The 50,661-nt window shown below is 44.7% G+C and carries 38 protein-coding genes, 1 rRNA gene and 4 pseudogenes; 29 read left to right on the top strand and 14 right to left on the bottom strand.

Features of this window, described 5'->3' with window-relative positions; genetic code table 11:
- The 6 genes from rrf to DW083_RS16700 form a co-directional block, all read left to right on the top strand.
- Positions 1-103: ribosomal RNA gene (gene rrf / locus DW083_RS16725) — 5S ribosomal RNA — on the top strand; the annotation flags it as partial.
- A 297-nt stretch (positions 104-400) separates the two neighbouring features.
- Positions 401-1,570, top strand: a complete 1,170-nt coding sequence (locus DW083_RS16720) for an efflux RND transporter periplasmic adaptor subunit (RefSeq protein WP_115499449.1) — start codon at positions 401-403, stop codon at positions 1,568-1,570.
- Complete coding sequence (locus DW083_RS16715; protein ID WP_122333164.1) at positions 1,567-6,048, top strand: multidrug efflux RND transporter permease subunit; 4,482 nt, start codon at positions 1,567-1,569, stop codon at positions 6,046-6,048. Before DW083_RS16720 ends, DW083_RS16715 begins: the two co-directional genes overlap by 4 nt.
- A 98-nt stretch (positions 6,049-6,146) precedes the next feature.
- Positions 6,147-7,079, top strand: a complete 933-nt coding sequence (gene metA / locus DW083_RS16710; protein ID WP_122333163.1) for a homoserine O-succinyltransferase — start codon at positions 6,147-6,149, stop codon at positions 7,077-7,079.
- The gene (locus tag DW083_RS16705; RefSeq protein WP_122333162.1) at positions 7,076-8,908 is read left to right on the top strand and encodes a U32 family peptidase; all 1,833 of its coding nucleotides are present in this window, start codon (positions 7,076-7,078) and stop codon (positions 8,906-8,908) included. Before metA ends, DW083_RS16705 begins: the two co-directional genes overlap by 4 nt.
- Positions 8,909-8,948: 40 nt before the next feature.
- Positions 8,949-9,743 (top strand): peptidylprolyl isomerase, encoded by a 795-nt coding sequence (locus tag DW083_RS16700; RefSeq protein WP_233552254.1) that lies wholly within the window; start codon positions 8,949-8,951, stop codon positions 9,741-9,743.
- On the opposite strand, the gene DW083_RS16695 is transcribed toward DW083_RS16700, so the two are convergent.
- Positions 9,724-10,203, bottom strand: coding sequence for a WbuC family cupin fold metalloprotein (locus DW083_RS16695; RefSeq protein WP_122333160.1), 480 nt, complete (start codon positions 10,201-10,203; stop codon positions 9,724-9,726). The two genes, DW083_RS16700 and DW083_RS16695, sit on opposite strands and share 20 nt — an antisense overlap.
- A gap of 96 nt (positions 10,204-10,299) precedes the next feature.
- Between DW083_RS16695 and DW083_RS16690 the strand changes: the two are divergent.
- The 3 genes and pseudogenes from DW083_RS16690 to DW083_RS22305 all read left to right on the top strand — a co-directional run bounded on the left by DW083_RS16690 (position 10,300) and on the right by DW083_RS22305 (position 14,480).
- A pseudogene (locus tag DW083_RS16690) lies at positions 10,300-13,034 on the top strand (substrate-binding domain-containing protein).
- A gap of 187 nt (positions 13,035-13,221) precedes the next feature.
- The gene (locus tag DW083_RS16685) at positions 13,222-14,091 is read left to right on the top strand and encodes a carbohydrate kinase (RefSeq protein WP_370039303.1); all 870 of its coding nucleotides are present in this window, start codon (positions 13,222-13,224) and stop codon (positions 14,089-14,091) included.
- Between the two features lie 212 nt (positions 14,092-14,303).
- Entirely contained in the window at positions 14,304-14,480 is a 177-nt protein-coding gene (locus DW083_RS22305; RefSeq protein ID WP_167451654.1) for a hypothetical protein, read from the top strand.
- On the opposite strand, the gene DW083_RS16675 is transcribed toward DW083_RS22305, so the two are convergent.
- Entirely contained in the window at positions 14,481-16,655 is a 2,175-nt protein-coding gene (locus tag DW083_RS16675) for a tetratricopeptide repeat protein (protein WP_122333157.1), read from the bottom strand.
- Between the two features lie 85 nt (positions 16,656-16,740).
- Between DW083_RS16675 and lepA the strand changes: the two genes are divergently transcribed.
- Positions 16,741-18,528, top strand: coding sequence for a translation elongation factor 4 (gene lepA / locus DW083_RS16670; RefSeq protein WP_115499459.1), 1,788 nt, complete (start codon positions 16,741-16,743; stop codon positions 18,526-18,528).
- A gap of 257 nt (positions 18,529-18,785) precedes the next feature.
- Positions 18,786-18,986, top strand: coding sequence for a hypothetical protein (locus DW083_RS16665; RefSeq protein ID WP_115499460.1), 201 nt, complete (start codon positions 18,786-18,788; stop codon positions 18,984-18,986).
- Positions 18,987-19,105: 119 nt separating this feature from the next.
- Here the strand turns inward: DW083_RS16665 and DW083_RS16660 are convergent, their stop codons facing one another.
- Positions 19,106-19,945 carry a S1 RNA-binding domain-containing protein gene (locus tag DW083_RS16660; RefSeq protein ID WP_122333156.1) on the bottom strand — a complete coding sequence of 280 codons (840 nt, stop codon included), beginning with the start codon at positions 19,943-19,945 and terminating at the stop codon, positions 19,106-19,108.
- 190 nt (positions 19,946-20,135) lie between these two features.
- Here DW083_RS16660 and DW083_RS16655 point away from each other — a divergent pair, with 190 nt between their 5' ends.
- The 17 genes and pseudogenes from DW083_RS16655 (at position 20,136) to DW083_RS16580 (ending at position 37,437) form a co-directional block, all read left to right on the top strand.
- The gene (locus tag DW083_RS16655) at positions 20,136-20,951 is read left to right on the top strand and encodes a polysaccharide biosynthesis/export family protein (protein ID WP_115499462.1); all 816 of its coding nucleotides are present in this window, start codon (positions 20,136-20,138) and stop codon (positions 20,949-20,951) included.
- A 6-nt stretch (positions 20,952-20,957) separates the two neighbouring features.
- The gene (locus DW083_RS23055; RefSeq protein ID WP_233552252.1) at positions 20,958-21,407 is read left to right on the top strand and encodes a hypothetical protein; all 450 of its coding nucleotides are present in this window, start codon (positions 20,958-20,960) and stop codon (positions 21,405-21,407) included.
- 161 nt (positions 21,408-21,568) lie between these two features.
- On the top strand, positions 21,569-22,558 hold the full coding sequence (locus tag DW083_RS23050) for a hypothetical protein (protein WP_233552251.1): 990 nt from the start codon (positions 21,569-21,571) through the stop codon (positions 22,556-22,558).
- A gap of 3 nt (positions 22,559-22,561) precedes the next feature.
- On the top strand, positions 22,562-23,539 hold the full coding sequence (locus tag DW083_RS16645) for an NAD-dependent 4,6-dehydratase LegB (RefSeq protein WP_122333155.1): 978 nt from the start codon (positions 22,562-22,564) through the stop codon (positions 23,537-23,539).
- A pseudogene (locus tag DW083_RS16640) lies at positions 23,532-24,670 on the top strand (LegC family aminotransferase). The gene DW083_RS16645 and the pseudogene DW083_RS16640 overlap by 8 nt, the downstream one beginning before the upstream one ends.
- Positions 24,667-25,308: an acetyltransferase gene (locus DW083_RS16635; RefSeq protein ID WP_122333154.1), complete on the top strand. Its 642-nt coding sequence runs from the start codon at positions 24,667-24,669 to the stop codon at positions 25,306-25,308. Before DW083_RS16640 ends, DW083_RS16635 begins: the two are co-directional and overlap by 4 nt.
- A 3-nt stretch (positions 25,309-25,311) precedes the next feature.
- A complete protein-coding gene (neuB, locus tag DW083_RS16630; protein WP_122333153.1) occupies positions 25,312-26,319 on the top strand; it encodes an N-acetylneuraminate synthase in 1,008 nt (335 codons plus the stop codon).
- Complete coding sequence (neuC, locus tag DW083_RS16625) at positions 26,316-27,470, top strand: UDP-N-acetylglucosamine 2-epimerase (protein ID WP_122333152.1); 1,155 nt, start codon at positions 26,316-26,318, stop codon at positions 27,468-27,470. The genes neuB and neuC overlap by 4 nt, the downstream gene beginning before the upstream one ends.
- Before the next feature lies 1 nt (position 27,471).
- On the top strand, positions 27,472-28,512 hold the full coding sequence (locus tag DW083_RS16620) for a nucleotidyltransferase family protein (protein WP_122333151.1): 1,041 nt from the start codon (positions 27,472-27,474) through the stop codon (positions 28,510-28,512).
- A 7-nt stretch (positions 28,513-28,519) separates the two neighbouring features.
- Complete coding sequence (locus DW083_RS16615; protein WP_122333150.1) at positions 28,520-29,206, top strand: cytidylyltransferase domain-containing protein; 687 nt, start codon at positions 28,520-28,522, stop codon at positions 29,204-29,206.
- A gap of 1 nt (position 29,207) precedes the next feature.
- Positions 29,208-30,467, top strand: coding sequence for an oligosaccharide flippase family protein (locus DW083_RS16610; RefSeq protein ID WP_115499471.1), 1,260 nt, complete (start codon positions 29,208-29,210; stop codon positions 30,465-30,467).
- A 25-nt stretch (positions 30,468-30,492) separates the two neighbouring features.
- Positions 30,493-31,497, top strand: coding sequence for a glycosyltransferase family 52 (locus DW083_RS16605; protein WP_122333149.1), 1,005 nt, complete (start codon positions 30,493-30,495; stop codon positions 31,495-31,497).
- Between the two features lie 164 nt (positions 31,498-31,661).
- Complete coding sequence (locus tag DW083_RS16600; protein WP_122333148.1) at positions 31,662-32,714, top strand: acyltransferase; 1,053 nt, start codon at positions 31,662-31,664, stop codon at positions 32,712-32,714.
- A gap of 41 nt (positions 32,715-32,755) precedes the next feature.
- The gene (locus DW083_RS16595; RefSeq protein WP_122333147.1) at positions 32,756-33,997 is read left to right on the top strand and encodes an O-antigen ligase; all 1,242 of its coding nucleotides are present in this window, start codon (positions 32,756-32,758) and stop codon (positions 33,995-33,997) included.
- A gap of 5 nt (positions 33,998-34,002) precedes the next feature.
- Positions 34,003-35,184: a glycosyltransferase gene (locus DW083_RS16590; RefSeq protein WP_122333146.1), complete on the top strand. Its 1,182-nt coding sequence runs from the start codon at positions 34,003-34,005 to the stop codon at positions 35,182-35,184.
- 88 nt (positions 35,185-35,272) lie between these two features.
- Positions 35,273-36,349 (top strand): radical SAM protein, encoded by a 1,077-nt coding sequence (locus DW083_RS16585; protein WP_122333145.1) that lies wholly within the window; start codon positions 35,273-35,275, stop codon positions 36,347-36,349.
- Positions 36,346-37,437 (top strand): glycosyltransferase family 4 protein, encoded by a 1,092-nt coding sequence (locus tag DW083_RS16580; protein ID WP_122333144.1) that lies wholly within the window; start codon positions 36,346-36,348, stop codon positions 37,435-37,437. The genes DW083_RS16585 and DW083_RS16580 overlap by 4 nt, the downstream gene beginning before the upstream one ends.
- A 309-nt stretch (positions 37,438-37,746) precedes the next feature.
- Here DW083_RS16580 and DW083_RS16575 read toward each other — a convergent pair whose 3' ends face one another.
- From DW083_RS16575 to feoB, 4 genes are all read right to left on the bottom strand, one after another.
- Positions 37,747-38,784, bottom strand: coding sequence for a glycosyltransferase (locus DW083_RS16575; protein WP_122333143.1), 1,038 nt, complete (start codon positions 38,782-38,784; stop codon positions 37,747-37,749).
- 24 nt (positions 38,785-38,808) lie between these two features.
- A complete protein-coding gene (locus tag DW083_RS16570; protein ID WP_158582128.1) occupies positions 38,809-39,453 on the bottom strand; it encodes a glycosyltransferase family 4 protein in 645 nt (214 codons plus the stop codon).
- Between the two features lie 53 nt (positions 39,454-39,506).
- On the bottom strand, positions 39,507-41,108 hold the full coding sequence (locus tag DW083_RS16565) for an exo-alpha-sialidase (protein WP_122333141.1): 1,602 nt from the start codon (positions 41,106-41,108) through the stop codon (positions 39,507-39,509).
- A gap of 258 nt (positions 41,109-41,366) precedes the next feature.
- Positions 41,367-43,847, bottom strand: a complete 2,481-nt coding sequence (gene feoB / locus DW083_RS16555) for a ferrous iron transport protein B (protein WP_122333139.1) — start codon at positions 43,845-43,847, stop codon at positions 41,367-41,369.
- Between the two features lie 106 nt (positions 43,848-43,953).
- Between feoB and DW083_RS16550 the strand changes: the two genes are divergently transcribed.
- Positions 43,954-44,385 carry a 2-amino-4-hydroxy-6-hydroxymethyldihydropteridine diphosphokinase gene (locus tag DW083_RS16550; RefSeq protein ID WP_122333138.1) on the top strand — a complete coding sequence of 144 codons (432 nt, stop codon included), beginning with the start codon at positions 43,954-43,956 and terminating at the stop codon, positions 44,383-44,385.
- Here the strand turns inward: DW083_RS16550 and DW083_RS16545 are convergent.
- The 7 genes and pseudogenes from DW083_RS16545 to DW083_RS23670 all read right to left on the bottom strand — a co-directional run bounded on the left by DW083_RS16545 (position 44,302) and on the right by DW083_RS23670 (position 50,635).
- The gene (locus DW083_RS16545; RefSeq protein WP_122333137.1) at positions 44,302-45,339 is read right to left on the bottom strand and encodes an SAM-dependent methyltransferase; all 1,038 of its coding nucleotides are present in this window, start codon (positions 45,337-45,339) and stop codon (positions 44,302-44,304) included. The genes DW083_RS16550 and DW083_RS16545 overlap by 84 nt on opposite strands.
- Positions 45,329-46,455: pseudogene (locus tag DW083_RS16540) on the bottom strand (glycosyltransferase family 1 protein). Before DW083_RS16540 ends, DW083_RS16545 begins: the two are co-directional and overlap by 11 nt.
- Before the next feature lie 5 nt (positions 46,456-46,460).
- Complete coding sequence (locus DW083_RS16535; RefSeq protein WP_122333136.1) at positions 46,461-47,702, bottom strand: glycosyltransferase; 1,242 nt, start codon at positions 47,700-47,702, stop codon at positions 46,461-46,463.
- Positions 47,699-48,784 carry a polysaccharide deacetylase family protein gene (locus tag DW083_RS16530; RefSeq protein WP_233552249.1) on the bottom strand — a complete coding sequence of 362 codons (1,086 nt, stop codon included), beginning with the start codon at positions 48,782-48,784 and terminating at the stop codon, positions 47,699-47,701. Before DW083_RS16530 ends, DW083_RS16535 begins: the two co-directional genes overlap by 4 nt.
- Entirely contained in the window at positions 48,718-49,014 is a 297-nt protein-coding gene (locus DW083_RS23045) for a hypothetical protein (RefSeq protein WP_233552248.1), read from the bottom strand. Before DW083_RS23045 ends, DW083_RS16530 begins: the two co-directional genes overlap by 67 nt.
- A gap of 14 nt (positions 49,015-49,028) precedes the next feature.
- The gene (locus DW083_RS16525) at positions 49,029-49,664 is read right to left on the bottom strand and encodes a PIG-L deacetylase family protein (RefSeq protein ID WP_122333135.1); all 636 of its coding nucleotides are present in this window, start codon (positions 49,662-49,664) and stop codon (positions 49,029-49,031) included.
- A 12-nt stretch (positions 49,665-49,676) separates the two neighbouring features.
- Positions 49,677-50,635: pseudogene (locus tag DW083_RS23670) on the bottom strand (GNAT family N-acetyltransferase).
- Positions 50,636-50,661: the final 26 nt, after the last annotated feature.

The raw sequence follows: 50,661 nt of genomic DNA, 5'->3' as shown, positions 1-50,661 counted from the left end.
TTATAGCGTTGGGGATCCACCTCTTCCCATTCCGAACAGAGAAGTTAAGCCCAACCACGTCGATGGTACTGCGTAAAAGTGGGAGAGTAGATAGCCGCCGTTTTAAAAGTAAGCATATGCTGAAAAGAATGAAGGAATCAGTCGAAAGATTGGTTCCTTTTTCTGTTTATAGAAGTTAGCAAGTATGATTTTGAACTTTCTTTTGTGGATATTGTAGAATAATTCTACAATCGAGTTTAGTTGTGCTGGTAACGGACTCTTTTATTGTAATGTTATTGTGTTAATAATTAGCTATGTAATGTTTTTTAACGCCTTAATCGCAACAATGGTACGATTATTTCATTCTTATTTTAGAGATAGACGTATAGTAAGTTGAATAGTGAATTATAGATATTAGAAGATGGTAGGAGAAAGATTGGTTAAAGGGGCTGTGTCTTTACTGGCCTTAATGGTATTAACAACGGGATGTCGGCATAAGGATGAGCCTTTTAAACCACTTGTCATAGTGGATAAACCGGCGAAGGAAGATGTACAGATTTTTGGTGAATACGTGGGGCGCATCCGTGCTGCCCGCTTTGTGGAGGTACATGCCCGTGTAGAAGGTTATCTGGAAAAGATGTTGTTTGTAGAGGGGAAAGAAGTGACACAGAATGAGCCTCTTTTTATTATTAATTCGGCTCTTTATAAAGCTAAGGTGGAAAAAGCCAAAGCCCAGCTAAAGAAAAACGAAGCGCAGGCGGCAAAGGCTAAACGTGATGTGGAGCGTTTACAACCCTTGTATGAACAGCATGCTGCCAGCCAGTTGGATCTGGATAATGCATTGGCTTCCTTAGGAGATGCAGAAGCCAATATCGCAATGAGCAAGGCGGATCTGGACCAGGCGCAACTTGAATTGAGTTATACGACGGTCACATCTCCGTTAGCCGGATATATAAGTGAGCGTTTTGTCGATGTGGGTGCTTTGGTTGGACCTGGTGTTAACTCTAAGTTGGCGGCTGTTGTGAAAAGTGATACAGTGTTGGTCGACTTCAAGATGACAGCTTTAGACTATCTGCGTGCCGAACGTCGTAACGTCAAGTTCGGTGAGCAGGATTCTACCCGTTCCTGGCAGCCGACCGTGACTGTTACCTTAGCGGATGATTCCGAATATCCGGTGAAAGGTATTGTCGATTTTGCCGATCCGATCGTCGATCCGCAAACCGGAACCTTCGGTGTTCGTGCCGAACTTCCTAATCCGAACCGGAAGCTCCTTCCCGGTCAGTTTACCAAGGTCAAATTATTGTTGGATGTCCGCGAACGTGCTATTGTTGTACCCCGTAAAGCGATTTCTATCGAAAAGGGAGGAGCTTTTATCTATGTGGTCCGCCGGGATAACGTTGCAGAGAAACGCTTTGTACAGACAGGGCCGGAAATCGGTAATAATATTGTTATAGAACGTGGTTTGGGAGAGAATGAAAAAGTCGTAATCGAAGGCTATCATAAGTTAGTCCCCGGAATGTTGGTACAACCGATACAGGCCGGTGACGATAAAGCGATTGAAGCATTAAGAGCAGAGGAGGAAGGAGAATGAAACCGGGATTCTTTATAGACCGCCCCGTTTTCTCGACAGTACTTTCATTGGTGATCGTTATTGTCGGGGTAATCGGATTGGTGATGTTGCCGGTGGATCAGTATCCGCAGATCACACCGCCGGTAGTGAAGATTAGTGCGACTTATCCGGGAGCAAGTGCCATGACCGTTTCACAAGCAGTTGCCACTCCTATCGAACAAGAGTTGAACGGTACGCCGGGAATGATTTATATGCAGAGTAGCAGCTCCAATTCCGGAGGTTTGACTATTACTGTAACCTTTGATGTGAATGCCAACCCTGATCTTTCGGCAGTGGAAATCCAGAACCGTGTGAAGCTGGCCGAATCCCGTTTGCCGGTCGACGTTGTTCAGAACGGTATTACGGTAGAGAAACAATCCGCCAGCCAGTTAATGACACTTAGCTTGCTTTCTGACGATCCCCGTTTCGATGAAATATACTTGAGTAACTTTGCTACTATCAACGTATTGGATGTCCTTCGCCGTATTCCCGGTGTAGGTCGCGTCTCGAATATCGGTAGCCGTTACTATGGCATGCAGATTTGGGTGTATCCGGACAGGCTTGCCAATATGGGCCTGACAGTGAAGGATCTGCAGAATGCTTTGAAAGAACAAAACAGTGAATCCGCAGCTGGCGAGCTTGGTAAACAGCCCGTCTTGGATGTCGATATAACATTGCCGGTTACAGCCCGGGGGCGTCTCTCTACGGTCAAGGAGTTTGAGGATATTGTTGTGCGTGCCAATCCCGACGGTTCGATCGTCCGCATCCGTGATGTGGCACGTGTGTCGTTGGAGGCTTCTTCCTATTCGACTGAGAGCGGATTGAATGGAAAGAATGCGGCTATCCTCGGTATTTATATGCTGCCGGGAGCGAATGCCCTGGATGTAGCAAAGAATATCAAGGACGCCATGAAGGAAATCAGCCAGAATTTCCCGGAAGGGCTGGAGTACAAGTTTCCCTTCGATGCAACCGAATATATTTCCCAATCTATACATGAGGTCTATAAGACTTTGTTCGAAGCGTTGTTTCTTGTTGTCCTGGTTGTCTTCCTGTCCCTGCAGAACTGGCGCGCTGCATTGATTCCTACGATAGCCGTACCCATCTCTCTGATCGGGACATTCGGTTTCATGCTGATAATGGGCTTCTCGCTCAATATGCTGACACTGTTAGGTTTGATCCTGGCAATCGGTATAGTGGTTGACGATGCGATCGTTGTCGTCGAGAATGTGGAACGCTTGATGAATGAAGAACACCTGACCGCACGGGAGGCGACACATAAGGCTATGCGCGAATTGTCGGGTGCCTTGATCGCAACTTCTATGGTGTTGGCAGCTGTCTTTGTTCCCGTTAGCTTCCTGAGTGGAATCACCGGAGCTTTGTACCGTCAGTTTTCAGTCACTATCGTGGTCTCTGTTTTGCTGTCGACAGTCGTGGCATTGACGTTGAGTCCGGCTATGTGTGCTATTATCTTGCGGCCGAGCAAGAAGAAAAAGAATATTGTCTTTCGTAAGATCAACATTTGGTTGGGTAAGGGAAACAATAAGTACGGCCATTTGCTGGAAAAGGCTATTACCAATCCAAAGCGCATCCTCGCTGGCTTCGGCATGGTGATTGTCTTTATATTTGTCCTGAACAGGGTGATCCCGACCAGCTTTATTCCGGAAGAAGACCAGGGCTTCTTCACCGTCGAACTGGTCATGCCCGAAGGTGCTACGCTGGAACGTACCCGTAAAGTGACGGACCGCGCTATCGCTTTCCTCGAAAACCTGCCTGCCGTAGCCTATGTGCAGAATGTGACCGGAAGCAGTACCCGTGTCGGTACGTCGCAAAGCCGTTCTACCCTGACGGTTATTCTGAAACCTTGGGAAGAGCGTAAATCCTCCGGCATGGGAGTGGAAGACGTTATGAAGCAATGCCGCAAGGAGTTTCTTTATTATCCCGAGATACTTGCCTATTTGAATCGTCCTCCCGTTATCCCGGGGTTGGGCGAGAGCGGCGGTCTTGAAATGCAGCTCGAAGCACGCGGTGATGCCAGTTGGGAGAACCTCGTGGCAGCGACAGACACATTTATGCTCTATGCCTCGAAAGCGCCCGAACTGACCGGTGTCTCCTCCGCTTTACAGTCGGAGATCCCGCAACTCTACTTCAATGTAGACCGCGATCGTGCCAAGTTCCTCGGCATCCCCCTGACGGATATCTTCTCGACCATGAAGGCCTATTTAGGTTCCGTCTATGTGAACGACTTCAATATGTTCAACCGTATATACAAGGTCTATATCCAGGCCGAAGCCCCTTACCGGGCTACGCGTGAGAATCTGGGCCTCTTTTTTGTCCGTGCGCAGAACGGTTCGATGGTGCCGCTGACCGCTCTCGGAACGACCAGCTACACAACAGGACCGGGTACGATCAAGCGTTTCAATATGTTCACCACTGCCGCCATCAGTGCTGTAGCCGCTCCCGGATACAGCTCCGGTGAAGCGATGGCCGCCATGCAACAGATTGCCCGTGATCACCTGCCAGAGAACATCGGCCTGGAATGGAGTGGACTCTCTTATCAGGAGAAGAAAGCCGGGGGGCAGACGGGATTCGTATTGGCATTGGTTTTCCTTTTCGTCTTCCTCTTTCTTGCCGCGCTGTATGAAAGTTGGATTGTGCCGGTTGCCGTCTTGCTCTCTTTGCCGGTAGCGACCTTGGGTGCTTACTTGGGAATATGGGTGACGGGGCTCCACAATGATGTGTATTTTCAGATCGGTCTGGTGACGTTGATCGGTCTGGCAGCAAAGAATGCAATCCTGATCGTCGAGTTTGCTAAGGTACAGGTCGATAGCGGTGTGGATGTCGTCAAAGCTGCCCTGCATGCTGCGCGGATGCGTTTCCGTCCGATCCTGATGACTTCGCTTGCCTTTGTCCTCGGTATGCTTCCGATGGTGCTTGCGAGTGGTCCCGGTTCCGCTTCCCGTCATAGCATTGGAACAGGTGTATTCTTCGGAATGCTTGTTGCCATTACAATCGGGATTGTTTTGGTTCCTTTCTTCTTTGTCCTTGTGAATAAGATGAAAGGGCAAGTGAGAATGGAACGCATTCTTCGTCGGACCAAGACTCTTCCAGTCTTGTTCGTTGTCTTCATGCTGGCCTTCTCGTCCTGCAAGATCGGGAAGAAGTACGTTCGTCCGGAGCTGGACTTGCCTGCTGAGATTGTGGCAGGAGCTGACACTGCCTCCATCGACGATATTCCCTGGCAGAGCCTCTATGCCGACAGCACTTTGCAGCATCTTATCACCGTTGCTCTTGAAAACAATAAAGATATGAAGATTGCAGCCGCTAAGATCAAAGAGATGATTGCCGCCAAACGTATCACCTTCGCCGACCAGTTTCCTGAGATCGGTGCCCGCATATACGGACAAAAGGAACGCCTGAATTATGGTGGAGACAATCCGAAGCCCGATCCCGAGTTCGGTGCCAAATTGACACTGTCGTGGGAACTGGATCTTTGGGGAAACCTCCGTTGGGCGAATGAGGCAAGGATCGCCGCCTATATGCAGTCTGTCGAGGCTCGTCGTGCCTTGCAGATGACTTTGGTTGCCGAGGTGGCTGCCGCTTACTATCAACTCTGCGCGCTCGACCAGGAGTTGGACATCGTCCGCCATACCCTTGCCGCCCGCCGCGAAGGTCTTCGTCTGGCAAAACTGCGTTTTGAGGGCGGTTTGACCTCTGAGACCTCTTATAGCCAGGCACAGGTGGAGTTGGCGCGTACCGAAACGTTGGTTCCTTCCCTTGAAGGCAAGATCAAGATCAAGGAGAGCGACCTTTCCTTCCTGCTCGGACAGTATGCAGGGGATATCCCCCGCGGATTGCCGTTGCGGGAACAACACTTGCCGGGAACCCTGCCCGTCGGATTGCCTTCTGCCCTGTTGGAACGCCGTCCGGATATGCGGGGGGCCGAACAACGCTTGCGCGAAGCAAACGCAAAGGTCGGCGTTGCCCAGACCGATCTTTTCCCGAAGATCAGCCTCACCGGAAACTTGGGTTTCGAGAGCGAGGAACTGGGTGACTTCATCAAGAGCCCTGCCTGGTTTCTTGCCGGCGACCTTTTGCAGCCTCTTTTTGCAATGGGAAAGAACAAAGCGAAGTTGAAAGCTGCCCGCGCCCGTTACGAACAGGAAGTGTATGCCTACCAGAAGAGTGTCCTCGGCGCTTTCAAGGAAGTCAACAACGCAATCGTCACGATCCGGACTGCCAAAGAGGTGCGCCAGTCTTACGAGAGACTCCTTACCTCCGCCAATACTTATGTAGAGTTGGCGCAACTGCAATACATCAACGGTGTCACCAGCTACATGGACGTTCTCGACGCCCAGCGTGGGCAACTCGACGCTCAGATCAGCCTTAACCGGGCCATGCTCGATGAACTGCTATCGGCGGTGTATTTATATAAAGCGTTAGGAGGCGGATATAATAACTAACGAACTATCTAAGGTAATAAAAGGGCAGATCCATACAGGTCTGCCCTTTTTAAATATTATTCGTATCTTTGTCCTCAACTAACAAACAAGAATCGGATATGCCTTTAAACCTACAGAAGAATTTACCAGCCGTTGAGCTGTTGAAGAAGGAGCACATCTTTGTGATGGACTCTTTGCGTGCATCCGAACAGGACATCCGCCCGCTGAGGGTTGTCGTGCTGAACCTGATGCCGTTGAAGATCACGACGGAAACGGACCTTGTCCGCCTGTTGAGTAATACACCGTTGCAAGTGGAACTCGACTTTATGAAGATAAAAGGGCATACGCCCAAGAATACGCCGATCGAGCACATGCAGGAGTTTTACAAGGACTTCGACGAGATGAAGGGCGATTTCTACGATGGTATGATCATTACGGGAGCCCCGGTGGAACAGATGCCTTTCGAGGAGGTGAGCTATTGGGACGAGGTGACCGAGATATTCGACTGGGCGCGTACGCATGTGACTTCTACTTTATATATCTGTTGGGCGGCGCAGGCGGGGTTGTACCATTTCTATGGCGTGCCTAAGTACGACTTGCCGGCTAAGATGTTCGGCGTGTTCCGTCATACCCTGCGTGAACCGTATGTGCCGATCTTCCGGGGTTTCGACGATGAGTTCTTTGTACCGCACAGCCGGCATACGGAGATACGCCGCGAAGACATCCGCAAAGTGCCTGAACTGACGCTGCTTTCCGAGAGTGAAGAGTCGGGTGTCTATATGGCGATGGCACGCGGAGGACGCGAGTTCTTCATCACCGGACATTCCGAGTATTCGCCCTACACGTTGAACGACGAGTATATGCGTGATGTGAACAAGGGATTGCCGATCTCTGTTCCCCGTAACTATTACCGTAACAATAATCCGGCCCTCGGCCCGGTGGTGCGTTGGCGTGGGCATGCCAATCTGCTGTTCACCAACTGGCTGAACTATTACGTTTACCAGGAAACGCCGTTCCGGATTGAGGATATCGAACGATTAAAGGATTTATGAAACAATCTCCCCGAAGAATAGAACTTCTTTCTCCCGCCAAGGACCTGCAATGCGGTATCGAGGCTATCAATCATGGAGCCGACGCCGTCTATATCGGTGCCCCGAAGTTCGGCGCCCGGGCGGCAGCCGGCAACTCGCCCGAGGATATACGCGAGCTTTGCGAGTATGCGCATCTGTATGGTGCCCGTATTTACGTTACGCTTAACACGATCCTGAAAGAGGAAGAGTTGCAGGAGGCCGAACGGATGATCTGGGACCTTTGGCACGCCGGAACCGATGCCCTGATCGTTCAGGATATGGGGATTACCGGACTGAATCTGCCGCCTATCCCGCTTCATGCCAGTACGCAGACCGATAACCGCACACCGGAGAAGGTGAAGTTTCTCGAGTCGGCCGGCTTCACGCAGGTGGTGCTGGCACGCGAACTCTCGCTGAATGAAATACGCCGGATCTCGGAAGCGGTGACTGTCCCGTTAGAAGTATTCGTGCATGGCGCCCTGTGTGTCAGCTATAGCGGGCAATGTTATCTGAGTGCCGCTTTGAGCGGGCGAAGTGCCAACCGGGGAGAATGCGCCCAGTACTGTCGCCTTCCTTATACAATGGTGGATGCCGCCGGGACGGAGATTGTCAGCAATAAACATCTTCTTTCGCTGAAAGATATGAACCGCGCCGACCAGTTGGAAGCCCTGCTGGATGCCGGCGTCTCTTCGCTGAAGATAGAAGGGCGGCTGAAAGATGTCGCCTACGTTAAGAATATCACGGCTTATTACCGCAAGAAGTTAGACGCTGTCCTGGTACGCCGTCCAGAATATTGCCGGGCTTCCTCCGGGCGGAGCACCTATACTTTCGAGCCGGTAGCCGAAAAGAGCTTTAATCGCGGTTTCACACCTTTCCTTTTAGAGGGACGAACTGCCGATATCACCGCTTTCGATACGCCTAAGTCATTGGGTGAACCTGTCGGAACGGTCAAGGAGATAAAAGGCAATTCGTTCACAGTCGCCGGACTGAAACAGTTGAACAACGGAGACGGACTTGTCTTCTTCAACCGGCGCGGCGAATTGGAAGGATTCCGCGTAAACCGAGTAGAGGCAAACCGGGTTTTCCCGTTGGAGATGCCCGTGTTGCAGCCGAAGACCCCACTTTACCGTAACTTCGACCAGGCTTTCGAGAAAGAGCTTGCCAAGCCTTCTGCAGAACGGCGGTTGTCCGTGCGGATCGAGTTCTTAGACAATCCTTTCGGCTTTACGCTCTGCATGGAGGATGAGACAGGTGCCCGCATCATGCTGACCCAACCGTTTGAGAAAGAACCGGCACGCCGTGACCAGCAAGACAATATCCGTACGCAGCTTTCCAAGCTCGGGAATACGCCTTTCGAGGCATCCGAAGTGACGGTGAGTATGTCCGAAAACTGGTTTGTCCCTTCTTCCCTGTTAGCGGATATGCGCCGGGCGGGAGTAGAGAAGCTGTTGGAAGCCCGCCGTGTGCGTTATCCGCGTGAGCTTGTCCGTCGTGTGCAGCCGGCGGAGGTTGTGCCTTTCCCAGAGCGGCAGTTAAGCTATTTAGGAAATGTCGCCAACGGGAAAGCCCGCTCTTTCTATCAGGATCATGGTGTGGAACAGGTGGAGGCTGCCTTTGAACTGGCCCCCCGGAAGGATGTACCGTTGATGTTCACCAAACACTGCCTGCGCTACAGCATGGGCTGGTGTCCTACTTATCAGAAGAAAAGTTCTCCTTACCGTGAGCCCTATTATCTTCTTTATAAAGAGACTCGTCTCAGGCTGCACTTTGACTGCAAACGCTGTCAGATGCAGGTGTTTCAGGAATTATGAATTGTGAATTAAGAGTTATGAGAAAACAATTGCTTTTACTTTGTGTGGCTTTGTTAGCTTGGTATCGTGTGCGGAAAAGCCGCTGGACCCGAATAAGCCGGTTTACGTGACGGTTAGTACTTCTATGGGCGATGTGACTGTCCTGCTGTATGACGATACGCCCCTTCACCGTGATAACTTCATCAAACTTTGCCAGTCCGGCGAGTACAAAGGGATGCTGTTCCATCGTATCATCAAGGACTTTGTCGTGCAAGGCGGCGATCCGGAGAGCAAAGCGCATGAGCCGGGTGTCCTTTATGGCGACGGTGATGGCGGCTATACGGTTCCGGCCGAGATATTGCCGAACCATTTCAACAAACGCGGCGCCCTGATTGATGCCAAGGAGACCGACGATGTGAACATCGAGCGCGCTTCTGCCGGAACGCAGTTCTGCTTCGTGCAGGGAAAGAAGCTGACGGATGAAGAGCTGGCGCAGAAAGAAGCCCGCATCAACGAGATACGCCGTAACTGGCTGTTTTATACTTTCCAGGACAGATTAAAGAAACAAGAGCCCGCTCTGGCTGCCGACTCGATGAAGGCGGAGTTGGAGAACCGCGCACTTGTCCTGCTGGAAGATACCCTCGATGTGCTGGGTTATTACACGATCCCTGCCGATCGGCGCGAGATATACAAGACAGTCGGAGGCGTTCCGCACCTGGACGGTTCGGTTACGATCTTCGGCGAAGTGGTGGACGGCTTCGATATTGTCGAGAAAATGTCGCTTGTCAAGACGGATAAGAACGACCGCCCTTTGAAAGACGTGATGATAAGATCGACTAAAGTGTTCCAGAAATAGCCTTTGTCAATATCTCCATATATGCCCTTACCGCTTCTGCCTCTTCCGGAGCCGGGCTCCAGGGTGCAAAATGATCCGCAGCGAGCGGGGCGAAAGGACCTTCCTTGATCTCATAGATAACAGAACCGGATTCCAGGACCAGGAGGCTGTGCCAGGTTCCGGCCTTTATTTCCGCGCCATATACTCCTTCTTTGGGGTCGAGTATCTGCATCCTGCTGATATTTCCATCGTTCTCGAAAAGGAATACGGCTACCCGGCCGCGAAGCAAAAGGAATATCTCGTCCTTGTCGGGGTCGAGGTGGCGGTGCGGCCTTATGTAAGTGCCCGGTTCCAGTGCATTAAGCATCCGGTTGACGGGGTCGTCCAAGCGTTCATGGAAATTATGGTTCATACGCAGGCGGGGCGATTGCTTCGCCCGCTCGGTCGTTTCGTTCAGTAAAGCTTCGTTTATGAGTATCATGTGAATAATTGATTTCCGGACTGCTAATGTACGAAATAATTATTGGCTGGTACGCCATTTCTACGTACATTTGCACAAACCTGTAAACAAAAAACAATGAGACAAGCTCTTACTTATTACGTTTTGTTGCTCTTGCTTCTGGCATTCTGCTTTTCCTGCAGGACAGAGCCGAAGGAGAAGAAATACGTTATCGGCGTCTCGCAGTGTACGCTCGAAGGTTCGTGGCGCAGGTCTATGTTGCTGGATATGAAGGTACAGGCTTCCGAATATCCGAACCTTTCCCTGTTGGTCGAGGATGCTGCGGACAGTAGTTTGTTGCAGGTGGAGCAGATCCGCAGCCTGGTCAAACGGAAAGTGGACCTGCTGATAATTTCAGCGAACGAATCTGAACCTATAACTCCTGCCGCCATAGAGGCCTATCGCGCCGGCATTCCGACTATTCTGGTAGACCGGAAGATCGATTCGGATGAATATACGACTTATATCGGTGGTAATAATTATGAGATCGGACGCCTGGCTGGTTTCTTCGTGAACCGGCTGGTGAGAGATCAGTGCCCGACTGTCCTGGAAATATTAGGCTTGAAAGGCTCTTCGCCGGCAAAAGACCGGCATCGGGGATTTCATGATGTCCTGGACCCTCGTATCAAGGTGAGGGAGATATACGGAAAGTGGAGGCCGGAAGTCGTAGAACAGAAAATTGCAGAGTTGGATTCTTTGGAAGAGGTGGATGTCGTGTTTGCCCACAACGATGTGATGGCTTTGTCTGCCCGCAAGGCTGTAGGCGATAGGGACCCCGAACTGATGAAACGGATTCGCTTTATGGGGATAGACGCCATGTCGGGACGGGGTTCCGGTCTGGAAGCTGTCGCTCACGGCGAATTGGCGGCTTCTATCCTTTATCCGACAGGCGGAAGCCTGGCTATCCGTATTGCCATGCAAATCCTGAACGGCCAGGAAGTAGCCCGCGAATATATATTATCTTCCGCTTTAATCGACAAAGAGAATGCCGGGACGTTGTTCATACAATCGGAGCAGGTGGTGGACTACCAGCACCAGATCGAGCAGCAACGGGATAACCTGGAAAAGATGCTCTCCAAATATACGTTCTTGCAGAATTCCGTCGGGATCATTCTTTTGCTGATGGGCTTGCTGCTTTTGTTAGCTCTTTATGTCATTCATGTTTACAGGTCGGTACGTCGGAAGAACCGGGAACTGAAACGTACGAACCTGCAGGTCGAGCAGCAAAAGGAAGAGCTGGCCGAGGCGAATCGCTACATCGAAAAGTCCACAACGCAGAAACTACAGTTCTTTACGAATATAACGCATGAGATTAAAACGCCGCTGACGCTGATATTAGGGCCGCTCGGCAAACTGTCGAAAGAGGCGCCCGAAGGTTCTCCGCTGGCAGATGACCTCCGCATTATCCGGAAAAACGCCGAACGCCTGAAGAGGGTGGTGGACCAGTTGCTCGACTTCCGGAAGGTGGAAAGCAACAAGATGAATATGCGTGTTTGCGAGGTCGACATGGTCGCTTTTGTTGCCGAGGTGAAGTCTTGCTTCGATACGATGGCGGCCGGGAAGCAGGTGCGGTTTACTTTTGAACACGACTGCCCTTCTGTCATGCTTTGGGTGGATCGGGACAAGATGGAAAAGATTCTCGCAAACCTGCTGTCCAATGCTTTCAAGTTTACGCTGGATGGCGGGGCAATCACGATCCGTCTTGCCGATAAAGGCGACCGGGTGGAGCTTTCCGTCGAGGATAACGGGAAAGGGATTCCGCCTGAAAACCTAACTTCCGTATTCGACCGTTTCTTTACGGGCGACCAGAATTATGTGACTGGTACGGGGATCGGCCTGCATCTGACGCGTGAGTTTGTCCATATGCATAAAGGGACGATCCGTGTTGCGAGCACGCCGCTTGTGAGTACGGTCTTTACAGTCAGCCTGCCGAAGGGGAAATCCCATTTCGATGATGAGTACTGCACGTTCGATCCTTCCGTGACAGAGCTTTCCAGTGGTGTTGCTAATCTGAATACGGACGAAGTGCAGGAAACGTTGCGGCGCATCTACGATTACACGCTTCTGATCGTGGAAGACGATCCCGACATTCAAAGCTATCTGGTGGCAGAACTGAAACAGAACTTCCATGTGCTGGTAGCCGATAACGGCGTGAAAGCATTGGGAATCCTGATGAATGAAGAAGTATCGCTGGTCGTCAGCGATGTGATGATGCCGGAGATGAACGGCTTCGACCTTTGCCGCAGGATCAAGTCGGATATTGTCCTGAGCCATATCCCGGTTATTTTGCTGACTGCCCTTTCCGACGACAAACAGCAGATGTATGGTATTGCGGGCGGTGCGGACGATTATATCCGGAAGCCGTTTAATATAGAAGTCGTCAAACTGCGTATTATCAAACTGCTCGAAGAGCGTGCCCGCTTACGTGAGGCATATGCACATGATGCCTCTTCACCGGCTGTATCTGTGAAAGAGGAAAAGGCGGAAAGCATGGACGACCTCTTTATGAGCCGTTTCCTGAAACTGATCGAGGAATCATATGTCGATCCGGATTTTAGCATTGAGAAGGGCAGCGAGAAGTTAGGGCTGTCGCGCGTCCATCTCTACCGGAAAGTGAAAGAGCTTGCCGGAGTGACGCCAACCGATTTCCTCCGTAACTACAGATTGAAGAAAGCGGCTGCCATGCTTCGCCGGAAAGCCGGAAATGTGAATGAGGTGGCCTACGCGACCGGCTTCGGTTCGCCCGCCTATTTCTCGAAATGTTTTAGGCGGTGTATAATATTACACCGACGGAATACCTGGAAAAGGAATGATACTTCCTCATTCGATAACGCTCGTTACATTCATGTAACATCCGTATAAGATACTTGGAAATAAAAGCTTTATGTAACGAGCGTTATCAATCTTGTAGCATCTGTTATCGTTGTATCCGTAATCTGTCCCTACATTTGCATCGTGAACAACGAGATTATCCTTGTCAATTAATCTATAATGAAACAGATGCAAAGCAACAACAAGAAACCGGTCGTAGTAGGTATAGGAGAGCTCCTTTGGGATATGCTTCCTACGGGGAAGAAAGCAGGCGGTGCTCCTATTAATTTCGTTTACCATGCTTCACGTTTAGGTGCGGAAGGATATGCTATCAGTGCAGTGGGAGACGACGAACTGGGGCATGAAATCTTGAAAGAACTGGATAATAACTCTATTCAGTATCTGATCGAGAAGGTCCCTTATCCGACCGGAACCGTACAGGTTACTTTGCAGAACGGGATTCCCGACTATGTGATTAATGAACGTGTAGCCTGGGACCACCTTTCACCGACATCGAATGCGATCGATCTGGCTGAACGGGCAGACGCCATTTGCTTCGGTACATTAGGACAACGCTCGGCACAGTCGAGAGAGACGATACAGGCGATCCTTTCTTTTGCACCGGATGAGGCTTACCGCTGTTTCGATATTAATTTGCGCCAGCATTATTATACGAAGGAGTTGATAGAAGAATCGCTCTATCTGGCGAATGTGTTTAAGATTAATGATGCAGAGCTGGCTGTCCTCAGGGATATGTTTCGTTTGGAAGGTACAGACAAGGAAGTGGCGAAGTGGTTCATCGAGCGTTACAACCTCCGTATGTTGGTGTTGACAGCCGGAGCTTCGTATAGTACGATCTATACCGTAAAGGAAGAATCTACTTTGCAAACGCCGGAAGTTCAGGTGGCCGATACGGTCGGAGCAGGTGATGCTTTTTCGGGAGCGCTGATCATCTCGCTGCTGAAAGGGGCTTCATTGAAAGATGCACATGAGTTTGCAGTCAAGACTGCCGCTTATGTTTGCACGAAAGAAGGCGCATGGCCGGCTTATGAAAAGTAATTAATTGGGAAAATATATAATTTGGTAGATTAAGTTTTTAGGTAAAAAGATTGTTTAGTTAATTGGATGCCTTAACTCGTAGTATAACAAGAAGAAAAAGATGGTTGATGTTTAGGTTTTTAGGTTTTTTTGTTTTGGTTGATTGAATGGCTCGGAACTTCCGGGCCATTTCTGTTGTTGAATAGCTATAGAAACATAAAAAATGAATGAATATGAACGAAGATCTTACCAAGATTACGGAAAATGCCGAATCGAAAGCATTAGACCGGGAAAAAGAACAATATCCCGTACAACAAATCGCTGTTACTGATCCGATAAGTGATAAAGAAGTAAAGGATGCAGTAAAGGAACTGAATCCGGATACGAGTAGTTTAGGAAGCAGAGGGTGATTATAAAGCACCCTCTATCTTGTATCTCAATTGGTCCAGCATCAGGGCCACTTCTGTCTCTTCGATGCCGGCAATCAACAGATCGGGAATGTCCTGGCCGAATTGTTCCTGGAACTTGCTGAAGTTGACGTTCTCTATCTGTACGGCTTGCTGGTAATGAGCGAGTGCACCTTTGATATTCTGCAATGCCCATTCCGTATGTCCGGCATTCAGAAAGTCTTGTGCGTTCGGCTGGTTGTCCAATATCTTTTTGTAGTAGTTTCGTGCCTGGTCGTATTTGCCCGTAAGGAAGGAGCACCATGCGATCGGTCTCCAGGCTTTATGGCTTTTGCTGTCTAAATAGTCAACCTTGAAGAAACATTTTAATGCTTCATTATAGTCTTTCAGTTCGAGGTGGCAGTGGCCGATACTGATTTGAACCGACAAATTGTCCGGATTCAGTGCTTCATACCGGCGGTAATACTTCAACGCTTCCTCCGGTTGCTTAAGCGAACGGTAGCAGCCGGCGATCCGGCGGATCACCCATTTGCTTTCCGAATTCAGCAGGTCGGCATGTAGATAAGCGTCCAGTGCCCCGTTCAGGTCTCCTTCCATTTGCTTGCAATAACCGATCTTCTGGAACAGAATGTCGCTGTTCGGATCGATTTCAGCCAATTGGTTGAATATAGTCAGCGCGTCGCAGAAATAGTTCTTGCGCAGATAGTATTCGGCAATCGTCGTAAGACTTTCTTTATCCGATATGTAAGGACGCAGGATTTCCAGGTTATGGAAGTCGAGCGGCAGCGTAAAGATGTCCGTAAAATCCAGATGTCCCGGATAGAGCTTGAAGAAACGATAGAGGTCCTGTATGTATTGACTGATTATCGTATCCTGTTTGCCCCGCTTGCTGATCAGTTCCTCCTTGTTCTGTTGGATCATTTCCGATGCCTGGCTGTCAAACTGGTGCATCATCATCTTCCGTGCCTCTTTCGGCAACTGCATCATGCTGAAATAAAGCGAATACTTATCCGAGTTACACATGAATGCCGCCAAGGTCATCGAATCCAGCATCTGCTTTTCCGCTTCGTTGTCCTGGTTGAATTGATCATCGAAAGAGGAATGTTCGATCGTAAAAGGAAGCAACCAGTTGCTTAATTCATGGAAAAACGGGTAATTCTTCAAATGGATAAAGGTCGAATGCATCACATCTGCTCCTTCTTGCTGGAGTTCCCCGAATTCTTCCATCTTTTTGCCCAAATTGCTGTCTGCGAAAAAGCTTTCCCATTCCGGGTTCATTTCTTCTCCAAGCTGTTCCGGGGTTAGGTCCTTCAGGTTGATCTTGTTACTGATCTTCGGGCTTAGCTTCATCATTTCCGGAATGATCTCATCCTGGAGTTTACGGGTGATCTTTTCCGTTTCACGAGCCAGGATGAAGCGCAAAGTGATAGTCCGGAGCGCTTTGGTAAAGCCCGGAACCTCGGCTAAGGCGGCCAGGCGGTTGGCTATTTGCGGATATAAAGCCGTACGTTTCCTATATGTATATAACGTTATCAGGATTGATATTAAAGCCCGGACCTTGATTTCCTCGTTCGGATGACTGGCTGCGTCAAACAGCAAAAGCGCTTTTTCCTTGTCGAATACTTCCTGTAATCCTAAAAATAAAGCGGAAACGATTTGGCAGCCGGTAATGAATGGCAACGCCTCGTCCAGAAGCATATCGCGGATCTCGTTCGCCTCTTCCTGTTTGAGAAAGCCCGACACCCATATTTTACTGAATATACTGATGTTGAATGCATCACATTCCCGGTGCTTTCCGGCCTCATATTCCAGGATCAACTGGTTGTGAATCTGTTCGTAAGTAAACGGAGGCTGCACGGAGATGTTCCTGCGCCGGCTGTAATAGCTCAGGGGAGATTCGATGGCGAGCGCTTTTTGTCTGACCGAGTCCGCCAATTCGTAAGTGGAAGCCTGCAGGTTGTTGTATATCTGTTCCTGCATCGGGTCTTTCGCGCCTTCGATCCGGTAACGTAACATATATTTGTAAGTATCCTGCAATTCGTTGAGCTTATCCTGAAAAGAATATTCCCGGCTTCCCGCAATAAGAGCCTGTAGGGAATCGAAAGCATTCTTCAATTCCTTACTGTCCAATGAACCGACTATGCGGTTATATGCTTTGTTTATTTCTTGTAGTGTCATATATTATTAACAACAAATGGTATGCCAAAAGTATAACAATTTAGGCTAAATTTCCTATCTTTGCGCACCTAAATAAATTTAGCAGATGAAGAATATCCGCAATTTCTGTATTATTGCTCATATTGACCATGGTAAAAGTACTTTGGCCGACCGTTTGCTTGAGTACACCAAGACAGTAGAAGGCAAAGACTTGCAAGCTCAGGTGCTGGATGATATGGACCTGGAGCGTGAACGAGGCATTACGATCAAGAGTCATGCCATCCAGATGAAGTATAACTATAAAGGAGAAGAATATATCCTGAATCTGATCGATACTCCGGGGCATGTCGACTTTTCGTATGAAGTTTCCCGTTCGATTGCAGCCTGCGAAGGCGCTTTGCTGATTGTCGATGCTGCTCAGGGCATTCAGGCACAGACCATTTCCAATTTGTATATGGCAATTGAAAATGATCTGGAGATCATTCCGGTAATGAATAAGATAGACCTCCCGAGCGCTATGCCGGATGAGGTGGAAGACCAGATTGTCGAACTCTTAGGCTGCCCGCGCGAAGATGTTCTCCGGGCCAGCGGTAAGACAGGAGAGGGCGTTTATGACATATTGAATACGATCGTAGAAAAAGTTCCGGCGCCTAAAGGGGATCCGGAAGCACCTTTGCAGTGTTTGATTTTCGACTCTGTCTTTAATTCGTTCCGTGGTATTATCGCTTATTTCAAGGTTGTGAACGGTGTGATCCGGAAAGGGGACCATGTCAAATTTATTGCAACCGGTAAAGAGTATGACGCCGACGAGGTGGGTGTATTGAAGTTGACAATGTCTCCCCGCGATGAGATTCGTACAGGGGATGTGGGATATATCATATCCGGTATCAAGACTTCCCGTGAAGTGCGTGTGGGAGATACGATTACTCATGTCGCCCGTCCTGCCAAAGAAGCGATTTCTGGATTTGAGGAAGTGAAGCCGATGGTGTTTGCCGGAGTCTATCCGATCGACAGTGAAGATTTCGAGAACTTGCGCGCTTCTTTGGAGAAGCTCCAGTTGAACGATGCCTCGTTGACTTTCCAGCCGGAAAGTTCAGCAGCGTTGGGCTTTGGTTTCCGTTGCGGTTTCTTAGGATTGTTGCATATGGAGATTGTACAGGAGCGTCTGGATCGTGAGTTCAATATGGATGTGATCACGACTGTACCGAACGTGTCTTATAAGGTTTACGATAAGAAGGGCGTTTGTACGGAAGTGCATAATCCGAGCGGTTTGCCCGATCCTACGCTGATCGATCATATCGACGAACCGTATATCCGCGCGTCTGTCATTACCAATACCACTTTTATCGGTCCTATCATGACACTTTGTCTGGGTAAACGCGGTATATTGCTCAAGCAGGAATATATTTCCGGTGACCGTGTGGAGATCCATTACGATATGCCTTTGGGTGAGATTGTGATTGATTTCTATGATAAGCTGAAGAGTATTTCCAAAGGATATGCATCGTTTGATTATCACATCCATGACTTCCGTCCCAGTAAGCTGGTCAAGCTCGATATCCTGCTGAACGGCGAACCGGTGGATGCACTTTCCACGTTAACCCATGTGGACAACAGCGTTACGTTCGGCCGCCGTATGTGTGAAAAACTGAAAGAACTGATTCCACGACAGCAGTTCGATATTGCTATCCAGGCCGCTATCGGTGCCAAGATTATCGCCCGCGAAACCATCAAGGCAGTCCGGAAAGATGTGACGGCAAAATGTTATGGCGGTGATATTTCCCGTAAGCGAAAGTTGCTGGAAAAGCAGAAAGAAGGAAAGAAACGAATGAAGCAAATCGGTACGGTCGAGGTCCCGCAGAAAGCATTCCTCGCTGTATTGAAATTGGATTAAAAATAGAAAGGGATGGATCTTGGATTCATCCCTTTTTTTACAATAACCCCCTGTTTTTCTATTTCACCTCAAAAAATGTACGATTTTAATTTGACTTTTCGCTACCGGAATTGCGCTTTTCGTGACAAACAATCCGGTGGCCTGCGCAGTCCGTCCCAAAAACATGACATTTGTCAAACCGGAACAGAGTCTTCCCCGCATTCTGATAAAGCTTAACTCCCGGAGAATCGAATATTTGAAACAACAAAGGGAAGGATATGGAAATATGGAAAGGAGCAGAAGGTGATTTCGGAAAGAGTCGGCACCTCATTTCCATGAAGTCGGACTTCATCGTGCTGACCCGGAACTTCGTTGCTCTGAAGTCAGACTTCATGGGTAACGAAGATAAACTTCAGAGCGATGAACCGAGACTTCAGGGAAATTTTCTGCGCACCTCGCAAAAACAGACTGGAAACTGACCTGTTTTTTACATCGGGCGCAAGCTTCGGTAAGGAACTTCATGGATGTCCTGCGAGAGGTTTTCAAGATGTTTTTTACAATAAGTACCCGTTAGATATGTGTTTAAGACGCTATGGGGTTAGCCTTTGTTTGTTAACCGGATTCCTTCCGGTTCGAGAAGAATTAATTTTTGTTTGTAAAGGGCCCCGATAGCCTGTTTGAATGCTTTCTTGCTGCAACGGAATAAAGAGTAAATAAGTTCCGGCTCGCTTTTATCATGTACGGCAATATATCCGCCTTGCGCTTTCAGTGATTCCAGGATTGTTTTGGCAATGCCGTCCACTTTCTGATATCCTAATGGAGTCAGGCTGACATCTATCTTTTCGTCTTCCCGTACTTCTTTGATATATCCTTTGAGGTGTTCTCCTTTTTCAAGCCGTTGGAAAACTTCACTGTGGTAAACCAGTCCCCAATGTGTATTATTGATGATGACTTTATATCCTATTTCGGTATCTTCCGCCACCAACAGGTCTACTTCCTGGTTCGGAGTGTAGTCAGGTATGACGTTATCCAGGTATTTGTCGATTCTTGCGGAAGCGACGATGCGTCCGGTCACATGGTCCAGGTGTACATAAACCAGATACCATTTCCCTTCGCGCATCGGCATTTTCTGTTCTTTAAAAGGAACCAGCAGATCTTTCATCAATCCCCATTCCAGAAATGCGCCGGTATTATTGACAGACTTGACCTCCATGAACTGAAATTCTCCCACTTGCGCAAGCGGCTTAGCCGTTGTTGCAATCAGTCTTCCTTCATTATCATGGTAAATAAAAACTTCGACCTCATCTCCCGGCTTTACATTCTTAGGCACATAACGAGCCGGCAAAAGGATTTCCAAATCGTTCCCGCCGTCCAGGTAAACCCCGAAATCCAAGTCCTTTACAATCTTAAGCGTATTATATTTTCCGATTTCTATCATCTTTCAATTTCTTTTGGGGCAAAAGTACGGGAAAATGGCTTAATATCCTATATTTTTTACTCTCTAAGCAGCAATATATCAAAATTTGCATCGTTATAGAAGTAACAGTTTTTATAAGGAGTTTTTAAGTAGAAGGTTCTTTAGAAAATTGTATCTTTGCAGTTCTAATTTAGAAATACTAATTAATAGCATGAGATTGAAATATTATTTGTTTGCCCTTTTTTGTGGATTGATGTGTGCGTGTTCGGCGCCAAAAGATGTGATTTATTTCCAAGGGATAGATGATTTGACACCTGAGCAATTGGCGAAAATGAGTCAATCGTACACGACTAAAATAACGAATGATGATCTTTTATCGATTAATGTGACAGCATGGGACCCTGCAGCAGTTACACCCTTTAATCCTCCGGTATATGCATATTCGGCCACTCCGCAAGGGGAACAACCAATCATCGCATCTCAAAACTTATATACATATTTGGTAGACCAGGATGGAAATATAAATTTCCCGGTTTTGGGCAAGATACATGCCGCAGGTCTGACGAGGCAGGAATTGGCAAATAAGATGGAAGAAATGATTTCCAAATATGTGGAGAACCCGTTGGTAAATGTGCAGTTGCTTAACTTTAAGATTACACTGATGGGAGATGTGTCGCGTCCGGGTGCATATACGATAAAGAATGACAGAATATCAATATTGGAAGCTATAGGATTGGGAGGTGATTTGCAATTGACCGCCAACCGGAAAAATATTTTGGTGATTCGTGACAATAATGGTATAAAAGAAAGCCATCGCTTGGATTTAACTGATCCTGCCATATTTGCCTCTCCTTATTTTTATTTGCAACAGAATGATATTGTTTACGCTGAACCGATAAAGAATAAACAGCGTTCGCGGACCAGTGCGGACCGTTCTTTTACGATGTCGTTGCTGACTTCTGTGATAAGCTCAGTTTCAATTATAACGAGTATGGTCATTACAATTGTTAATTTAAAAAGAAAGTAATTATATATGGAATCTATTCAGCAAGATAATGAAACAATTAATCTGAAAAAGATTATCATTTATTATTTCCGTCATTGGCGATGTTTTGTAGTGGCAGGTATTATTTCGTTAATTCCAGCTTTATTATATTTGATTTTGGTTCCCCGTACCTATGAGATGATGACAAAGATTTTGTTGTTGGAAGATAAGGGTACTTCAAGTTCGGGGTTGAATATCGGTGATGCTTCGGGATTGATGAAGACATTCGGCTTAGGTGGCATTAGCGGCGGTAGCTTTAATATGGATGACGAAATGGCAAAGTTAATGTCTACGACTACTTTGCAGGATGTTGTTTTGAAGTTAGGTCTGAATGTCGCTTACTATAAGCCTAATGCCTATAAATATAAAATGTATGAAGATACTCCTTTATTATTGTCTGCTGATTCGTTGACACAAAAGAATCTGGATCTCCCATAACATTTAATGTCGATATAGATAAGACAGGAAAGGTTAAAGTCGTCGCCAAGAACGAGGACGGCAAGAAACATTTTGAATTTAACTCTTTACCGGCCGAAATAAAGATGGAAGAAGGTTCTTTCCTTTTATCGTTTCGGGAAGACGAGATAAAGCCTTTATCTTTGAAACTTGAAATTTCCCCGGCTATATGGGTTGCACAGGATTTGTCCGAGTCATTGCTGTTTGATGAATTTGCGAAGAATGCGAATGTGGTGGAGATTTCATGTACCGATTACGAAAAGAAGAGAGGGCTGGATCTGCTACGGACATTAGTGGATGTTTATAATTCGCAAGAAGACTCCATTAAAAAAGCGGAAGGTGGGAAAAGTGTCCGGTTTCTGGATGAACGTTTAAATGCTGTCGTTGCCGATCTGACGGATATTGAAGTAAACATTGAACGTTACAAACTCAAGAATAAGATGACGGATATTGAATATGACGTTCAGTTCTATGCTGATCAGATGAAAGAGCTGCAGATGAAGATCATAGAGTTGGAGGCTCAAACCCGTTTGGTGGATTTGTTGGATGCTTATGTGAAAGATCCTCAGAATAAATATAATCTGGTCCCTATTCTGCTGGCTTCCGGTGAGGGCGAGAATTCTTCTAAATCTGTTTCATCTTATAATGAAGCATTGTTGGAGCGTTTAAGACTCATGCAAAGTACGAAAGGTGATAATCCTCTGATAGGACAAATGAATAAGCAGGTGGATCAATTACGTGAAAGCGTTTTCCTGTCTATCGATAATGCTAAAAAAAGTTTGAACCTGACTCTGGATGATTTGAAAGGAAAAGAGAAAATCATCATGGATAAGATGGGAGTCGTTCCGACATTGGAGAGGGAATATGTCGACTTTCGCCGTCAACAGGAAATATACCAGGCTCTTTATCTGATCCTTTTGCAGAAGCGGGAAGATTTTATGCTCTCTATTGGAGAGAGTAAGGACCGGGCGCGTATTGTTGAGGCCGCATATGTCAAGAAGAAATCGATTGCCCCCAGAAAATTATATGCTCTTATAGGCATGATCATTTTCACAATGGTTGTTCCTGTTGCATTCCTGTTTGGAAAAGAGCAATTTGTGGCATTAAAGAAGGAATATAAAGAAACGAAGTAAGATATGCAAAAAGTATTGGTTACAGGTGCTGATGGTTTTATCGGTTCCCATTTGACTGAAATGTTATTGGAACAGGGTTATAAAGTCAAAGCGCTTTCATATTACAATTCTTTTAATGATTGGGGATGGTTGAATGATGTCAAACATCCTGATTTGGAGGTAGTGACAGGCGATGTGCGTGATCCGCATTTCTGCAAGCATATAACCCGGGATGTCGAGATTATCTTCCATCTGGCGGCATTGATTGCAATTCCCTATTCTTATGTTGCGCCGGACAGCTATGTGGACACGAATATAAAAGGAACTTTGAACATTTGCCAGGCTGCAAAAGAAAACGGAGTGAAAAGAGTACTCGTAACCTCTACTTCGGAAGTGTATGGTACAGCCCGTTATGTCCCGATTGACGAAAGCCATCCCAAGCAACCGCAGTCTCCTTATTCTGCAACGAAGATCGGAGCGGATGCGATTGCTATGAGTTTCTATAATGCTTTCGCTTTGCCGGTCGTGTTAGTCAGACCGTTCAATACATACGGTCCCCGTCAATCGGCCCGGGCTATTATCCCGACCATTATAACGCAAATTGCGAATGGAAAGAAAGAGATAAAGCTGGGAGATTTGACTCCGACCCGCGATTTTAATTTCGTGAAGGATACTTGTAAAGGGTTTATCGAATTGTCTAAATGTGACGCCGCAGTAGGACAAGAGGTCAATATCTGCAGCAACAATGAAATTTCGATGCGCGATACTTTGAATTTAATAGCCCGTCTGATGAATTCGGACGTTAAGTTCATAGAGGACCAGGCCCGTATCCGTCCTAAGAACTCAGAAGTTTTCCGTTTATGGGGAGATAATGCGAAGATAAAATCCTTAACGGGATATGAGCCTTCTTATCCTTTGGAAGAGGGCCTGAAGGAAACGATAAACTGGTTTTTGGATAAAGATAATTTGAGAAAATATAAAGCTGATATATATAATGTATAAGCCTGTAGTTGATTTTATACATGGACTATATCATTCGGATGACTTCATTCCTCTTCATGCCCCTTGTTTTATCGGCAATGAAAAGAAATATCTGAATGAGTGCATCGATACGACATTTGTCTCGAGTGTCGGTAAGTTTGTGGATCGGTTTGAGGAGATGGTAGCTGAATATACAGGGGCGGCAAAGGCGGTTGTCTGTGTAAACGGAACGAACGCTCTTCATATGGCTTTGTTATTGGCGGGGGTGGAGCGTGAAGATGAGGTTATATCCCAGGCTTTGACATTTATTGCTACCGCAAATGCAATCAGTTATATAGGTGCTCATCCTGTTTTTATTGATGTAGACCGGGAAACGATGGGCTTATCTCCCGATAGTTTGAGGAAATGGCTTTCAACGTCTGCAGAAATAAAAGACGGGGTTTGTTATAATAAAGAGACAGGGCGGAGAATAAAAGCTTGTGTCCCGATGCACACGTTCGGGCATCCTGTCAGATTGGCGGAACTTGTACAAATATGTGGGCAATATCATATCGAGTTAATAGAAGATGCCGCTGAAAGTGTCGGTAGTTTGTATAAGGGCAGGCATACTGGTACTTTTGCAAAATCAGTGCTTTAAGTTTTAACGGCAATAAAACGATTACGACCGGCGGAGGTGGTATGTTGTTGTTCCGGGATGCCGAATTGGGCGCTTATGCAAAGCACTTGACGACGCAGGCAAAGGTGCCCCATCGTTGGGAATTTATGCATGACCATATAGGTTATAATTATCGTATGCCTAATATCAATGCGGCTTTAGGTTGCGCGCAGATGGAAAATCTGGATCGTTTTGTCGCTAATAAACGTGAGACTGCTGAAAAATATAAGCTGTTTTTCAAGGATATGCCGATTGAGTTTTTTTCCGAACCGGAAGATTGCCGTTCCAATTATTGGTTAAATGCGGTTTTATTGCCGGATAAGTCGGCGCGTGATGAATTTCTGACCTATACAAATGATCATGGAGTTATGACACGGCCGGTTTGGGGATTGATGAATAAACAACCGATGTTTGCGGGTTGCCAGACGGACGATCTGACAAATACTTACTGGTTTGAGGAACGTGTTGTGAATATTCCAAGCAGCGTTCGATTATGAGTGATCCCGGTAATATAGTATTGGTCGGTGGCGGCGGACATTGTAAGTCGGTGATAGAAGCAGCCGAAAGTGCCGGTTATACGATACTCGGCATACTTGATATGCCGGAATTTGTCGGTACTACTGTTTTGGGATATCCGGTTGTCGGAACAGACGACGACTTGGCTGAATATGTAGACAAGGCCCTGTTCCTGGTGACGGTAGGGCATATAAAGGATGCAAGTTTGCGAATCAGATTGCACGAACGCATTCAATCGGTTGGTGGTCGTTTGGCTACGGTTGTGGCTTCTACAGCCCGTGTTTCCCGTCATGCGTTCATTGGCGAAGGGAGTGTGGTATTACACCATGCAATGGTTAATGCAGACGCCCATGTCGGGAAAGGTTGCATAATTAATACATTTGCCAATATTGAGCATGATGCTGTTATTGGAGATTTTTGCCATATTTCGACCGGAGCCATGGTGAATGGCAATTGTACGGTTGGCCAGGGAGTCTTTTTAGGAAGTCAGTCTGTGATGGTGAACGGTGTCGGTATTATGGAATCTTGTGTGATTGCCGCCGGTAGTGTTGTGCGTAAAAATATAGTGAAAAAAGGCGTTTATTCCGGTAATCCGGCTTTATTAAAGATAAAATTGTAAGATATGAAGCATACTCTTGTTATAGCAGAAGCAGGTGTAAATCATAACGGCTCGCTTGAAATGGCGAAACAGTTGATTGATGTGGCGGCAGAGGCAGGAGTGGATTATGTTAAGTTTCAAACCTTTAAAGCCGAGTCACTGGTTTCAAAGAATGCTGTCAAAGCTGAGTATCAGCAAAGGAACCTGCATGATGGCAACAATTCCCAATACCAGATGCTGAAGCAACTGGAACTTACTCGCGAACAGCATTTGATCTTGACAGATTATTGTACAAAGAAAGGAGTGAAGTTCTTCTCTACTGCTTTTGATTTGGACAGTATCGATTTTCTTGCAGAACTTCATTTGGGATTGTGGAAAATTCCTTCGGGAGAAATTACTAACTATCCTTATTTAAGGAAGATTGCCCGAATAGGAGAACCTGTAATCCTGTCTTCTGGAATGAGCGGATACCGGGAAATAGAAGAAGCGTTGGCTGTCCTGGTGGAAAATGGTGTCCGGCATGATGATATAATTGTGCTACATTGTAATACAGAATATCCGACCCCTATGGAAGATGTGAATTTGCGGGCTATGCAGTCTATAGCCGCGAGATTTCATGTCAAAGTCGGATATTCCGATCATACAAGAGGTATAGAGGTCCCTGTCGCGGCTGTCGCATTAGGGGCTTCTGTCATAGAAAAACATTTTACTTTGGACCGGAATTTGGAGGGGCCGGATCATAAAGCCTCTTTGGAGCCGGATGAACTGAAGAGAATGGTTTCATCGATTCGGAATATAGAAAAAGCTTTAGGGGATGCTGAAAAACGGGTAAGCCCTTCGGAAGCTAAAAATATAGAAGTTGCCCGGAAAAGCATTGTTGCTGCATCCAAAATAGAGAAAGGTGAGATTTTTACAGAACAGAATCTGACTGTAAAACGTCCGGGAAACGGCATTTCTCCCATGAAATGGTTGGATGTGTTAGGGAAAGCGGCGACAAGAATATATGAACCGGATGATCTGATAGAATTATGAGAAAGATATGCGTTATAACCGGCAGTCGGGCTGAGTATGGCTTACTAAGTGGCCTTATGAAGCAAATAGATGAATCTGAAGATTTAAAACTACAGGTCATAGCAACCAATATGCACCTTTCTCCTGAATTTGGCTTGACATACAAAGAAATCGAGAAGGATGGCTTTGTTATCGATAAACGGGTTGAGATGCTGCTTTCGTCGGATACATCGAGTGCCACGGCAAAATCCGTGGGATTAGGCATGATTGGTTTTGCCGATGCCTATGAAGATCTGCGTCCTGACCTGATTGTTGTTTTAGGCGATCGGTATGAAATCTTGGCAGCCGTTTCTGCTGCCTTGTTTTTTAAGATTCCTGTGGCCCACCTGCACGGAGGGGAGATTACGGAAGGAGCCTATGACGATGCGATCCGCCATGCGATTACCAAGATGAGCCATTTGCATTTCACATCGACGGAAGAATATCGGAAAAGGGTGATCCAGTTGGGAGAAAGCCCGGATCGGGTGTTTAATGTAGGGGCTATCGGAGTTGAAAATATAAAAAAAGGTTCTTTCCTATCGAAAGAGGAATTGGAGAATAGCTTGGGTTTTAAGTTAGGCGACAAGTCTCTGCTTGTCACGTTCCATCCCGTGACTTTGGAAACGTGTACGGCGCGGGAACAATGCGACAATTTGTTGGAAGTCTTGGCAAGGCATCCGGAGTATCGGATTCTTTTTACACTCCCGAATTCGGATACGGACGGGCGTGTCATAATAGACTGCATAAAAGATTTTGTTGCAAAGAATGAAGACCGGGCAATCGCTTTTAAGTCTTTAGGCAAGCTTCGTTATCTTTCCGCATTGAAATATGTCTCTGCTGCGATTGGTAATTCTTCGAGCGGCATTTTGGAAGTTCCGAGTTTCGGAATACCGACTCTGGATATCGGAAACCGTCAAAAGGGGCGTATTGCTGCAAAAAGCGTGGTGCACTGCGGAACGTCGACGGAAGAAATAGAACAGGGTTTTAGATTAATTTTCTCTGAAACAATTCAATCAGCTTCAAAATTGCGGAGTAATCCGTATGAAAAGGAGGGGACTACAGACATGATTGTTTCTCAGTTGAAAACTTATCCATTGGAAAACCTGATTCAAAAATCATTTTATAATTTGTAATATGGATGCAAACTCAAAATATATTATAGATGAAAATCTAAATATCGGGGAGGCTTTAGTTTCATTGAATCAACTATCCAATGATATCTTAACTCTGTTTGTCGTAGACGGTCAGGGGAGAATGGTCGGTTCGTTGACAGATGGAGATATTCGCCGGTGCCTGATTAAAGGGGTTACATTGGATGCTCCTGTTTCTTTGGCCATGAATCGAAATTTCCATTATTTACAATATGGCAATATTTCTATTGATGAAATAAAAACGCTAAAATCGAAGAAGATAGTCTTATTGCCCTATTTGGATTGTGATAAGCATATAATTAAAATATATAACCTTCAGAAACAGAAGTCTATTTTACCGGTAGATGCGGTTTTAATGGCGGGAGGAAAAGGATTGCGTTTACGTCCGTTGACGGAGACAGTCCCCAAGCCATTGTTGAAGGTTGGCAATAAACCGATTATCGATTATAATATAGATCGTTTGATCGAATACGGTGTCGATCATATTTCAATAACCGTAAATTATTTAAAGGAACAGATTGAGTCGTATATAGCCGAATCCCGTGTGAATTCCAACATACGTTGTATTCGCGAACCGCAGTATTTAGGAACGATAGGGTCGATCAGGTTCGTAGAACATTTTCATCATGATACGGTATTGGTGATGAATTCGGATTTATTTACAAATATAAATTACGAAGATTTCTTCTCTCATTTTTCAGAGCATCAGGCTGATATGTCTGTGGCTGCAGTGCCTTACTCTGTTTCGGTTCCGTATGGGATATTTGATTTGGAAGGGCGGGAGATTAGAGGCATAAAAGAAAAGCCGACATTCAATTATTATGCTAATGCCGGCATATACTTGATAAAGAAAGATTTATTGGAACTTATTCCTTCAAATACGTTTTTTGATGCGACGGATTTCCTTAATCTGTTAATCTCGAAGGGCTATAAAGTCATACGTTATCCTATTACCGGCTATTGGCTGGATATCGGTAAGTTTGAAGATTTTGATAAAGCTCAGGAATTAGTAAACCATTTATAATTGAATAATGAGATTGTTGTATTTGATACCGGCGAGAGGGGGAAGTAAAGGTATTCCTCATAAGAATATAAAACAGTTATCGGGAAAGCCTTTAATTGCTTATTCGATTGATGTGGCCCGTCAATTGACGGACGACAGTAATATCTGTGTCTCGACCGATGACGATGAAATTATACGGGTTGTTACATCTTATGGTCTGGCAGTTCCGTTTAAAAGACCTGATTTTCTTGCGACAGATTCAGCCGGTACATACGAGGTCATTTTGCATGCAATCGATTTTTATGAGAACTTAGGGGTTTGCTATGATGCGGTAGTCCTTTTGCAACCGACTTCTCCACTGCGGACTGCCCGGCAGGTAACGGAAGCTATCGGGTTATATGATAAGTCTGTTGATGCCATTGTTTCCGTATGCGAATCCCCTCAAAATCCATATTATAATTTATTCGAGGAAAACAGGGATGGGTATCTTCGTATCTCAAAGGGCGATGGCGCTTTTAGAAGACGCCAGGATACTCCTTCTGTCTGGATGTTTAACGGGGCTATTTATGTTTTTAATGTAGAATCATTGCGTAAGGGGTATTTCGATAGTTTTAAGAAAATACGTAAATATGTTATGCCACTGGATATGTCAGTCGATTTAGATACCCTTACAGATTGGATGTATCTGGAAGCTGTAATGAATAAAGGAAAGTAGCATGTCTTTTGCTTTGATAAATAAGATACGGACTAATACATTGTTCAGGAACGGAACGTTATTCGCTTTCTTCTCTTTTCTGAATAGTGGCATCGGCTTCTTACTGTTATTGGTATTAGCCAGCTTTATCCCCCCTTCCGAATATGGGGAGTTGAATCTGTTTAATACGTTTGTGACATTGTTGGCTATTTTTATTTCATTGAATGCGACGGGTATTATTGCTGTCGATTTTTTTTCTGCAGAGAAAACGCAACTTCGGCGGATGTTAAGTACGGTTTTATGCCTGTCTTCCGCTTCATTTCTTGTTTTTTCATTACTGCTCTTGTCCTTTTCCTCTTTTTTTGAACGGATAATCGGATTGTCTGCTGAGTATCAATGGTTGGGGCTGTTGGTTTGCTATATGCAAGTCTTTTCCACTGTTAATCTGGATATTTGGCGTTTGGAAGAAAATCCTCTTTCCTATGGAATATATAGTGTCTCAACAGTTCTTGCAAACTTTATCTTGACTTTAATTCTGGTTATTGGCTTCCATTGGGGGTGGTTGGGACGAGTGTACGCACAGGTTGCCGTCAGTATGCTGTTCTTTTTCGTCAGTATCTATTTCCTGATAAGAAGGGGCTATCTTCAAAGGCTGATACCAAATAAAGAAACCGTAAAGTCTGCTTTGGCTTTCGGTATCCCATTAATTCCTCATAGCGCTTCCGCCTGGATTCGTCAAGGCTTGGATCGGTATGTGATTAATTACTTTTATATGGCTGCCCAAGTCGGAATATACAGCTTCGCTTATAATTTTGCTAATATTATTCAGATTATAGGCTTGGCTTTTAATGCGACAAACTCGGTATATATATATAAGAACCTTGCCAATATAGAGGCGGATACATCCAGCCGTTTATTGAAGCAGACTAAAGTCATGACTTTGTTTTTTGCAATTGTTACATTATGTGTTTATGTCGGAACTTCTATCTTTATACCGGTATTTGTTCCTAAATATAAAGATGCAGTACCCTATCTGTTCCCGTTATGCATGGGCGCTTTTTTCCAATGTGTATATTATTTGTTTGTGAATTATCTGTTCTATTATAAGAAGACAAAAAAACTAATGTATATAACATTTTCAATGTCTCTCTTTCATGTGCTGCTATCCGTGTTGCTAACGCGGTATTCGGTGATGTACACGGCTTATGTAACGATGATTGTAAACATGATGATTACTTTAGGCGTATTTTTATACAGTCGTCGTATATATAAACTGATATGATTTGTTGAATTTAATATAATATTCTATGCATAAATATTCTATCCCCCGTTTTTCGAGGGTTTGTATAGTCGATACGGTTTATTCATTGTTTATTTATTTGTTGATCAGTAGTAAAGAAGAAACGGGTCATACATTTTTCTTCTTTTCGGATGGAATCGATGCCTCGATAAGAAATAGGTTCCCTAACCATTATTACATCCCTTCCAAAGATTTCCCAAAGCGTAACTTTATATCAAGACTTTGGCTTCGTCTGAAATTGAGATTGGTCGCTCCTTTTAAATGGCCTTTTTTAACATCAGCTGATTTATATGGGCATGACCATCTTTGTTTTACCCCCTCCTTGACCGGAAATAGAAGAATGACCGTCTTGGAGGATGGCATGGGCAATTATTGTGATAATCCTTTTGGATTTGTCGAGTATTCGGGGATCGAACTTTTAATCAGGAATCTCTTATTTGGCCCATTGTCGACAAAGAGGCCGTTAGGTAAATCCTCCTATGCGGAGAAGGTTATCCTGACAGGAATGAAAAGTATTCCGGAAGAATTAAAACAAAAAGCAATTCTTATCGATCTGCCTCAGATGTGGGATGCTTTGGAGGAAAGTGAAAAAGGGCGGATTTGCAGTTTTTTTTCCATTGACTTTGAGATGCTGAAAGAGCTTTCTCAGAAAGATACAGTTCTTTTCACACAGCCCTTTGCTGATGAAATAACGCTTGACGGGCTCATTGGCATTTATCGTAAGATGCTGGAGAATGTGGACAAAGACAAACTTCTCATCAAGAGACATCCTCGTGATATGGTTGATTATAAGACCGCTTTTCCCGGTGTGTATGTATTTGATAAACCGATACCGATGGAACTGTTGACGTTATTAGGTGTGCGGTTTAAAGATGCCTATACAATAAGTTCAACCGCAGTGCTTTTACTGCCTCCAACTGTTAAGATTCATTTTTCCGGTCATGCCGTGCATCCGGGACTATTGGAAAAATATGGAGATATTCAGATCGGAAATTTGAAAGGTAATAAATGATTTCCAATCCTAAAGAGTCGTTGCTTTTGTTGTGGGAGTCCCGATAAAGTAGTACATTTGTCAACAGGCAGTAATCGAATCATTGCTGTTTAAGACGAAAGTGAAGGCGCTCTAAATATAAATAATTCTTTTGGCAAAGAGATTAAAACAACTATCATAGCATTATGTACGATATTTTATTAACCTCGTTGATCCTTTTGTTTTTGTTATTCGCGGCTTTGTGGCAAAGTAGAAGTGGTGATGAGAAAAATTTCTTCTCTAAAGATTATACAAATACATTGAAGGGTTTGTGCGCGATTGTGGTACTGCTCGTACATGTAGATCCGTCCTATCAGAATCCCCTTCAGGACGGTGTCGGAAGTTTTGCTTATGTCGCAGTGACTTTATTCTTTTTTATTTCTGCTTATGGCATGCAGTTAAGTGTGGAAAGGAAGCCCGGATATTTAAAGCATTTTTGGCGGAACAGGTTGGTGAGCCTTCTTATACCCTGTTTCCTGATTAATTTGTTTGCGTTCGCATATCAAATGGGAATCTTGAATAATAAGAGTTTAGCTGTCCTTGTTGAGATCAATGGATATGTAAAGGTTTTACTTCAATATTGTTTGTTGTTCTATTGTGTGATGATGCTTGGCAAATGGTTAAAGGTGGAGAAGACTTGGATTACGGACGGTTTGCTTATTGCTGGCGTAGTAGGTTCGAGCCTGTATCTTTATTTTAGCGAAGGAGGTGATGGCGCAAATGTTTCGGGATGGTGCTATGAACGCTATGGACTGGTATGGGGATTGTTGTTATATCGCTTTTTCCCTCGGGCTTTAACTTGGTTCAATGCGCAACGGCTTGTCAAAATTATAGCCTTTTCGTTCTTGAGCGCTCTCCTGGGCTTGCTTTATCTGAAGTTCAAAACCGATTGGTTTTATGGAGAGTATCTGTTGAAAGTGCTTCTTGGCATATCTATAATTACTCTTTTGTTTTTGGTCTCTCAAAAAAGAATTTTCGGCAATAGAGTAGGGAGGTTCCTGGGCGATATATCTTTTGAGATTTATTTATCGCATGGGCTTATAATGGGTATATTGGCCTATTTCTGTCCATCGCTAAGGAGCGGAACCTTTCTCATCCTCTCGGTTGTTATGACGGTTCTTTTCAGTTGGCTGGTTCATGAGATTGCAAAACGGCTTGTTTCGTTGTTAAGAGCCAAAGAAATAGGGCGTAAAGCATAATAAATAGATAAGAAAAACGTTTTTGTTACAAACTGGATATAATGGTACAAGACTTTATAAATAAAAACTTTAGCCGGTTACTAATATTCACTCTCATATTCGGAGTGATTCTGTATGATACAATTGGATTTGATTACACGGATGAGCTGTGTTCTTTATTGCTGTTTGTCTTATTTCTCAAATATGTTTTTTCCACTCCGCATTGGGAAGTAAACAAGATGTTTTTGGTGACTACGGCTGTCTTTCTTTTTTATCTGTGCTATTCTTTTTATATAGGGAGTAATAGCAAAGCCGCTATAATTACTGATTTTGTCGTACAATACAAACCCTATCTCGGCTTTTTCTGTGTTTATGCAATCAAACCTGTAGTATCTCCAACCTACAAGAAATTGATATGCGAAATATGTATTGTTCTTGGCATTTACCTGTTAGGGGTGGGAATTGCATATCAAATATCTCCAACCAATCTTAATTACATATCGATGCATCCATCCCGGTTGGCGACTTCAGTTTCGATTATCAGTCTTTTGTATCTGTATTGCAGTGACTTCACCCAAAGGGATAAAGCAATATTTATATTATTGATGGTGGTCGGATTATTATCCGAGCGTTCCAAATTTTATGGATTCTTTATTATTTGTGTAGCAATGATCCTATTTGTAAAGCCGTCATTTAAGTTTAAGCTGAATATAAAAAATATCATTTTGTGCTCTATTGTCCTTGCACTGGTTTTATTTTTTACTTATAAAAAGATGAATATCTATTTTATTAGCGGAGGAGACTTTTTGGGTGATGATGAAAAGATACAAGACTCTATTGCACGGGCGGCACTCTATTTCTATGCACCTGATATTTTGTCCGACTATTTCCCTTTTGGGTCCGGATTCGGATCTTATGCGACTTACGCGTCCAGTGTATATTATTCGCCATTATATAATCACTATGGAATGGATGGAATATATGGATTAAGTAAACATTTTGGCTCTTTTATCGCAGATACATATTATCCGGCATTGGCTCAGTTTGGATATGTCGGCATTTGTTTATTTTTCCTGTTTTGGGGAAACTTGGCGCTAAAAGCATTGAGGAGCCATAAATTTGCGTATAAAGAGGCATTAATGGCGTTGATGATTATTCTCTTTTTCATGATCGAATGTACTACCGATTCTACAATAACACACAATCGTGGATTATTTATGATGGTGCTTTTGGGACTTTTGTTCTCAGACATAAGGCATATAGTAGCGCAAGATAAGAATAAAAAAGTATTGTCTTCAAAATAATTCTTATGGCAAGAATACTTGTAGCGAATAAATTCTATTATCCAAGAGGGGGAGATTGTATTTATACGATCGACTTGGTTGGATTATTACAATCCCATGGTCATGATGTCGCGGTTTTTGCCATGCAGCATCCGGAGACATTGCAAACGCCATGGAATAAATATTTTCCGGAAGAGGTTAAGTTCGGGATGGGAGTGAGCTCTTTTAAAGCGGTTATGCGTCCATTCGGAACGGCTGATGTCATACAAAAATTCAATGCCTTATTGGATGACTTCAAACCGGATATTGTCCATTTGAATAATATTCATTCGCAGCTTTCTCCTGTTATTGCGGAACTGGCGCATAGCCGGGGAATCAAAGTCTTTTGGACATTGCATGATTATAAATTGCTTTGTCCTCGTTATGACTGTTTACAAAATGGAACGATTTGCGAACAGTGTTTGGATAATCTGCATAATGTGGTAAAATATAAATGTCTTAAACATTCATATATAGCGAGTTCTATTGCGTATCTGGAAGCCAGGAAATGGAACCGGGACAGGCTGGAGAAATGTACGGACCAGTTTATTGCTCCGAGCCAGTTCATGTTGGGAAAAATGAAGTCTGGAGGATTTTCCTCTTCAAAGATTACCCAGCTCTATCATTTTGTGGATAAAAAGAAATACGTGAATGTTGATTATAACAAAGAGGACTACTATTGTTATGTCGGACGTTTGTCTTCCGAAAAGGGAGTTACGACTTTAATAGAAGCAGCCAATCAGTTGCCATATAAATTAAAAATCGTAGGAGACGGCCCTTTGAAAGACGAACTGGCTGCTAAGGTAAATAAGGATGCACCGATTGACTTTTTGGGCTTTAAATCATGGGAGGAAGTAAAAACGATTGTAAGTAAAGCTCGTTTTATAGTTGTTCCTTCGGAATGGTATGAAGTTTTAGGACTTGTAATCATAGAAGCGGAATGTGTAGGAACTCCGATATTGGGAGCACGCATTGGTGCGATTCCGGAACTGATAGAAGAAAATGTAAATGGTATGTATTTTGAAAGTCGGAACGTTTCTGATTTATCAGGGAAAATAACCGAGATGTTCAATGCGTCCTTTGACTACCAGACTATTGCAGAGAGAGCACAAAGAAAATTAAGCGCAGAAACATATTATGAGCATCTCATAAAAGTGTATGGTTTATAAACTGTACACAAGAAGTTTTTTTAATTAACTTGTCTTACAATACAGAATAGATTATCTTCGTTTTGTAAGAAAGAAACAATAAAAGCAAATGACTAATCAACAAAGTAAAATACAAAGTCCCACCGATATGTGTATCATCACAACCTATCGGTGCCCCATGCAGTGTAAAATGTGTGACATTTGGCAGAATCCTACGGAGAAAAGTAAAGAAATCCAACCAAAGGAATTGGAACTGTTGCCTAATGTGAAGTTTGTCAATATTACAGGAGGAGAGCCTTTCATACGGGAAGACCTGGATGAAATTGTAGAAGTCCTTTTCAAGAAGTCGCCGCGTGTGGTTATTTCTACATCCGGCTGGTTTGAAGACCGTGTTATCAAATTGGCTGAAAAATATCCGAATATAGGTGTCAGGATAAGCATTGAAGGATTATCTCAGAAGAATGATGAATTGAGAGGCCGTAAAGGTGGATTTGATAAAGGCCTGAGAACGCTTCTTGCATTACGTGAAATGGGGGTTAAGGATATCGGATTTGGCATAACCGTATCGAATAATAATTCAGAGGATATGCTATCCTTATATCATTTGGCCAAACAATTGAATCTTGAATTTGCTACGGCTGCGTTTCATAATTCATACTATTTTCACAAGTATGACAATGTCATAACCAATAAGACGGAGGTTATTTCCAATTTTGAGAAACTTATTTCTTTGCAGATGCAAGAGTCGTCTCCCAAATCCTGGTTCAGGGCATTTTTTAATAACGGATTGATCAATTATATCGAAGGAAACCGGAGAATGCTGCCTTGTGAGGCTGGTTTGGTTAACTTCTTTGTCGATCCTTACGGCGAGGTGTATCCATGCAATGGCCTTGAAGATAAGTATTGGAAAGAAAGTATGGGAAATATCCGTAATGTGACTGATTTTCAGGAAATCTGGCAAAGCGAACAGGCTCAAAGAGTCAGAGAACAAGTTCGCAAATGTCCTAAAAACTGCTGGATGGTAGGTACTGCGTCTCCTGTTATGAAAAAGTATATTCGCTATCCGTTGCAATGGGTTATAAAGAACAAAATGAATAGCCTGTTGAATAAGCCTTTGTGTTTAGAGAAGAAATGGTATGATGTAGGTCAGGATCCGGAGCAAGGTTCTTTAAAAGAAAAATTATGAGAATAGTGGTCGTCGGGCTAAGAGGCTTTCCTAATATACAAGGTGGAGTAGAGACACATTGTGAGGAGTTATTTCCCAGAATAGCAAAGATGGGACATGAAATCATAGTGGTCAGAAGGAAGAACTTTGTGAAAGAGAATCCTCCTCGCTCTGAATATAGAGGTGTTAAATTCAAGGATATTCCAAGCCCTTCCATATCGGGCTTGGAAGCCGCTGTTCATACCGCCTTAGGTATTTTGTATGCCAAAAAAGTGCGTGCAGACATTCTTCACGTTCAGGCAATAGGCCCTTCTGTTATGATCCCTTTGGCCAGGCTGTTAGGCCTCCGGGTTGTTATGACGCATCACGGTCCGGATTATGATCGGGACAAATGGGGAATATTTGCAAAATTCATACTTCGGTTAGGGGAACGTTTTGCGGCAATGGGGGCAAAGGATATTATATCCATATCCACTGTTATTTCGGATATTCTGAAAGAAAAATATAAGCGGGTAAAACGGGTACACCTTATCTTTAATGGAATTACATCTTTTGATGGAATCACTGATTCTACGGATTATTTGGATAGTATCAATTTATCTCCCGGTAAATATATATTGGCTGTCGGCCGGTTTGTGGAAGAAAAAAGATTTGACAAACTGATTGAGGCATATATAAAACTTCATCTTAAAGATTACAAATTAATAATTGCCGGGGATACGGATTATCCAACATCGTATGCACATTTTCTCAAGACATTCGCCCTTGAGAATGAAGTAATCATTCCGGGCATTGTCAAGGGGGAAAAGTTGTATCAATTATATAAACATGCAGCATTGTTTGTCCTTCCTTCTTCTCATGAAGGTTTGCCGATCACCTTGTTAGAGGCAATGGCCTGCCGGCAAAAAGTATTGGTCAGTGATATTCCGGCAAACAAAGCTGTCGGTTTGCCGGAAAAGAATTATTTCAAATTGGATGATATAGAAGATATGATGCATCATATTAAGGATTTGTTAAACAATGGACAGACGAATCAGACATATGATCTGTCAAAATACGATTGGGATAATATCGCAAAAGAGACAGAGAAGGTCTATTTGACAAAATAAAGGGCTGTGTAAACAAGCGTGAAGGTCCTGACTCGTCAGGATCGGTTGTAAAATGGTATTGCAGTACTTCATGGGGCTATAGTGCCGTAAAGGAATGAATCACCCGGCAGATAGAATGAACGATGCGGAATGTGTGCCTCCTCCATACCTACCCGCTATTCATGTCACAGCCGTGAAACAAAAGAAATCCAATTGTAACATAGAAGGAAGACAGTTGTGACATGAAAGGAATACAGCCGTAACATGCAATAGAGGACCGGTGTTTACCCATTATTGATTCACTTTTTCTTGGAACTGCATCTGTAAAACTTAATATCCGAGGTGCTTCTTTAAAAACTCGGCAATCTGTCTTCCCATAGCATATCGGGAAAAATTTTCCAAATACATTTTTCTCGCATTTTCACCTATCTCATTTCGTCTCTTATCATCTGATAGAAACTCACAGACCTGTTGTGCAAATAAATCTATATCTTTTGCGATTGCGACGCCGTTATATCCATCTTTTATGTACATCTCTTGCAATGTGCTTGGCGTTGTAACAATAGTGGTTCTTTTCAACATCATGCTATTAAGCAAGACGGTGTCTCCGGAGCATATGGTCCCATCGTTAATCGGGATTATTACCAAATCGGCATTGGCAATCCAAGGAAATTGTTCATCTCCTGTGATATCGTCCCTTAAGATGACATTCTTGGGCAATTCCTTTTTAGGCATGTAGGTATCACTGATAATTACCAATCTGTGTTTTTCCAGACAGGGAGTACCCCAAACCGATACCAGAAAATCGAAATCCCTGTTTGAGCGTCCAATGGTCAAACTATAGTCGGAACAATCGACCTTTGATTGTTTCCAATTATCAAATAAGTCAGGAACACCAAACCCTCTTACGATGAATTTGCTTTTATCGACACCCAGTTCTTCGCTACAGCTTTCAACATAGTTATAGCTTGGTACATGCATAAAATCCAAATAGATATTATCTACGCAGTACTTCATGTATTTATAGTAAATGGAACCTAAGAATCCTTTCTTTCTTTTGTAAGTGAAATTCAGAGCAACGATTTTAGTGGATTTCTTGACTTTAAACAGTCTGCAATAGAATGCCATGTTTAAAGCATAAAATTGTTGCCATCCCAACAACAGGTCGCATTTTTCCCTACTTAAAAAGAATAGTAAGGGAGCCATAAAGTATTTGATATAGCGGAATATATTGATAAGTTTATTTTTTTGTCCATAATCACTGCGTGCAACTTTGATTGTGCACTCTTCTTTCAAAACAGAAGAGATGGCTTCTGAAAAGGTTTGTACTTCTTCTCTATCACAATCAACAAATAAAATACATTTCATACTCTTAATGCTTATGATTATTTATTACGACTTGGAATTCAATAGTTTATTAAATAAATTCTCCCATTGTCCCATGACCTGTTCAACGGAATAGCGCATGATGTTGGATCTGGCTTTTTCTCCCATCCGGCAACGGAGAGGCTCGTCACCCATAAGAAGAGACAGCTTTTCTGATAAAGCTTGAATATCACCGACCGGTGTAATAAAGCCATCTTCTCCCTGTGATATAATTTCTGAAGGACCACAAGGTGCTGCAAAGCTTACGCATGGCAAACCGCATGCCATTGCTTCCGGTAGAACCATTGGAAAACCTTCGTAGCGGGAACTCATTACATAAATAGAGGCATTCAAGTACTTGTCGGCAATGTCACGTGTCGGTGGAAAAATATGTACGGAATCGCCAATCGCATATTGCTGGATAATTGATTGTAATTTCGCGTAATCTTCTCCTTGCCCATAGATGGCAAGTTGCCAGTCCGGATGCTTTTGAACCACTTTGTTCCAAGCTTCCAGTAGCATGTCATATCCTTTTTGCACGGTTAGCCGTCCTACACTGATTACTTGTTTGTTCAGGCAAGTGGAACCTTTTTCAGGTATGAAGGATATTGCATTGGTGATTACATATAGATTTCGGATATTTTTCCAATCTTTCGCATCTTCTTTTGTCAATACTACAAATGCATCATAATGGTTGATAAATGATTGTTTACGCCATTCTTTCGTTAAAGCAAACCACTTCTGATATGTAGGGCCCCGTTATATTTGAGTTCAATAGCACGCGAATAGCGGGAAAAATGATATTGCAATATTTTCAGGCTCCCGTCTTTTAACGAGTGAAGAAAAGAGAGTTCGTGATCAAATAGGGAGATTGTAAAATCCGGTCGCAATACATGCAAGAGCTCATTTAACTTGCGTTTATGCTCCTTTCCTTTCCGTATCCGATTCCATATCTTCACCGGAGACATGGAGTTATTAACTGCCTCGTAACATATGTTGAGATTATGGAAATTAATTTTATCGGAGAATTCGAATGCCGGCTTTTCCCGTAGAGGAATCTCTGTTGTCACAATATGTACGTCATGTCCATGTTCTGCAAAATGATTTGCTTGGATGGAGAGTGTTCGTTCTGTTCCTCCAGCCCGTGAATGGTCGGAAATACAATATACAATTTTCATGATACGATAATTTAAATAGAATGGTGTATCTTTAGTTTTGACATATCTGCTTAATATTTTGTATACACCAATTTTTAAGCTGCCCAGCCCCATTTTTTCCTTTTCAGCTATACTATATAAGATAAGCATTTCATTTGCTGATAAAAATTCAATGGCAGGATAACAAGCTGAATATCCTTTTTTATTTTCAAGGATGGACTTTCTTTTCCAGCTTTGGCCTTCATCCATAGATCCTGCAACACAGAGAGGCATCCGCTCTTCATTACTCATATTCCAAACAGCGACAAGAGCATCCGTGTATGGATTTCTGGCAATTGAAGCTGGCGACAAAGGTGATTGGAGGGTACTGGATGTTACTTTGCTCCAGGAATACCCTTTGTCTTTCGAATATGAATAGTATTGCCATCCCCAATTTGTCCTGATATACATCAGGATATTTCCATTTAGCAATTCTATGATTCCCGGTTCTTGAAAAATCAAACCTTTTTGAGCAGAAGGAACAGAGTTACCTTGATGCCAGGTTTTTCCTAAGTCATCAGAATAGTAACAGTAGATTGTGCCGTTCCCTTGGAATACTCCATCCTGAAAAGAATGTTTGGATACAGGGATTACAATTCGTCCCGTCGATAATTGAATTGCCCGGCTATTATTCATTACGAAATATCCACTTTCCGGCTTGATACATGCTATCGGCTCAGACCAGGTTTCAGCGTCGTCATTGGAAAACCTGACAACAGGATAGCAATCCGTATTACTGTTTTTTACAAGATAGAACAGGGCGATTGTATTGTTGCTTAACTTCAACAGGGAGGCTGACATGACATTTAAACTATTTTCCCGGTTTATAAATTCAGCTTCCTCAGACCAACTTTTTCCTCTGTCTGTAGAGATACGCTTAACTAACGTTGCCGGGCTGTGATCATAAAAATCTCCGTGAAATTTTGTGTACACTAATAGAAGGAGATCTTCTCTGATCTGTATAATATCCCCTTCGCTTCTTCTTGGTATGTCCAATGATGATTCGATAAATAGTGATTCTGATTTTAATGCATAGGTTAAAATTTCTTCTTCTATTTCTTCCGAAGAACAACTAATGAAACAACAAACGAGGATAAAATAAATCCAGCTGAAATTTACATTCTTAGCCATATCGAACCGTTAATTATTGTTTCGTAAAGATATAACAATTACTCTATAAATCTTGCTCTTATAGTATTTTTAACATGTCCTTTGATCCTTGATTTTTTTTACATCCTTGAGGTTACATCCCGTACATCCGCAACACGGATCACCGGCTTTGGGAGGATGGGCCAACAGCTTGTATATTTTCCTGCCTATATACAAGAGGACGATGAGACCAATGATGATAATTGCTATTTCTTGCCACATGGTGAAATGTTTTGTTGTTTATCCGAATAAATTCATAAAGAAATGTCCTGTCTGGTAGACAAGGCATGAGACAACCCATGCCAGCGTACAAGTATAGGCAATCACGAAGAGCCCCCATTTCCAGGACCCCGATTCGTTCACGATCGCAGAAATGGTTGCGATACAAGGGAAATAGATCAGAACAAAGAGCATGAAACTCAATGCAATCAGAGGCGTGAACACCGGTTCGCCCTCTGCATTCCGGTCTTGTTTCAGGCGCTCGGTAAGAACCTGTTCGTCGTCTGATTCTCCGGTATATAAAACACTCAATGTGCTGACAACAACCTCCTTGGCTGCCATACCAGTCAGCAGGCTGACACTCATTTTCCAATCGAAGCCTAACGGATGAAGTATGGGCTGTATCGTTTGGCCGATACGTCCGATATAGGAATTTTGCTGATGCTCCATCGACTTCAGACGTTCCAGTTCGTCTATCGCTTCTGTTCTCTTTTCCTCGTTTGTTTCGGATTGTTCTATTTCTGCAATTTGTTTGTCGAAAATGTCTCCGCCTTCCGAGTGGCGCGGGAAATAGCCGAGGAACCAGATGAGGATGGATGCGATCAGGATGATGCCTCCCATCTTATGCAAGTATTGTTTGGCTTTTTCCCACATATGGATCACGATAGACTTTCCTGTCGGCATACGATAGGGGGGAAGCTCCATTACGAACGGCACGTCTTCCTCGTTAAAAAGGAAACGCTTGAATAAACGCGCCATCAGGACAGCCAGCAAGATACCCGAAGAGTAGAGGATCAGCATCACTGTTCCTGCCGTTTGTGGGAAGAAAGCTCCCGTCAGAAGGACGTAAACCGGAAGACGGGCGCTACAACTCATTAACGGATTGACCAGCATGGTTATCATCCGGCTATTCCGGCTTTCGATCGTACGGGATGCCATGATGGCCGGAACGTTGCAACCGAACCCCATTACAAGCGGAATAAACGATTTTCCGTGCAGCCCCATCTTATGCATGATTTTATCCATGATGAAAGCGGCACGTGCCATGTAGCCCGAATCTTCCATAAAGGAGATGAATGCATAGAGTATCAGGATGTTGGGCAGGAATACGATGACACCTCCCACACCTCCGATTATGCCGTCTACCAACAGGTCTTTCAGCGGTCCTTCGCTCATGTTGCCTCGTACAAACTCACTGATCCAGCCTACGAGCGACTCGATCCATCCCATCGGGTATTCGCCGACACGGAAAGTCGCTTCAAACATAACCCACATGAAGAGGATAAAGATCGGGAAACCTAAGACTTTGTGAGTGACAAAAAGGTCGATGATCTGTGTGCTGGTTGCTTCATGTATCTTGTTTGGCTCGTATGTCTCGCGCAGCGCACCGGAGATGAATCCGTAACGGGCGTTCGTGAAAGCTGTTTCGCAGTCTTCTTTCAGGAGTGTTTCGATTTGTGCTGCGCAGCGGTCACGTTCCTGTATGACGGTTTCGGATCCGGGTAATGCTTTTACAAACGATTCGACTTCGGGATCGCCTTCAAGGAGTTTGATAGAAAGGTATCGTTTGGAAAGGCTTTTTGAGACGTTCCCATTCAGTTTCAATTCATGTCTTACACTGTAAATGGCCTTTTCCAACACATCGCCATAGTTGATATGGATATGGCGGAGCACCGGGTCTTCCTCTTCATACACTTTGATGACCCGATTAAAAAGATCTTCTATGCCAAAACCGGTTTTACTGACTGTCGGGACGATCGGCGTACCGATCATGCGTGCGAGCGATTCGTGATCGAATTTATTACCATGGCGTTCCAGCTCGTCGTACATATTGAGAGCGATTACCATACGCATATCCATGTCGATCAGTTGGCAGGTCAGGTACAGGTTGCGTTCGAGGTTGGATGCGTCGACTACGTTGATGACTACGTCCGGCTGCTCTTCGTTCAGATGTTTGCGGACGTAAAGTTCTTCCGGCGTGTAAGCCGACAACGAATAAGTCCCCGGCAGGTCTACAATCTTAAACGTATATCCGTTTTGATGGAATGTTCCGGCTTTTGCATCGACTGTCACACCACTGTAGTTTCCGACATGTTCGTGCGCGCCGGAAGCAAAGTTGAACAAGGATGTTTTGCCGCAATTGGGATTACCCACCAATGCGACATTGATCGTCTTTCCTTTGTGCATGGCCATGGCCTGCAAGCTTTTGTTGGATGGCAGGATATAGGAATCGGCCGAACGGTTTTCCGGTTGAAGCGTGTCGGCTTCTGCAAATTCGGCAGCACTGACCACCTCTATCATCTTTGCGTCATTTCGTCTTAAAGAGACGTCATAACCCATTACACGATAGTGGATTGGGTCTTTAAGTGGAGCGTTTTGTATGACATCGACTTCTTTCCCCCTGATAAATCCCATTTCGATAATGCGTTTGCGGAAGGCTCCGCGTCCCATTACCTTGACTATAACCCCTTTTTCGCCTGTGCGAAGTTCCGATAATCTCATCTTTTTTTAATCTTGCGCAAAGGTAGTATGAAATGGTAATATGGTCAATACCGTATTGTAGGTATTTTTTGTTAGTTTTGCGTTTGAAAAGGCTTTAATATACACTATGCGAAATAGAGCGATATTATGTTTAGGGTCCAATTGGGATTGCGAATCGAATATACATTCGGCGGGTGAGTTGTTGCGGGGATATTTCTGCCCGATACATTTTTCGGAGCCTGTTTATACGGAACCTGTCGGGTTGCCTGCTTCGGGGTTATTCCTGAATCAGGCGGTTGTAGCCTATACAGACTGTTGTCTGGAAGAGGTGAGGCGATCTCTAAAGGAGATGGAAAAGGTTTTGGGCCGTATGCCGGATAGCAAGGAAAAGGGGCAGATCCCGATTGATATAGACCTGCTCCTTTGGAATAACGAAATATTGAAACCTGCCGACTGGGAAAAGGAGTATGTGCAATTACTCATGTCTTCTGCTTTTGAATCCGGCCAAAATGATATAAGGAGAGAGGCGGTATCTGAAAAAATCAATATGGTCGAGTAGAAAGTTCGCCATCCGGGCCAACATTCTTGCCAAAGGATTCTTCCGGGAGGTATAATAATGACCGGTACAAACAGCAAGAGTATGACCATGAGGCCGCAAGTATTGGGCATATTCTTCAAAAGGAAGGATTCGTTCCATATAATTGCCTGTTTCCGGGTCGCATGTGTTATGCTTGTCTTGGAGGGAAGGAATTGTGTACGAACCTGTCCCTTCCATATTGTTTGATTGTATAAAGTATTTGATGTCGTCGTAGATCATCCCCCGTGTGAGGGCGGCATATTCACGGGCTTTCTCAGCTGGCATATCCGGATAGGTCCGGGTAATGAATTCCAGACGTTTGGTGTAATAATTGGGAGTGATGATATTCCCTTTTTCATACATATCCATCTCTTTATATAGTTGTCTCTTTTTCCGGATATTCATCGGATTGGAGCCGGTTGTGAATACCATGCCCAGCTCTTCGTTGATGGATGTCAGGTCTGCAAAGAAGCGGCGAAGATTGTATATATGTTCGATTACGTCGATCGCGATCAACAGTTCGGGTTTTACCTGATTCTCTTTACACCACTTTACCAGGTCGGGAGAATCGCCGCAAATGATTACGTCCGGTCCAGCCAGGTCCAATGCACGACTGATCTCTCTGACCGCGATAACAGATTGCGGATTTCGGTCGATATATATGACTTGTTTGACATTGATAGCTTTCAGTAGCAGACTTAAAAAGCCACATCCGCCCCCGTAGTCGACTATAGTCAGGTCTTTATGGTCTTTTTTGAGGGCTAAAACACTGATGAATAAAGTCCTAATGTAAATGTCTTTATAATAGGATATTACTGGCGTTATGTGTGCAAGATACTGCTTATTGTAGTCACTGATAGGCAATTTGTTAAAATCACAATTAAGTACCTTCTCAATGAACTTTTCCATTATATTTTTAAATTCTTCAATTTCCATAAATAAAGTTGTTTAGACGTTCGCCTTGATATTGATTGGAGTAGGTCGGATACAGAGCGTTGCTCCGTTGTTCGACCGATTCCGGGTTTATTTCCGTCTGCATCAATTCCCGGCAGGTACGGATCATTTCCTCCGGTGTATTGGCTATATGGCAAAGTTGTTCCAGGCCGCTACCGGTTACCATCAGGCTGTTTACCATCGTATGCCGTCCGGCAAAAAGGCTGTTCAGCAGTTTCAGCTTCAAGCCGGTTGCCTGGAAAGTAACCAATGCATGCACTTGTGCTTCGTGTATCAGTTCGCTCATCCGTTCTTCCGTCGGGTTGGCTTCGATATGGATATTCGGGAACGGGGCGGCTGCTTTCAATAAGGAAGAGGGCGGATTCATACCGGCGATAATACAGCGGCAGTTCAGTTTGCTGAATACGTTTTGGATCAGGAACAGGGCAGCCTGGGTGTTTTCGATAACCGACAACTTGCCGTGATACAGGATGAAATCGGACGAACCGGGCTTTACCGTAATCCGGTCATTCGTGTGAAAGCAAGGCATAAATTCGATCCGCTTGTCCGGAAACTGGCGGCGCAGATAATCCGTGTCGGTTGTCGATACGGCGATCACCAAGTCGGCATGTCTCACTACTTTTTGGTATCGTTTGAAGCGCCAAGCCTCTATCCGGAAGAAACATTTCCGGACCGGATGACTTTCTGCTTGTGCCAGATGATTGTAATAATCATGCTCTATATTTGCTTCCCGATATATCTTTATCCGGTTTTTCAGCCGGGAATCACTCATGTAATAACAGCAATGAAGTCCTTCGAACAGGATCGGGTAATCGTTCTTCAGCAGGTTGGCGATTAATTGCGGTTCTTTGCGGCTGTACACATTGTAGGGCAGCAGGCTGATGTTGGTACGTAATCCCGTATGTCGTTTGTAATAATATACCTTCTCACACATTGCTTCCAATTCTGGCGAATGTGGCCGTTCATATTCGAAGCAGTGCAGGATGATTTTTACACCACACTGGCGTAATGCCTCATCTTATAGTACACATCGATAATCCCCCCGTAATTGGCCGGCCAGGGAATATTGAATGCGATTATGTTCAGGTATTTCTCCATGTCTGTCATTTGCTGTTCAGGCGGGTAAAGATACGCATAAATTGCTCCGCTTGTCTTTTACGGGAGAAATGTTCGATTGCTTCCCTGTCCACCTCTATGCGCGTATATCCCTTTTCCTGCCAGAAGAGATAGTGTTGCAAGATAAATTGGTAAACTTCATCTGCTGTCCGGGCTGCTAAGCCGGTATGTGTTTTGTTGATGGCGGATTCCAGGCAACTTTCGTCACTCTTTACGCAAAGCAAGGGTTTCTCGACAGCCATTGCTTCAAAAAGTTTGGTAGTCATAAAACCTTTGGGACCATCGGAAGAAAACTTATTGGCCAGTTGCAGCAAAATAGAACTGCGGTTCAGGATGCCGGGGATCTCGGATGCCGGGACATAATCGGAGAAATCCATGTACCGTTCGATCGGATAGGATGCCGCCGCCTGCTTTATCATGGTTGCCGATTCGGAATCGACATACCATTGTATCCGAAACTGTTCCGGTGAAATGCGCTTTTCCCGGTCGAGCCGGTCGATGGCTTCAAAGAGAAGGCGCGGGTCACGGGTTGCCAGACTGATCAGACGGCCGGTATAGGTTATGACGAAACGGGATGTCCGGTGTTGTTCGGGAAAAAAGATTTCCGGATCGTAGCCGTTATAAATAAGTTCCGTTTGCAGGTTGTATGCCTTAAGTTTCTCTACGTGCCAGGGGGAAACGGTCGTGACGCAATCCGCTTTCTTCAATGCTTCATTCCTGTCCCGTAGCAGTTTGTTACGGAAAGCAGTGGTAACTTTCTTATCCAGCCAGGGGAATAGCCGGAAGCTGTGGGCAATATATTCGGTAGCGGCATATTGCTCGATGATATCACGCAAGTCGGCAACAAACGGAAGATGGTATTTCTTGGCCAGTGCTTTGGCTGCTGGTAGAGGAAAGGCCCGGTAAGTACTGCAAAGTATTCCGTCGTAACCGCCCTCTTCCAGTAAACGGGAAGCCGCTTTTGCTATCTTTTTATCTTTATAGTGGAAAAGAAAGTCCAGAATAAGCACGAATATCCATTCCAGTTTTCGCAGGATCTCTCCTTTCGAATGGAAAAAGTTGATGTAAGTGACCGGTATGTCACCTTGCAGGAAGGAAAAAGTCTTGTCGTCGATCTGCTCGGTGACCACGACAGGAGTCCATCCGGCCCGTTTCATGTATTTGCATAAATACCCCATTCGAGGACCGAAAGCGGGGGGAAACATATCACATAATATCAGTATCTTCATGCTTTCTTTAGTTCTTCAATGATGGCGGCAAATAGCTTGCGTTGCCAGTCGACGGAAACATTCGGTTTGATCCGGTCGGTAATGGAATCGTTATGCCAGAGTAAAACCAACTCACCGTTGCTCTCTGCTACTTGTCCGGCCAATTGTAGGGAGTAGGCCAAGGCTTCCTCATAGCTGAGATTCATGTACACCGGTTCGTTCAGGCTGCATTCCATAATGGTCAGCGGATGGAGGACGAGCGACGAGATCCGTTTGTTTTCCGGATTGATCCAATGTACGGGGCGGCAGGTTCCGAGACGAAAACCGGCCACATCTGGATAACCCATTGTGAAATCGTCCGTTATTCCGGCTTTTTCCAACCAGTCCATATCTTCCGGTTCGCATGAAGCCAGATAATGGTGGCGGTTGTAGTTAACCGGTCCTCCGGCCTGTTTCTCCAACAGTTCCTTTTCAGCAGCAATAAGCGCCGGGGTCTTGCCGGCATCGTAGCTGGTGTGCAGGCCGATTCGACCGTTTTCAGTTTTGCAGAGGAGCAACAACTCTTGCAGCTCTTTTGAGTGCAATTTATAATAAGGCCTGTCGTAAACGGATGATCCCCCCGATTTGATAAAGAAAACAGATTCGCAACGTTCTTTACCGATGGCCTTTTTCAGTTCATTTCCTTGTTCCAATAGCCAGGGAAACGTGTAGAACGGGTCTTCCCGCAACGGGCCGCAGAATATTTTCCACGCTTGTGCGAATCCGATGCCTTTGACCGTTTCCCGTATCAGATTGCGGAAAGTCCGGCAAAAGAAAGGAGCGTCCACATCATGTGTCAGCCATACTTTTTGTATTTGTGGAGCCGGCTCGGTTGCCGATTGCACACGCGCCTGGCGTAACCAGCGGCGCAACAGTTTCCCGTATTCGTCAACGATCGGGCGATGAATGAATCCGGCTTTATAAGGTAAAGACTCTTTTCCGGGGAAGCGGCCGTGTATGTCCCGCACGTTCCGTTTCCGTATCTCTTCATATCGTGTCAGGAGGAAGTAGGCGCTGGCAACGATGTCGGCATGCACCACCCATGTATCGCCGTACCATTCCACCTTTGGGGAACCGAATAATAAGGGAACACCTCAATTTCGTTTAGCGGCAGTCCAGGCATGGACTCGGCTGTCCCGTAGACTTCATCCCGGAAGAAAGGAGAGGGGATGATGACCACGCGATAGTGGGAGAACTTGTTCGGGTCCGAAGTGTAGCCCACCAGGCTACTCAACGTACCGGCTCTTTCTCCCCCGATCAGAAATTTGATGATGTATTTGATAAAGTCCCTCATGATCAATTTACTGTTTACAGGAACAGGCGAACGACTTCGAACGCTTCGGCATAAGGGCAACCGGCTTGTACGCCGCGTGCCTTAGCCAGCGAAAAGATAAACTCTTCGGAGAGATAGTCGCGTGCTCCCTGCGATTCGTATGCTTTCAATGCTTTCACTTTGGCCTGGATGTGTTCCCGGCTCAGTTCGACGAAGCATTGCGTGTTGAATGTCAGATTGTTCCAGATTAGTTCGTAGCCTAATAAAGTCGTGTTTTTGAAAGCCCGCAAGCCTTCCTGGGCGATTGTCGTATGATCCTGATGGATATCGTGAAGGCTTGGAATGAAGACCAGATCAAAGTTATTCGCCTTTTTGAGGCGGATCAGTTCTTCCAGTATTTCTTGTCGGGCATATCCTAACTTGCGCACTTCGTAATTGTAAATGATAAGATTTTCCGGTAATATGCCTAACAGGGCAGTCGCCTTTCTCACTTCCGTTTTTAGGACATCCTTCGGGAAACCTTCGGGCACGGACTGTTGGGCGGTAGAGAAAGCGACATAGGTTACTTTCTTTCCCAATCCTACCAATTTGCTTATCGTTCCTCCCAATCCTAATTCCCCGTCGTCGGTATGGGGGGCTAAGACCAGTATGTTGTTGTAGCTGTTTAACATGCTAATTCGGACTTATGGATTATGAGTTATAACTCTTTTCATTTTTAAATAGACTCTATTTAATAAACTTAGTTTTCCTCTGGTTATTGTGAAGAAAGGCGTTTGAATTGCACCAAATTCTCGGAAAAAGCGTTCGACTCCCGGTATCATGGAACCTTCAAAGTCGAATACGTCTGTAAATTGTGAGACGTAACGGATACATTCCCATAATATAAGGCTATGCGCACCGGATTCCCGTAAGGCCGGATCGCCTCCGCCTGCCAGATACCAAGCCGAACTTTCCTGCCAGACGATAAAAACGGCTGCGTGTAAACGTCCCTGATCGTCGTATCCTCCCCATAAGTCTCCCTGGTTTCGTTCCCGGCAGACGTTGATCAGTTTTACCAGTGTTTCCGTGTCTTCCTTATTCGTAGTATGTTGACGTTCGAATGTCTGTGCCTGTACTTTCAGGAATTCTTCGATGGAAATACCTCTCTTAGCAGTGATATGATATTTGTCTTTTGCTTTTGTGATGTTCCGGCGGATATTGGGACTCATGTTTTCCCGGAGCGCGTCTGCATTCTGAATACCTTTCAGCAGGTATGTATAACGCGTAGTTTGTTGGTAACCCTCCCAATAGAAAGGCAGCCAATCGGTAATATTATAATGGAAGTTTTGCAGGAAATGCGGATAAGGTTTCAGGTTTTCCAGTAATTGTTTGCATAAAGTTTGCCGCCTGCCTAATGCCTCGTGTATTTGGTATCACCGGATTCGGGTGCGAACCAGGGACCCATCGTTTGTGTGCAGGAAGGCATCGAAATAATATTCCGTTGTGGAATGTAAAGCGGCATAGCTGCCGTGATTTTCCCTTTTTCTTCCACCAATAAGACCTCCCATCTGTCTTTGCCGCAAACCGTATCGAGCCACCAGTCACGGGAGAAAATGGGAATGCTTTTCTCGGTGCTGCAAAGTTGATGGTATTTGTCTTTCATTTTTACTGTATGATTTAACTGTTACT

The organism is Parabacteroides sp. AF48-14 (genome assembly GCF_003477465.1).
GTDB classification, from domain to species: Bacteria; Bacteroidota; Bacteroidia; order Bacteroidales; family Tannerellaceae; genus Parabacteroides; species Parabacteroides acidifaciens.
This window is presented reverse-complemented; position numbering and strand designations above follow the sequence as displayed.

What these genes read in the sequence shown, in the direction of transcription:
- DW083_RS16720 (WP_115499449.1), top strand. Translation starts at nt 401, where the DNA reads ATGGTAGGAGAAAGATTGGTTAAAGGGGCTGTGTCTTTACTGGCCTTA.
- DW083_RS16715 (WP_122333164.1), top strand. Translation starts at nt 1,567, where the DNA reads ATGAAACCGGGATTCTTTATAGACCGCCCCGTTTTCTCGACAGTACTT.
- metA (WP_122333163.1), top strand. Translation starts at nt 6,147, where the DNA reads ATGCCTTTAAACCTACAGAAGAATTTACCAGCCGTTGAGCTGTTGAAG.
- DW083_RS16705 (WP_122333162.1), top strand. Translation starts at nt 7,076, where the DNA reads ATGAAACAATCTCCCCGAAGAATAGAACTTCTTTCTCCCGCCAAGGAC.
- DW083_RS16695 (WP_122333160.1), bottom strand. Translation starts at nt 10,203, where the DNA reads ATGATACTCATAAACGAAGCTTTACTGAACGAAACGACCGAGCGGGCG.
- DW083_RS16685 (WP_370039303.1), top strand. Translation starts at nt 13,222, where the DNA reads ATGCAAAGCAACAACAAGAAACCGGTCGTAGTAGGTATAGGAGAGCTC.
- DW083_RS22305 (WP_167451654.1), top strand. Translation starts at nt 14,304, where the DNA reads ATGAACGAAGATCTTACCAAGATTACGGAAAATGCCGAATCGAAAGCA.
- DW083_RS16675 (WP_122333157.1), bottom strand. Translation starts at nt 16,655, where the DNA reads ATGACACTACAAGAAATAAACAAAGCATATAACCGCATAGTCGGTTCA.
- lepA (WP_115499459.1), top strand. Translation starts at nt 16,741, where the DNA reads ATGAAGAATATCCGCAATTTCTGTATTATTGCTCATATTGACCATGGT.
- DW083_RS16665 (WP_115499460.1), top strand. Translation starts at nt 18,786, where the DNA reads ATGGAAATATGGAAAGGAGCAGAAGGTGATTTCGGAAAGAGTCGGCAC.
- DW083_RS16660 (WP_122333156.1), bottom strand. Translation starts at nt 19,945, where the DNA reads ATGATAGAAATCGGAAAATATAATACGCTTAAGATTGTAAAGGACTTG.
- DW083_RS16655 (WP_115499462.1), top strand. Translation starts at nt 20,136, where the DNA reads ATGAGATTGAAATATTATTTGTTTGCCCTTTTTTGTGGATTGATGTGT.
- DW083_RS23055 (WP_233552252.1), top strand. Translation starts at nt 20,958, where the DNA reads ATGGAATCTATTCAGCAAGATAATGAAACAATTAATCTGAAAAAGATT.
- DW083_RS16645 (WP_122333155.1), top strand. Translation starts at nt 22,562, where the DNA reads ATGCAAAAAGTATTGGTTACAGGTGCTGATGGTTTTATCGGTTCCCAT.
- DW083_RS16635 (WP_122333154.1), top strand. Translation starts at nt 24,667, where the DNA reads ATGAGTGATCCCGGTAATATAGTATTGGTCGGTGGCGGCGGACATTGT.
- neuB (WP_122333153.1), top strand. Translation starts at nt 25,312, where the DNA reads ATGAAGCATACTCTTGTTATAGCAGAAGCAGGTGTAAATCATAACGGC.
- neuC (WP_122333152.1), top strand. Translation starts at nt 26,316, where the DNA reads ATGAGAAAGATATGCGTTATAACCGGCAGTCGGGCTGAGTATGGCTTA.
- DW083_RS16620 (WP_122333151.1), top strand. Translation starts at nt 27,472, where the DNA reads ATGGATGCAAACTCAAAATATATTATAGATGAAAATCTAAATATCGGG.
- DW083_RS16615 (WP_122333150.1), top strand. Translation starts at nt 28,520, where the DNA reads ATGAGATTGTTGTATTTGATACCGGCGAGAGGGGGAAGTAAAGGTATT.
- DW083_RS16610 (WP_115499471.1), top strand. Translation starts at nt 29,208, where the DNA reads ATGTCTTTTGCTTTGATAAATAAGATACGGACTAATACATTGTTCAGG.
- DW083_RS16605 (WP_122333149.1), top strand. Translation starts at nt 30,493, where the DNA reads ATGCATAAATATTCTATCCCCCGTTTTTCGAGGGTTTGTATAGTCGAT.
- DW083_RS16600 (WP_122333148.1), top strand. Translation starts at nt 31,662, where the DNA reads ATGTACGATATTTTATTAACCTCGTTGATCCTTTTGTTTTTGTTATTC.
- DW083_RS16595 (WP_122333147.1), top strand. Translation starts at nt 32,756, where the DNA reads ATGGTACAAGACTTTATAAATAAAAACTTTAGCCGGTTACTAATATTC.
- DW083_RS16590 (WP_122333146.1), top strand. Translation starts at nt 34,003, where the DNA reads ATGGCAAGAATACTTGTAGCGAATAAATTCTATTATCCAAGAGGGGGA.
- DW083_RS16585 (WP_122333145.1), top strand. Translation starts at nt 35,273, where the DNA reads ATGACTAATCAACAAAGTAAAATACAAAGTCCCACCGATATGTGTATC.
- DW083_RS16580 (WP_122333144.1), top strand. Translation starts at nt 36,346, where the DNA reads ATGAGAATAGTGGTCGTCGGGCTAAGAGGCTTTCCTAATATACAAGGT.
- DW083_RS16575 (WP_122333143.1), bottom strand. Translation starts at nt 38,784, where the DNA reads ATGAAATGTATTTTATTTGTTGATTGTGATAGAGAAGAAGTACAAACC.
- DW083_RS16565 (WP_122333141.1), bottom strand. Translation starts at nt 41,108, where the DNA reads ATGGCTAAGAATGTAAATTTCAGCTGGATTTATTTTATCCTCGTTTGT.
- feoB (WP_122333139.1), bottom strand. Translation starts at nt 43,847, where the DNA reads ATGAGATTATCGGAACTTCGCACAGGCGAAAAAGGGGTTATAGTCAAG.
- DW083_RS16550 (WP_122333138.1), top strand. Translation starts at nt 43,954, where the DNA reads ATGCGAAATAGAGCGATATTATGTTTAGGGTCCAATTGGGATTGCGAA.
- DW083_RS16545 (WP_122333137.1), bottom strand. Translation starts at nt 45,339, where the DNA reads ATGGAAATTGAAGAATTTAAAAATATAATGGAAAAGTTCATTGAGAAG.
- DW083_RS16535 (WP_122333136.1), bottom strand. Translation starts at nt 47,702, where the DNA reads ATGAAGATACTGATATTATGTGATATGTTTCCCCCCGCTTTCGGTCCT.
- DW083_RS23045 (WP_233552248.1), bottom strand. Translation starts at nt 49,014, where the DNA reads ATGAGGGACTTTATCAAATACATCATCAAATTTCTGATCGGGGGAGAA.
- DW083_RS16525 (WP_122333135.1), bottom strand. Translation starts at nt 49,664, where the DNA reads ATGTTAAACAGCTACAACAACATACTGGTCTTAGCCCCCCATACCGAC.